General features: G+C 42.4%; 35 protein-coding genes (1 of these 35 cut by a window edge). 13 read left to right on the plus strand and 22 right to left on the minus strand.

The genetic code is table 11. From position 1 onward, the window contains the following. From AB4160_RS09040 to AB4160_RS09050, 3 genes are all read right to left on the minus strand, one after another. Window positions 1-893, minus strand: partial view of a WecB/TagA/CpsF family glycosyltransferase gene (locus AB4160_RS09040; protein ID WP_372004276.1) — the beginning only. It extends 1,036 nt beyond the left edge of the window; the window shows 893 of its 1,929 coding nt (coding positions 1-893); its start codon is at window positions 891-893; its stop codon lies off the left edge, out of view. Window positions 894-1,112: 219 nt separating this feature from the next. Continuing rightward, complete coding sequence (locus tag AB4160_RS09045; RefSeq protein ID WP_102439634.1) at window positions 1,113-2,171, minus strand: glycosyltransferase family A protein; 1,059 nt, start codon at window positions 2,169-2,171, stop codon at window positions 1,113-1,115. 10 nt (window positions 2,172-2,181) lie between these two features. After that, entirely contained in the window at window positions 2,182-3,507 is a 1,326-nt protein-coding gene (locus tag AB4160_RS09050) for an oligosaccharide flippase family protein (RefSeq protein WP_372004278.1), read from the minus strand. A 390-nt stretch (window positions 3,508-3,897) separates the two neighbouring features. On the opposite strand from AB4160_RS09050, the gene AB4160_RS09055 reads away from it, so the two are divergent. Further along, window positions 3,898-4,287 carry a hypothetical protein gene (locus tag AB4160_RS09055; RefSeq protein WP_303446389.1) on the plus strand — a complete coding sequence of 130 codons (390 nt, stop codon included), beginning with the start codon at window positions 3,898-3,900 and terminating at the stop codon, window positions 4,285-4,287. 471 nt (window positions 4,288-4,758) lie between these two features. Beyond that, window positions 4,759-5,415: an NAD(P)H-dependent oxidoreductase gene (locus AB4160_RS09060; RefSeq protein WP_102439631.1), complete on the plus strand. Its 657-nt coding sequence runs from the start codon at window positions 4,759-4,761 to the stop codon at window positions 5,413-5,415. Window positions 5,416-5,480: 65 nt separating this feature from the next. Here the strand turns inward: AB4160_RS09060 and AB4160_RS09065 are convergent, their stop codons facing one another. The 4 genes from AB4160_RS09065 to AB4160_RS09080 are packed head-to-tail and all read right to left on the minus strand — an operon-like array spanning window position 5,481 to window position 9,941. After that, window positions 5,481-6,761 carry a capsular biosynthesis protein gene (locus tag AB4160_RS09065; RefSeq protein WP_102519059.1) on the minus strand — a complete coding sequence of 427 codons (1,281 nt, stop codon included), beginning with the start codon at window positions 6,759-6,761 and terminating at the stop codon, window positions 5,481-5,483. Next, window positions 6,716-8,287 carry an exopolysaccharide biosynthesis protein gene (locus AB4160_RS09070; RefSeq protein ID WP_241904064.1) on the minus strand — a complete coding sequence of 524 codons (1,572 nt, stop codon included), beginning with the start codon at window positions 8,285-8,287 and terminating at the stop codon, window positions 6,716-6,718. Before AB4160_RS09070 ends, AB4160_RS09065 begins: the two co-directional genes overlap by 46 nt. A 10-nt stretch (window positions 8,288-8,297) precedes the next feature. Beyond that, window positions 8,298-9,506 (minus strand): polysaccharide biosynthesis/export family protein, encoded by a 1,209-nt coding sequence (locus tag AB4160_RS09075; protein WP_102439629.1) that lies wholly within the window; start codon window positions 9,504-9,506, stop codon window positions 8,298-8,300. 39 nt (window positions 9,507-9,545) lie between these two features. After that, the gene (locus AB4160_RS09080) at window positions 9,546-9,941 is read right to left on the minus strand and encodes an STAS domain-containing protein (protein WP_076542877.1); all 396 of its coding nucleotides are present in this window, start codon (window positions 9,939-9,941) and stop codon (window positions 9,546-9,548) included. 537 nt (window positions 9,942-10,478) lie between these two features. Between AB4160_RS09080 and AB4160_RS09085 the strand changes: the two genes are divergently transcribed. Then, entirely contained in the window at window positions 10,479-10,817 is a 339-nt protein-coding gene (locus AB4160_RS09085) for a cytosolic protein (RefSeq protein WP_102439628.1), read from the plus strand. A 126-nt stretch (window positions 10,818-10,943) separates the two neighbouring features. On the opposite strand, the gene AB4160_RS09090 is transcribed toward AB4160_RS09085, so the two are convergent. Continuing rightward, entirely contained in the window at window positions 10,944-11,336 is a 393-nt protein-coding gene (locus AB4160_RS09090) for an ATP-binding protein (RefSeq protein WP_102439627.1), read from the minus strand. A gap of 143 nt (window positions 11,337-11,479) precedes the next feature. Next, the gene (locus tag AB4160_RS09095) at window positions 11,480-12,664 is read right to left on the minus strand and encodes a SpoIIE family protein phosphatase (RefSeq protein ID WP_102439626.1); all 1,185 of its coding nucleotides are present in this window, start codon (window positions 12,662-12,664) and stop codon (window positions 11,480-11,482) included. A gap of 253 nt (window positions 12,665-12,917) precedes the next feature. Between AB4160_RS09095 and AB4160_RS09100 the strand changes: the two genes are divergently transcribed. Beyond that, complete coding sequence (locus AB4160_RS09100; RefSeq protein ID WP_372004282.1) at window positions 12,918-16,433, plus strand: PAS domain S-box protein; 3,516 nt, start codon at window positions 12,918-12,920, stop codon at window positions 16,431-16,433. Between the two features lie 19 nt (window positions 16,434-16,452). Further along, window positions 16,453-17,955, plus strand: coding sequence for a sigma-54 dependent transcriptional regulator (locus tag AB4160_RS09105; protein WP_102519053.1), 1,503 nt, complete (start codon window positions 16,453-16,455; stop codon window positions 17,953-17,955). Window positions 17,956-18,062: 107 nt separating this feature from the next. On the opposite strand, the gene AB4160_RS09110 is transcribed toward AB4160_RS09105, so the two are convergent. Then, window positions 18,063-19,532, minus strand: a complete 1,470-nt coding sequence (locus tag AB4160_RS09110; protein ID WP_303413621.1) for a capsule assembly Wzi family protein — start codon at window positions 19,530-19,532, stop codon at window positions 18,063-18,065. 305 nt (window positions 19,533-19,837) lie between these two features. On the opposite strand from AB4160_RS09110, the gene AB4160_RS09115 reads away from it, so the two are divergent. After that, window positions 19,838-20,425 carry a tRNA-uridine aminocarboxypropyltransferase gene (locus AB4160_RS09115; RefSeq protein ID WP_157936099.1) on the plus strand — a complete coding sequence of 196 codons (588 nt, stop codon included), beginning with the start codon at window positions 19,838-19,840 and terminating at the stop codon, window positions 20,423-20,425. 77 nt (window positions 20,426-20,502) lie between these two features. Here AB4160_RS09115 and AB4160_RS09120 read toward each other — a convergent pair whose 3' ends face one another. The 10 genes from AB4160_RS09120 to AB4160_RS09165 form a co-directional block, all read right to left on the minus strand. Beyond that, window positions 20,503-23,154, minus strand: a complete 2,652-nt coding sequence (locus AB4160_RS09120; RefSeq protein WP_372004284.1) for a glycoside hydrolase family 3 C-terminal domain-containing protein — start codon at window positions 23,152-23,154, stop codon at window positions 20,503-20,505. Between the two features lie 133 nt (window positions 23,155-23,287). Then, window positions 23,288-24,073 carry a DUF6445 family protein gene (locus AB4160_RS09125; protein WP_372004286.1) on the minus strand — a complete coding sequence of 262 codons (786 nt, stop codon included), beginning with the start codon at window positions 24,071-24,073 and terminating at the stop codon, window positions 23,288-23,290. A 45-nt stretch (window positions 24,074-24,118) separates the two neighbouring features. Beyond that, a complete protein-coding gene (locus AB4160_RS09130; RefSeq protein WP_102439778.1) occupies window positions 24,119-25,615 on the minus strand; it encodes a tryptophan halogenase family protein in 1,497 nt (498 codons plus the stop codon). An 82-nt stretch (window positions 25,616-25,697) separates the two neighbouring features. Continuing rightward, window positions 25,698-26,654 (minus strand): cupin-like domain-containing protein, encoded by a 957-nt coding sequence (locus tag AB4160_RS09135; RefSeq protein WP_372004302.1) that lies wholly within the window; start codon window positions 26,652-26,654, stop codon window positions 25,698-25,700. Between the two features lie 145 nt (window positions 26,655-26,799). Beyond that, entirely contained in the window at window positions 26,800-27,525 is a 726-nt protein-coding gene (locus tag AB4160_RS09140; RefSeq protein WP_102439780.1) for a SapC family protein, read from the minus strand. A 69-nt stretch (window positions 27,526-27,594) separates the two neighbouring features. Beyond that, window positions 27,595-29,232: a tryptophan halogenase family protein gene (locus tag AB4160_RS09145; protein WP_372004289.1), complete on the minus strand. Its 1,638-nt coding sequence runs from the start codon at window positions 29,230-29,232 to the stop codon at window positions 27,595-27,597. Window positions 29,233-29,454: 222 nt separating this feature from the next. Beyond that, window positions 29,455-32,478: a TonB-dependent receptor gene (locus tag AB4160_RS09150; protein ID WP_303502745.1), complete on the minus strand. Its 3,024-nt coding sequence runs from the start codon at window positions 32,476-32,478 to the stop codon at window positions 29,455-29,457. A gap of 718 nt (window positions 32,479-33,196) precedes the next feature. Next, complete coding sequence (locus AB4160_RS09155; RefSeq protein WP_102439783.1) at window positions 33,197-34,201, minus strand: LacI family DNA-binding transcriptional regulator; 1,005 nt, start codon at window positions 34,199-34,201, stop codon at window positions 33,197-33,199. Between the two features lie 251 nt (window positions 34,202-34,452). After that, complete coding sequence (locus AB4160_RS09160; protein ID WP_102439784.1) at window positions 34,453-35,772, minus strand: glycoside-pentoside-hexuronide (GPH):cation symporter; 1,320 nt, start codon at window positions 35,770-35,772, stop codon at window positions 34,453-34,455. Between the two features lie 104 nt (window positions 35,773-35,876). Next, window positions 35,877-37,208 carry a GH1 family beta-glucosidase gene (locus AB4160_RS09165; RefSeq protein ID WP_102439785.1) on the minus strand — a complete coding sequence of 444 codons (1,332 nt, stop codon included), beginning with the start codon at window positions 37,206-37,208 and terminating at the stop codon, window positions 35,877-35,879. Window positions 37,209-37,491: 283 nt separating this feature from the next. Between AB4160_RS09165 and AB4160_RS09170 the strand changes: the two genes are divergently transcribed. The 5 genes from AB4160_RS09170 to mak all read left to right on the plus strand — a co-directional run bounded on the left by AB4160_RS09170 (window position 37,492) and on the right by mak (window position 46,019). Further along, window positions 37,492-38,778 carry a sugar MFS transporter gene (locus AB4160_RS09170; RefSeq protein WP_372004291.1) on the plus strand — a complete coding sequence of 429 codons (1,287 nt, stop codon included), beginning with the start codon at window positions 37,492-37,494 and terminating at the stop codon, window positions 38,776-38,778. 76 nt (window positions 38,779-38,854) lie between these two features. Then, window positions 38,855-41,515 carry an exo 1,3/1,4-beta-D-glucan glucohydrolase gene (locus tag AB4160_RS09175; RefSeq protein WP_372004293.1) on the plus strand — a complete coding sequence of 887 codons (2,661 nt, stop codon included), beginning with the start codon at window positions 38,855-38,857 and terminating at the stop codon, window positions 41,513-41,515. 172 nt (window positions 41,516-41,687) lie between these two features. After that, window positions 41,688-43,862, plus strand: coding sequence for a family 16 glycosylhydrolase (locus AB4160_RS09180; RefSeq protein WP_372004295.1), 2,175 nt, complete (start codon window positions 41,688-41,690; stop codon window positions 43,860-43,862). 338 nt (window positions 43,863-44,200) lie between these two features. Further along, window positions 44,201-44,986, plus strand: coding sequence for a 3'(2'),5'-bisphosphate nucleotidase CysQ (gene cysQ, locus AB4160_RS09185; protein ID WP_372004304.1), 786 nt, complete (start codon window positions 44,201-44,203; stop codon window positions 44,984-44,986). 127 nt (window positions 44,987-45,113) lie between these two features. Continuing rightward, window positions 45,114-46,019: a fructokinase gene (gene mak, locus AB4160_RS09190; protein WP_102439789.1), complete on the plus strand. Its 906-nt coding sequence runs from the start codon at window positions 45,114-45,116 to the stop codon at window positions 46,017-46,019. A gap of 80 nt (window positions 46,020-46,099) precedes the next feature. Here mak and AB4160_RS09195 read toward each other — a convergent pair whose 3' ends face one another. After that, entirely contained in the window at window positions 46,100-46,954 is an 855-nt protein-coding gene (locus tag AB4160_RS09195) for a PA4780 family RIO1-like protein kinase (protein ID WP_102476196.1), read from the minus strand. 257 nt (window positions 46,955-47,211) lie between these two features. Between AB4160_RS09195 and AB4160_RS09200 the strand changes: the two genes are divergently transcribed. Beyond that, on the plus strand, window positions 47,212-47,691 hold the full coding sequence (locus AB4160_RS09200) for a GNAT family N-acetyltransferase (RefSeq protein WP_372004297.1): 480 nt from the start codon (window positions 47,212-47,214) through the stop codon (window positions 47,689-47,691). 16 nt (window positions 47,692-47,707) lie between these two features. On the opposite strand, the gene AB4160_RS09205 is transcribed toward AB4160_RS09200, so the two are convergent. Further along, a complete protein-coding gene (locus AB4160_RS09205; protein ID WP_102439792.1) occupies window positions 47,708-48,367 on the minus strand; it encodes a methyltransferase in 660 nt (219 codons plus the stop codon). A gap of 192 nt (window positions 48,368-48,559) precedes the next feature. Between AB4160_RS09205 and AB4160_RS09210 the strand changes: the two genes are divergently transcribed. Continuing rightward, a complete protein-coding gene (locus AB4160_RS09210; RefSeq protein ID WP_102476198.1) occupies window positions 48,560-48,838 on the plus strand; it encodes a hypothetical protein in 279 nt (92 codons plus the stop codon). The last annotated feature ends 710 nt before the right edge of the window (window positions 48,839-49,548 follow it).

The following is a 49,548-nucleotide window of genomic DNA, read 5'->3' on the forward strand; positions in this document are numbered from 1 at the left end:
ATCTGTAAATCAGGGTACTGCTGTTTAAGGTTGGTTGCCGCCTCTTCAGTGGTGCCAGCAGTTGCCCCCAGGAAAAACAGTTTTATCCCTTGCTCACTGGCGCGTTGACACAGTAACGGCAGCATATCAGTACCATTCACATTGTCTTTAAGGCCGATACCGTGTAGCTGGCAAGCAATACGAATACCGCTACCATCAGCAAAAACTTGCTGGCATTGATTGAGAATATTTTTATAAGAGCTGTCTGTTGAGGCAATGTTCAAGCAGTCTGCATTTACAAAGGCAAAATGTTGGGTTTCATCGCCCACAGAGTGCTGCGCTGCTTTAACCAGTTTTTCAACACTGTCAGCCATTTTATTATTATCAATATTGACCCCAAGTAAGTTGAATTGCTCAGGGTAATTCAGCTCAGTAGAGACAACAATTAAACGGCAAATTAGGCACTTACTTAGGTTAATTAGGTAATGAAATAAGCTGCTAAATTCAGGGGCTGCATTATTGATATGTTCAATCCCCATATTGCGCTGCATTTTTTCAATGGAAAAAACACCAGGGCGGCTATTGGTTGAACTTGGCTCAAACACGCAATACTCAAAGGCACTGCCTAAAAAACCAATTTCGCCTTTAATGATCCCCAATAAAAACGGCAGTCTTGAAAAGCGCCCTTGGCTAAATTGATACAGCGCAACTTGGCGATCTGATACATGAATGTAGATAGCATCAAAAATAGCTTGCTTTGAGCAGGCAAGTATTAAGGTTTTAAACACCATTATTGGTAGCATTAAAACCAGTAATATTATCGCCATAAAGCAATCAAAAGCGCGGACTGACAATAAGGTTGAGTCTGATGCCTGCGACTGGGTTTGAGTGTTTACTGATTGATGAGCGTCCATACCGTACCTCATAAAATGCAATGATTAATCGTTCGATACCTTGTTAAAGCACGAACTATTCCATATTTGTTAAGTATCTGATTAATAGTGTGTTATTGTGTTTTTAACTGTTTTTTTTCGGTGGTTTTTTAGCAAGGGGCTTGCAATAAAAAGCTGACTTTGCAGAATGCGAATCGCACTGCAAAGCCAGAACAGGGAAGATGAGATAAGAGCTGCGGGTTACAATTTACTTTGTTGCATAAATTCACTTGAAACGCCGTCACGTGAAATACGTAGTTTTTGTAAAATGCCGATAAATTTTTGCCCAACAGCTTCGATAGCGATATAACCCCAAGCAGGTATTATCCACTGCGCATATGCGGCAATCATGGTGGTGACGGTTTTAAAGGTTTCACTTCTTATAATGCTAGGTGATGCTTTCATCGCGCGGTTAAACAGCTTTACAGCAGCGCTGCCATCACCAATGCGAATAGCTTGTCTTGATAAGTACCGTAATTGGAACCCGCGAGCAGACTCTTCATGTTGCTTTAATAATTTAGGAGCAAAACCACGGGCTTTTTCAATCATTTTCTCCCATGAGGCATATTGCTTCTCAAGGTTTGCTGATAAGCCACCATGATTAAGGCGGTAGTAAGTTAATGGCTCTGGTAGCCCTTCAATTTCCCAAGAGGTGGTTGCAGCAATACGTAACCAACATTCAATATCTTCTGATTGGCGGAAGTTCTCATCAAAGTAGCAGCTGTGGCGATTTTTACTGCTTGCTGGCTGAAAGCGTATGTCGTTTAAGGTGCTGCGGCGAATAACCGGCGCTGAGCCATTTCCTACAGGGTTACGGCATAATAAATGGGCAGCATCAATGTCAAAAAGTTTTGGCATTTGATAAAAATCGATAAACTTACCTTGATAATCAATAAAGCTTGAGCGTGAAAAACTTAATCCAACGTTGGGGTTCTTATCTAAATGCACCACATGGCGCTGTAGTTTTTCAGGGTGCCATAAATCATCAGAATCAATAAAGGCCACAAACTCACCTAATGAATGACGGATGCCGGTATTTCTTGCCGCTGCTAAACCTTTGTTGGTTTGATGACGGATGATATGTACTCTTGGATCGCCGATAAATTGTTTACATATTTGCATGCTATTATCATCACCGCGATCATCAACAATCAATAGCTCGAAGTTGTCATAGGTTTGCTTTAATACTGATTCAATAGCCGATTTAACAAACTGTTCAACGTTATAAACTGGCATTACTACTGAGATTCTAGGAGACATAATGTTTTCCTTAACTGTTTGTAACAGTTGGTTGATTAAATGAGATACGGCTGCTGTACCAGCAAAGCCAAGGCATAATAATTAAGTAAGTCACCATCACACTCAGTGCGACTGTGCTTAAGCTGAACTGACTTGCAACACTGATCACCAGGGTTAACAAAGCGGTGATAGCTAAATTGAGTTTGAAATTTAAACGGCTATGGCCGTGGGCAAGTAATAACTGACTGGCGGCTTCTGCCATTGGGCGAACAAGGCCGCTTAAACATAAGAAGATGAACACTGAAATGGCATCGGTTGTTAACCATTGCTCACCGTATACAAATGGCACGTAAAGGGGCGCAAGTGTTGTTTGTAAGATGATGATAGGGGCGGTAATCGCGCTAATGGCCATCACACTGTGACGAAACTTCTGCTTAGCAACTTGTTGGCTATTTGCTACATTGCTCGCGATTTTATCGTCGCTACAAAGGTGCGAGTAAAACGCGGTACCAAAGCTTTGAACTAGCCCTAAACTGATCCCCAAGCTGACGTTGTAAGCAAAGAAGTAAACCCCCAGTGCCTCAACCCCCATGAAGTAACCAATGACCATATAATCAATGCTTTGTCTTAGGGTGTTAATCAAATCGCTTGAGCTCACCGGAATGCTAAAGCTAAGGATTGATTTAACATTTTTAACGGATGCTTTTTGGGTAAAAGTCGGTAACGGATTGCCATTTTTATGCAGGTAAATCCAGACCAATACCATCACCACTTTAGGGATAATAATGGCCCACAAGCCAAAGCCGCTCAGTGCAAGTATTGCAGTTAAGATGCCATCGCCCACGGTTTGCCAAAGGTTGGCGCTAGCCACTTTACGCATATTGTTGTTACGTAAGTTCACCGTGGCGTACAACATGCCAAATGGCAGTAATAAATAACTACTGGCAACAAACAAGATAGGCAGAACAAGTTGGCTGTCTTGGTAGTAATAAGCCAGTGGTAAGCTGATTAAACTCATTAGTGCAAAGGCAATAAGGCAGGCGCCGAAGTTAATCACATTGGCGCTGGCTAAGTTGTCTTTAAACTCGGTATCATTCATGCGAATAAGTGCTGCTGAAGTAATGCGGCGAGTTGGAGTACAAATTAATTCAAATAGGGTTAAGGTAATGGCCACTTGACCGAAGATTTCTGGTGTCAGTAATCTCGCGGTTATCACGCTAGCTGCTAATCTCACAATGCGGCCACTAAACTGAGCACTCGCCAACCACATTAGGTTTTTACCCAATGTACGAATGCCTTGATTCAGCATTTGATTGACGGTCGTTTTAGGACCTAGTGAGTTAGTGGTTGTTTGCATTATTTGAACCCTTGATCTTGTTAGCTAATTTGATCTTGTTTGCAAATTCAAATTAGGACTAGCTGACTGCATACAAGGGGAGTTACACTTATCGTGCCAACTTTTATATGTATGTTTTAATTGGGTTTTATGATTTTGCGGGGTAAGTGCTGCTGAGGTGTTTTAGCAAATTGAGATAGGGCCGTTGCAGTTTGCAATACTTTAACTGAGAGCATCAAAGCGCTTTTCATTGGTTTGCTTTGATGTATGGCGTTAACCCGTTTAGGATTGATTTAGCTATTCACTTTAGCTATTCACTTTAGCTATTTACTTTAGCTATTCACTCTAGCTAATAGTGGTGCCAGCGTGTATTGGCAAGTGAGTGAAAGGCAAAACTAACAGGATGGACAAATGAACAAATCGACCTCTTTATTGATGAGCATGGGTTTGCTGCCAGCGAGCTTAACCTTGTTAGCTGGATTAACTTTATCAGGCTGTAGCCAAGATGTGCCAAAGCAGCAAACTGAGCAATCGACTATGCAATCAAGTGCGCAATCAACTGCGCAATCAAGTGCGCAATCAACTGCAGCAGTTGAAAGTAGCTTGTGTACTCAAGCTTGGTTTAAGCAAGTAGATCAACAACTGATTTCAGGCGATGGTCAAGGTCATGGGCCTGACTTAGGCTCAGATGAATGGCAGTCGGTGATTGAATTTAAGTTAGGTGTAAGGGGCGACACTGATGTGCCAAATCGACACTCTAAGGCTTGGTGCGCGTATGTGCAGCAGAAGTTATCTCAGTAACCAGCTGCCATTATCTATGTGAGTGTTATCCATTTTTATCAGCTCTTATCAAGGGCTGACTTCTGCGTCACTTTAGCGGTTAGCGCTTAAAGAGGGGTGATAGCTGTGCATGCTATGGGGTTTAATCATCTATTACCAAAAAATTGTTGATAATGTAACAACTATTAGCCCCTTTAAGCATAGGGACCTAGCGACTATTATCAACGTTCTTATGTCGTTAGGAAGTTATTTTAATTCTGTTTGCTATGGCGGGGTTAAATAAGCTTATAACCATATAAAGTGCTTAATTAATAATAGTTTTTTACATAAAAAGTTAAAAGTAACTTATTAAATAAGCATTTGTTTTGAGTTTATTTAGCTTAGCTAAGCAAAGTAATGATTTTATTGAATACTTTATAACTTATGGCATTCGGCAGTTGCATTTCCCGTGGATGAAAGCCGGGAATATTAATGAAAGTGGAGACAGTAAATATGACACATCCAATTATTGAAGACTTAAACAATCGCTATACAGCAAAGCGTTATGATCCTTCAAAGCGTGTTTCAAAAGAAGATTTAGCGGTGATCTGTGAGGCGATGCGACTTTCAGCATCTTCAATTAATTCACAGCCTTGGAAGTTTATTGTGCTTGAAAGTGATGCAGCAAAACAAAGAATGCACGACACTTTCGCCAATAAATATCAGTTCAATCAGCCCCATGCTAAAGCCTGTTCTCATATTATTTTATTTGCCCATAACCCTCACTATACCCGTGACGATTATGCCAAAGTGGTTGATAAGGGCATTGAAGATGGTCGCACAAAACCTGAAAATCGCGAGCAAGCTTTTGGTGGTTACTCTTTTGCTGAATTAAATACCGATGCACAGGGCAATAACGAGGCGTGGACACGCTCTCAAGCTTATCTTGCACTGGGTAACACCTTGCATACTTTAGCCCGTTTAGGTATCGACTCGACCACAATGGAAGGGGTTGATAGTAAACTTATCGGTGATATTTTTGCCGAAGAATTAGATGGTTATGAATGCTATGTTGGTTTAGCTATCGGTTACCATCATAGTGATGAAGATTACAATGCCAGCTTACCTAAGTCGCGTCTTGCATTTGATCAAGTGATAAAAATTATTTAATGGCGTAAGCCATAGCCGCTGTGATGACAGTGTTTTGTTACCACTTAGGTAACAAAACACAATGATTAGTCCTTCAAGGCAGCGGCTTTTTTGAGTACGGCTTCTGGCTCTTCAGCTCGCAGCGTCATACCTAATACAATTAATCCCGGCCAAAATAAATAGGCTAGAATTTCTAAATTCTCGCCGAAGGTATATAAACTTAACATCAGTAAAATTGCCATGCCGACTCTGGCCATAGGCTGACTAAATAATCGGATCAATAATATCAAGAAGGTGACTAACATCGGAATTGCTAACGCTACAGCGCCGACAACGCCTTTAACAAACAATAATCCATACCAAGTATGATGCGAGCCTATGGGCATGTATTCCACCATGTGCGGCCCTCGCTCAACGATACCATGGCCAAAGATCACCGCTTCATTCATCCACCTTTCAACGGCAATATCAGCCAAAGCTTGACGAACGCGAGTTGAATCGGCGCGGGCAGCTTTTATGGCGGCAATACTGATTTGTATTTTGTTGATAGTGGCTTCACCGACAACCCCAATAAGTAACATTAACGGGCTAAGTAAAAAGTACAGTAAAGGTGAGCGCACAAGTTTAAATAGGGTGAAAAAGCCGATTAAGGCGAAATAACACACCAAGCCAAGACGGGATTGCGACATTAATACCATCAGTAAGCTGCCTGCAATGCCCCACTTTTTCCAACGTGAATCCTTTTCTTGTACGGCAAAAATAAAATATAAGTTACCTAGCATGCCTAATGCCGGTGCCCATGGGGTAAACAGACGCCAGCGGGGAACGCCGCTGCCAGGGTCGATTTCATATAAACTGACGCTGAAAAACTCAGGCCCTGGGCCACCAATAATGCTCAGTGGCGACACATATAAGGTGCTGGGCAAGCCAACTTTCCAAGCAATTAAAAACAGCGGGAACAGCAAAATAGTATGTTTGCAGACTCTGCAGCAGGCGCGATAAATAATTTCAGGCCGAATAGATAAGCAGCCAATAAGCGGAAATATTGCCAGTAAGGCCCAGCCTTTTGCCCAGCCAATAGATGATTTAATTAATTTGCCAATACCTAAGCCAAAATCGAGGTGGCCGACCACTAAGGCAATAAGCATGAACAACATGCCAAACACCCATACATAATGGCTGATGCTAATTCTATATGTTTGCTGACCTGAAATTTTTTTATAAAGTAAGCGTGCAAATAGCACCCATGCAATCACAGGTGCAATGACATATAAAGCACCAAACAGCCAAAATAAATAACTATAAACAATGCTGTTGTATATTATTTTTTCGTCAACATTTTGCGCAACAATGGTTTGCGGATCCATAAAATGCTCAACCCTAGCAGTAACATGAAAGAAGCGCTTAACCCACCAAAGATAATTAGTATGCTGGCTAATTTATTGGGAGAATGAGCTAAACTCGGCGGCGAAAATAATTGCAACATGGGGTAAGCCGAGTAGATATCTGATTTACCCACATCCAATTTTGCCATCGCAGAGGTTAATACCGTAGTGGCTAACTGGTGTTCACGTTGTAAATCTGCAAGCTTGGCGGCATCATCGTTACTGTGCTGCAAGCGTAGCTCCCACTGATCAATTTGCGCGATCAGTGAATCTACTTCTGATTGCGTCGCTTGTCGTTTTGAGGCTATGGTAATGAACTCTTGCATCATCACTGCGCGGCCATCAACATCATCCACCGTTAGCATCATTAAAATTTTCTCATCTTGAAATCCAATAATGGTATTAAAGCGCTGCTTCATACTATCGAAAATACTGTCTAACTCTGCTTTTAGGGTGACTAATGTCGGGTGACGACGACCCAAGCGCCCAGCATTTTCAATGTAAGTGGTATTGGCGGTGTTGTGTTTTTCAAGTAACTGCTGAAACAGCTTATCATTGTTGAGTTTGAGTAAAATCGCAGCTTGTGAGTCATTAATGCCAAGGTGTTTTTCATAGAGTTCATAGCTGGCATTTAAACCTTGCAGTGACGCTGAAAGGGTCACTTTACTATGGCGTAAGCGCTCAATGGTGATGGCTAACTCTTTAAACTGATCAAGGGTTATTAGGCCTCGCTCAGATTGAAAATCCAGTAATTGCTTTTGAGTTTGCTTTACTCGGGCGTTATAGCTTTTCAGGCTACGTTGAATACCTCGCTCGCGCAGGCTATTTTCATCAAAACGCAGATCATCAAGAATGTCTTGTAAAGAACGATACATAGCCCAGCCACGTTTTTGAGCTTGCTCTGGCGATGCGCCATTAATACTAAACTCCATTAAGCCCGTTTGACTGGGGAGTTTAAGTTTGGGTTTTGGTATTTCATTGCTAGGCACTTTTAAATAAAACGCAGCGGTTTGCATCAGCAAGCTGCTCATGGAAATCGCTTTAAAATTCTCTCTTGGATCAATGGCCGAGCTCATATAAGGCGAGCTATTGGAGCTACTTGCTTGACCAAGGCTGTCAAGGCTTAGGGAAGACCCCGCTGCGACCCCAGGTAATATGACCACCCATTTACTTTCGTATTTGGTGGGGGTTAGCGCGATAAAAACAGCCACCAACAGCCAGACAATGAGCAGTGATATCAAGGCTGTTTTGATGTACAGGCGTTTACGGGCTTTAGGGGTTAAGTGGCTGCCTTCTAATGTGGCGCGTTTAATCCAATATAAATAGGCAAGTTCTGAAAAGCTGGCGTAATCTTGCTCTGTTTCGATGTCAGTGTTTTGTGCGCTTTGGGTTTCATTTTCAAGCTTAACGTCAGTATCAGCACTGGAGCTTGTGTGCGCCCCTGCCCCAGAGTCTGCTTGTTTCTGGCTCTGTTCGCCTTTGCCGCTTTTGCAGTTTCCTTGGCTCATTATTGTCTCCTTACAACCATCCGATAAGGGTTGTTGGCACGACCAATTCAGTTACTGTTCTGGCTATTTCACGGATATTAGTTACGCGAGAGTCATAACAGGCAAGTCCATCACCGGGGAGTAATACTGGGTTTGATTCATTATTCCAGGCCGTTTGAATTAAGCCATCAATTGAGCGTTCGACAATATCTATTTGATTAGATAATGGATTTTTAGTCACTAGGATAACGTAACGACTGGCATTGGTGGTTTGGGCACCACCGACACAGTTGGCCGCAATGGCGCCATTTAGCAAGCGGGTGCCGTAAGGAAAGCGTGTTGCTTCACGGTCTACTGCTGACTGACTATTTGAACTTGCAGGTTGCGTTAAGTTTGACATAAATACCCTGATCCCTGGTGTTGTCAACTGAGAAGGTCTGGCTAATTGATCATTAAATGAATGCGTCGAAGGAACATGTACATGATCGCCAGCCATTAAAGTCATGTTTGGTACTTTCTCTCCCGTTAGCATACCACGTAAATCCATATTGAAAACCTGACCATTACGGATGACCTTAATTGCTGAAATATCAGCATCTGGGCGCACCCCACCAGAAGACTTCACCGCGGCGGCTACATTACGCTGAATGGCTTGGTCACCAGCAAAGTTACTGCCATCATCTTTAAGTTCAATGGGGAGTTTTTTGTTGATCATGTGCTGACCTGGCTCAAATACTGCGCCAGAGGTGGTGATTTCAATAGGTGCCCAGCTAATAGGTAATATACTGATACGCACCGCATGGGCCAACATCAGATTTTCATCGATTAATATGTTTCTGATTTGATTGTTTAATTGATTAAGAGTCAGTCCTGTAACTGAAATTGGCGGTAAATAAGGCAGATAGATATTGCCGTCGGCATCTACTTCCACATCTTTACTAAATTCATCACCATTGAGTATTTTTACCGAAATTTTATCCCCTACAGATAATGACAACGCTTGCTGGGTATCAACCACCATCGACTTATTACCGAAAATTGGCGCAGTAGGGAAAGTCGTATGGTTTGAGGTCACAGCGCTGACCTTTCTGTTATAAGGCGTTTTTTGGCCAAAGTAATGGCAGCTAGTGAGTTGCTGCTCTAAATCACAAACATCTTGCTCAGCTGGTTGCATAGGGGTCACGCAAGCGGTTAAGCCTGCGATAATAGCGATAGAAAGTAGTGATTTGAATATGTTCATTTCTGTTCCCCTTTACGTCCGTGATTTAGTGGTTCCTGCTTAGCTTGCTAACTCTGAGATGATTTGTTCATCAAAGTCAGAGGGTTCAACAATGCTGCTATGACGCAAAAAATCTAACGCTAACGCCTCAGTTTCAAAAATCTCAAAAATATGGTGTAGGCGCGTTAATTCAATTAATGAACGTACCGCAGGACTAGGTGACAGTAATACGATGTTGCCTTGATAATTAAGCGCTTGATTACGGGCGGAGATAAGCACAGATAAGCCACTTGAATCGATGTACTCTAAATGCTGCATGTCGATAACTAAGCGGGTATGGCCTCTATCAATATAATCAACCAGTGCCGCTCGGTAAGTTGGGGTATGAGCCATAAACATTCTGATAGGTAATGTTACTACACTTGCATGTTGGGCTACTTTGATTTCAAATTTCATAACCTGCTCCTAAACATCTATTGATGCGCTAACTTTGATTAACTAAATCGTGATGAGATAAATGACGTCTAAAATTGAATGGGTGGATTAATCATTTATCCTCTGCTTAATCTATAGTTAGCAGGATGCGTGCCAATTATTTAGTTGTTATTAATCAGTGGTTTGAGGTTTTGTTTTGCTGTCGTCTGGCTGTGTGTTGCTTATTGCTAAGCTTTAATTGCGGTTTAAAACTATGTCGTTGCAGAATGCAAAAGCACTGATTACAACTTCACGACCTAGTATTTGCAATTCGCAGTATTGATTTAGTTTATATTGCAGGGAAGGGGCAGCCTAAGTACAGATAATATGAATTTTCGATAAAACGGCTTTGGTTTGATATGGATTGTTTGATATAGAGTGTTTGCTAACTTGTATTTGGGCAAAGACGTATTTCAAGTTGGTTTATGAATGTCTGGACATAACTTTAGCAACTAAATATCTACTAGGTTCTTTCCTAGTAGTGATAAAATATCCGCATTAGAATAACCGAGAAAATCTATGTTTATCCATCATGTTAACGGCATCGACTGGCTGGTGATTACAGCTTTTGAAGAACTTAAAACTTTATTTATTGAAGAAGCTGGTGCGATCCCCTTTTGCTTCTCAACCGCCAGCGAATTGAACCTGATTGATCAAGCCAAGCGCACTTATGGATATTTGCCTGCACTCAGCGGCGTAATCACAGATACTGGCACTTTTCAACGTCAGGATAACGAAGAAGATTTGAACCCACAACTTGCCTGCATAGTTGAGGGGCGTGGTCGGGTATTTATCTATCACGGCGGCTTTGTGGCTTTTGTGGATGACGAGCAAACCTTTATTACCCGAATGGACTGAACATTATTCAGTAAGTTGAAATCGGCGAATTGGCATCCTTAGCCATGCAAAGCTGGATTAACTATGTTGTTATCGCTAATGCTTATCAAGGGTGTGTCGCTATTGGTTTACATTCCGCCCAAAGCATTAGCCCAAGTTTATACTTAATCTCAAGTGAGTGCCTAATACCGTTGCCTGTTGCTGCACCTGATCCATCCATTGATGCATTATCCATAAGCCGCGGCCGTTGGCTTTGTGTTTGTTAGGACAAGTGCTAGGGGGGGCTAGTGGGGTAAAGTTTGAGTTATCTAATATATCAATAATCAACTTGTTATCGTTTTTCTGTAATAACAGCTTAATATCTTCAGCGTCATCAGCGCTGTGCTGTTGCACATTATTGGTGGCTTCGAGTGCACAACTGATGAGTTTGAAGCGTTGTAATGGCTCAACCTTATTGCTGATCAAAAACTGTTCTAGTTCGTCATAAACTTGATCTGCTGTCATTGAATTGATGCTTATGTTCAATTGAGTGTTATTCATATTAACTCCTTAAGCTGTGGGTCACTGTGGGTTAATTCAAAAATATAAGCTGTTAATTTAAGTGCTTATCTTCGTTCTAAATCTAACTCTATAATCAGCAATAATTGGCATACAGTTATCATCACAATGATTGCTATAACTTTTTAATCGGGTGCGGTAAATAGTAGCAGTGACATATCATCTTGGGGTTGCGACTGCTGCCAAAGGTTGAGTAAGTAACTTAAGTGACTCAATAAATTCGCCGCTGGCATGGCTTTAGCTGATAAGCAGCGCTGTTTTAAGCGCTCTAAGCCAAACATGCCAAACTTTGGATGATTAACTTCATACACGCCATCTGAAAACAGCAGTAGTTGCTCACCCGGGTAAAGTTGGTATTGACCACTTTGGTATTGGCAGTGTTTATCAATACCAATTGGCATACCTGTGGGCACATCGATGCTTTGCACATCGAGTTTAGAAATGATTAATGGTAATGGGTGACCTGCATTACACAGTTGTAATTCATGGGTGTTTATATTGATTTTACCTATCATTACAGTGGCAAACTGGCCCAAATTACCAGGATCATCAAAGAGATTGTTTAAGGCATTCATGACCTTTTCTGGCGATTGCTGCCAGTTCATCCTTTGGGGTGATAAGCCTTGGGCGAGGGTAAAACTGAGCATAGCAGCACTGGCACCGTGACCCGATACATCGATAACATAGAAGCCTATCCACTGTTCATCAATTTCAAAGCATTGCAAAATATCGCCTGCAAGTTCCTCTGCGGGTTCAAAATAATGTCGGATAGTCCAATTATTGAAGGCTAAATTATTTTTTGGCAGTAAGGATTGCTGCAAAATCGCAGCTTGGGTCAGTTCAGACTGTTTTTGAGAAAGTAAACTTTGCAGCTGTTGCTTACTTTCAAGTACCGACTTTTTTGCTTGAATGAGCCTTACTGCAGCTTGAATTTTGACTTTTAATACTGAGGCCAAAAAAGGTTTGGTAATGTAATCATCAGCACCTGAGTCCATAGCATAAATCATGTCTTGAGTTTGATCGTTACCGGTTAAAAGCAAGAAGTAACCGGGATCTGTTTTGGTCTTTAGTCTTTTACACAGCTCAACACCGTTCATCCTAGGCATGCGCCAGTCGCTGACAATTAAGTCAAACTGCTGGGTACGGCACTTCTCCAGTGCCGTTAAGCCATCTTCACATTGCACCATCTCAAACTGTACATTTTCCGGCTGAAAACTTTGAATTAAACTGGCAATGTAATAGCGTTCACTGAATGTGTCTTCCACTAACAGGATGGAGATAGTCGACGTTGACGCATTAGCATTTTGCATGGCGATTCTCTATTAAGTTTGTTTAATAACTTATTAAAGCAAAAGCTGTTCCATAATTTTTGAATAATAAAATCAGGTGGTTAAACAGCTTTCTAGTAAGATTTACTATTTGCATTTTCAGATTGGGAATAATTTTTTGCAAAATGCGAACAGGTAATTCATAGTGAGTAATAATGTAGTAAACATTTGCTTTGGAATAGATTTTTGACAGGGTTAAACAGCGCTGTTTGCAAAATGCATCAGGAGAAGGAATTTGTCATTTAGATTAAAAGCGATAATTGCCATTGGATTAATGCAAGTCGTACTATTACTGATGCTAATTGTTAATAGTTTAGCTGTTATCAAAGAGACCAATCAGCAAGAAGCAAGGCAGCAAGCTCAACTTGCAGCGCAGCTGGTGGCTAATAGTATTAACCCTGATAAGGCCCGCGAGTCCATCTTACTGCTTAAACAATCTTTAGAAGCCCACCACATTAGCCATATTGATTCAATCGAAGTATCCAAAGCAGATAAGCTATTGTATTCGGCTCAGCGTAATGGCCAAGGCATGTTTGAGATCATTAAAGCTGTGACCCCAAAAGAGCATACGGTTGAGGTGGTGGCAGTATCTAATAATGGCACTGGCATTCAAATAAGCGTACTTGTTAATACCGATGAATTTGATAATAGCGTTGAAGCAGTGGCGTTGAAATATAGCGCATTAATGATTTTAGTGATCATTTTGATTTCATTTTTATCTTGGTATCAGGGCCTTAAGCTCATCAGACATATTTTTAATATTCAGCATGCCTCAAAGCGGGTGCTTGAAGGGGAATCAGGGGTGCAAGTGGTTGAGCCCGGCACCCAAGATATCACCGATACGACTAACGCCTTTAATGCCATGCTTAAAAACTTGGATGAAAAACGCAGTGATTTACAAGGTGCCAATGTTCGCTTAAATACCATATTAGATTCAGCGGCTGATGGCTTTGTCATTATTGATGTTAACGGCGTGATTAATGAAGTGAATAATGCCGTCAGTAAGTTATTTGGCTATGAAAAAGCACAGCTTATTGATGAAAATGTGTCTATTTTAATGCCGATGGCAGATCGCTTTATGCATGATGGCTATATCAAGCATTATCTTACAACGGGTGATGCAAAAATTATTGGTAACAGTCGTGAGTTAAAAGCGCAGCATAAAGATGGCAGCTTATTTCCTATCGAGCTAACCATTTCAAAAATGCAAATTGATGGTGAGATTCTATTTTTAGGCTTTATCAAAGATTTAACCGAACTTAAAAAAGAGCAACAAACCGCTGCCAGAACTCAATCTATTTTGGTGGCAACCATTGAAGCCACCCATGATGCGTTAATCTCTATTGATATTAGCGGCAGAGTGGTTGAGTTTAATGCTGCGGCGGTCAAACTGTTTGGCTATGAGCGCGAAGAGGCATTAGGTGAAAGGCTGGAAGATTTAATTATTCCCGCAGGTTTCCATAGTGCCCATAAAAATGGCATGGAGCATCACCGCCGCACTGGTGAAGGGCCTGTGCTGAATAATCGCATCGAAGTTCCTGCCCATAATAAAGCTGGCGAGGAGTTTCCGGTTGAATTGCGGGTGATCCCCATTCAATTAGGTGATGAAATGTTCTTCACCGCTTTTTTACGCAATATTTCAGAGCAAAAATCCAGAGAAGAAGAATTAAGATTAGCCAAAGAGCAAGCAGAGGCGGGCAGTGAAGCTAAGTCACGATTTTTAGCCACTATGAGCCATGAAATTCGCTCACCACTGAATGCCGTACTTGGCAGTGTTGATTTGCTTTTAGACTCTCAACTTGAAAAGGGCCAGCGCATGTATGCTCGCGCGGCTAAAGAAGCGGGCTCAGTCTTGTTAAGTACCATTAATGATATTTTGGACTTCTCGAAGATTGAAGCTGGGCAAATGCAACTGGAAGCTAAAGAGTTTCAACCTGATAAGTTAGTCGCGCAAGTGTTACAGATTTTGTCCCATAAAGCCCATGATAAAGGAGTGCATCTTGGCAGTGTTATTGACCGAGATGTACCGCAAATTTTAATCGGAGATGCGCAGCGTATTAGGCAAGTGCTGCAAAACCTGGTGGATAATGCGATTAAGTTTTCAACCGATGGGTGTATTGCTGTTGAGATTGAGATTATCAACCGCGATAACGGCAAGGTGCAACTGAGCTGTAAGGTAAAAGATCAAGGCATTGGGATCAGTGAAATATCACAACAGAAGTTATTTAGAGAGTTTTCTCAGGTTCATGACACGCATACCACCAGTTATGCAGGTACAGGCTTAGGCTTAGCCATATGTTCTGAACTGGCTAAAATGATGGGGGGCAACCTCAGCGTTCAAAGCCAACTAGGCCAAGGAAGTGAGTTTACATTAACTGTGGTACTTGATGAACCTGCTGAAATAACAACTGTTGATATTGCTTTATCAACAGCGCCTCGGGTGTTAGTGATTCACCCCGATATGACCCTTTGTGAGTTAATTGAAAAGCAATACCGCCAATATGGCGTCGAGACATGCTTTGCGCATCAGCTCAGCGAGCTTGATAGTCAATCAAGCAACAACGGCCAATTTGATGTCATCATGCTCGATGAAAGCTGTATTTTAGACTGTGAACATCAAAGCGTAGAGGGCTTATCAAATCGCTATTTGACTAAGACAGGCTATATCACGGCTTTGTTATCTGGGGTGAATACACAAGTGCAGGCGCGCAGTACTGACTTAGGCATAGTCGAGTCTGTCAGCAAGCCGTTAAGCCGAGAGATATTACTAAGCTTAATCAGTAATGCCAGTAATGTAGAAAAGAGTGATAAGCAGATCATTGAAAGTAAATTAACCCTGCCTGATGGCTGTAAATTATTACTCGCAGAAGATAGCCCAGTAAACCAAATGGTCGCAGGTACGATATTGACCAATAGCGGCGCAGTCATGACCTATGCTAATAACGGTGTAGAAGCGGTAGAGATAGGGTTAAAGCAAGAGTTTGATTTAATTTTGATGGATATTCGTATGCCTGAAATGGATGGCCTTGAAGCGTGCCGTAAAATTTTAGCCAGTAAGCCTGATCAAATTATCTTGGCCATGTCAGCCAACGTATTCAGTGAAGAGGTTGCAGCATGTAAAGACGCCGGCATGCTTGGGTTTATTGGTAAGCCGGTTAAAAAGCAGGATTTGATCTCTGGGATAAATTACTGGTTAACTCAGGTGAAGGGCAATGCTAATGACGCGATGGAAATAACTCATGAGGTTAGTGACGAGGTTAGTGATATTGCTGCAGAGAAAGAAACTCACATTAAGCCAACAGCTGAGGTAAATGAAATCCTATTAGCTGACACCTCAAATGGCTTAATAGCTGAAACCACACATGAATCTATAACTGAAACCATAAATGAAACAATAGCTGATGATGTGTTGTTGGATCAGCAGGTGTTTGATGAGTTACTAAAAGCGGTAGGTGAAGCAAGCTTAGTTAAAATGATGAAGGTATTTCATAATGAAACTAAGATGCGTATCGATATTTTAAAAACCATCACTGCCAATGGAAGCCGAGCAGAGATTGAAGATCAAGTTCATACCATTAAAAGTAGTGCAGGCAGTTTTGGGGCGCAAAAGTTATCTGAAGTAGCCATTTTACTTGAGGCTGCAGCCAGAACCGAAGATGAACCTTTAGCCGCATTATTTGAGCAGATATTTGTGGTTGCTGAGCAAAGCTTGACGTTAATTGAGCAACGATTTGATATCGGTCATAAATAATTAAATAAGGAAGTTACCCATGGGATTTAGTGCCGTTCTTGTAGAAGATAGTATGTCATTAGGCGCATTGTACAGCGAATACCTTTGTGCCGAAGGCGCCGAAGTCACCTTGGTTAATTTTGGTGAAGATGCATTAAAAGAACTTGCCCGTAAACAACCAGACTTATTAGTGTTAGATATTAAATTGCCGGATATGTCGGGAATGGATATTTTGACCAAAGTGCAGCAAGACTACCCGCAGATCACCGTCATTATGATCACTGCTTATGGCACCATTGATTTAGCCGTAGATGCCATGCGCGCCGGTGCGTTTGATTTTCTAGTTAAGCCTTTTGATAGTAAAAGGTTGGCGATTACTGTGCGTAATGCTCTGAAGCAAAAAGACTTATTGGCACTTGTGACCAATTATGAAAATAGCCTCCCAAAAACCAATTTTCATGGCTTTATTGGTGACTCCTTAGCCATGCAAACCGTATATAACACCATTGATTGCGTGGCCAACAGTAAAGCGTCAGTGTTTGTGATGGGCGAAAGTGGCACAGGTAAAGAGGTTTGCGCCCAAGCGATCCATCAAGCAGGAACACGAGCACAAGAAGCTTTTATTGCTTTAAACTGCGCCTCAATTCCGAAAGATTTAATTGAAAGCGAAATTTTTGGTCACACCAAAGGTGCGTTTACTGGCGCTGTGAGTAATCGTGATGGCGCAGCAACTCGTGCTGATGGTGGCACTTTGTTTCTTGATGAACTGTGTGAAATGGATTTAGAGTTGCAAAGTAAATTGCTACGCTTTATTCAAACTGGGGTATTTCAGCGTGTAGGCGGCACTAAAGAAGAAAAAGTTGATGTGCGTTTTATTAGTGCCACCAACCGAGACCCATGGAAAGAAGTGCAAGAAGGACGCTTTCGGGAAGATTTATATTATCGCTTACATGTTATCCCTATAGAACTGCCGCCTTTAAGACAAAGGGGCAAAGACGTGATGTCTATTGCTAAAAAGCTGTTGAAGCAATACAGCAAAGAAGAGGGCAAATCTTTTAAACGTTTCTCTACCGAAGTTGAACGTTGCTTTGTCAATTACCCATGGCCAGGTAACGTGCGTCAACTGCAGAATGTGATCAGGCAAATTGTAGTGCTTAACACAGCCGAAGAAGTGTCTTTGGCCATGTTACCTGCGCAAATGACTGCGCAAATGACTGCGCAAATGAGCACCGCAGTGTCATTGTCGATGACAGATTTAAACACCTCAGCCGCACCAGTAGAGGCAAAGGCGCATTATGCAAGCGAGTCAGGCTTTGAAAATGCGGCTCAACAGGCCCTACAAAAAACAACAGAAACAGCTCCTAATCAACAAACTCAGGTCGTTGATGATGATATACAGCCATTGTGGTTAATCGAAAAAATGACCATTGAAACCGCTATTGAGCAATGTGACGGTAATATTCCAAAAGCCGCGGGTTTATTAGATGTAAGCCCTTCGACTATCTATCGTAAAAAGCAGCAATGGGAAGATAAAGGTTTGTAGTTTAAAGAGTCTGTTTTAGCTTTAGTTACATAGGAAATACAGAAAAGCCCATCAAATGATGGGCTTTATTATATTTCAGTGTGTTAATTTGCTATTGTGATTAGCAATTAAAAATCGCGTTCCCAACCAGCGTAAACGGTGGTTTCCCAATCGCTGCTGGTATCAACTTCAGGATACTCACTGTAGCCAACAGTGCCGCCAAGTTTTAACTTACCTTCATAAAATGGTCGGTGGTAACTGGCATCAAGCTGCAACAAACGCTCATAACGGCCAGGGGATACCGGATTTCCACCAGTTGGGTTACCAGTGTCTACCCCATCAAAGTTAAGTTTGGCATAACGAAACTTAGTCGATAAGCTTTGGCCATGTTGTAGTTGAGTAATACCACCTAACACCACAACGCGAGAATCATTATCATAGGTGCTGCCTAAGCTGCGGCCATAGTAACGATAACCACTTTTATAAAAGCCGTGTTCATACATGCAGTTGTAGACGTTAGAGTCTTCGCCACAGGCAGCTGCAGTATCTGAGTATTCAGCAAAAAAACGGGTGTTAAGTGAGGCAATAAAAACATCTACCCCACCCATGTTTGAGGCGTTAATCAGCTTATGTTTCTCATTGTGATAGTCTTCGTGGATGCGCTCGTAGTAAATACCATAAGGTACGCCCCAAGCGGTATCAGACCATCTAAAATCGTAACCTGCGAGCATGTTTTCTTGACCGTTTTCAAGCTCACTTTCAGACATCCCGCCATTAAATAAGCCATCCCACCAATCAGACAAGCTGTTGCCGTAGCCTTCACCGCCCCATTGCATGGTCCAAGAAAAGCCAATTTCTAATTTTGAAATGGGTCTTAGGGTACCACGAGCGCCCCAATGCTGGGTGTCAGGCACATAGCGATCACTTTCCATTTGGCTAAAGCTGGTGGTAAAGGTCCACGGACCAACCCAGTTTAACCAAGGGGTTTCAAAGGCATTACTGTCATTACGAGAAAAGGTAATGCCTGGCATAGGTCTGGCATTGGTGGTTTGGATTAAACCTGAGTCCCAACTTGGGCCCCAATATTTTTGCACTGCGCCGCCAGTGACAATCCAGTTACCCAGTTTGACTGCTGCAAAGCTATTATCTAGGCGAGTTTCATTGCCATCTGCTGAGTCGTAATGGTAACTCGCTGCTAAGCGGCCACTAAACCAGTCTTGGGTGACTTCTGCTGTAAATTCAACTTCAGCTTTGTCGCGATAGTCATTACCGTAACCAATAAAGCGAGCTTTTTCATTGGCGCCACTTAAGCTTGCACCTAAAGTCACAGCTTGGTGATCTTTATTGTAAGCGCGCATAACACGATGATAAGCATCTTTTTGATGCACCGACATTGGGCTGTCAGCAGCATTATCTAAATCTTTTTTTATCCCAGACCACATCAAAGGAAAGGTAGTCACAGGCTGAATAATAACGCCAGTATCAGAAAGTAATTGTATATCTGCTCTAAGCGGCAAGTCTGTAGGTTCCACCCACCAAGCGGCTTGGGTAGAAAAGCTAGTAAATAGTGCTATCCCTGCTAGTATTTTTAACTTCATTGAATGCTCTTTGGGGTGAAATGACTCACCAAATGATAAAAATTAGTTGTTAGCGCTATGATAACAGCCAATTGTGTAATTAACGTATTGAGAAAAGCAATTTTTACTGAATGTTACAAAACACTCAAGCCTCGCGGCACAAAGGTAGCCAGTTAGTTACAAAAAATATTGATGCAGCCTGAGGATTAATTTTTTGTATTAATTGATAATTAGTCAATGATTAGCGCAAGCAGCGAATGGCTGCAGAGCAGTAGGCCTGCAATATGCAATCCTGTAAGCTAGTAAAATTAAGCTGCCAGAACTGTTTGGCAGATATTCGATATTTTGAAAACTGTGAAACCTTATATATGAAAATAGTGTTATTAACCCATGAGCGAGAGCTAACCAGAGCAACCAATACTGGCCAGTGGGTTACGCAAGTCTTGGCTGATGCTGCGCCGGTGATCACTTGGCAACGTAAATCCCCAAGTGATGAGTTATTGCAAATGATCGCCTCAGGAAAAGTGGCTTTAGTGTTCCCATCTGAAGAGGAGACAAACCCGTTAAAGGTTGATGATGAGGCTTTTTCAGAAAAGTCGTCTAAGGCTGCAGTTATCCCTTCATCTACTACATCTAAACCGTCAGCTTTAGCTCAGTTTGATGCGCTAGTGATCATCGATGCCACCTGGCAAGAAGCGCGCAAAATGTATAACCGCAGCCCTTATTTACAGGCGCTTGAAAAAGTCAGCTTAACGCCGAAACATGCATCTTTATATCAATTAAGGCGCAATCAAGTAGAAGGGGGGTTATGCACTGCAGAGTGCGCGATTGAAATACTCAATGAGATTGGAGAAAACGAGCTGGCCGCTGAAATTACCGCGCTATTATTGCAGCAGTTGAATCTCAAGGCGTAAACTCAACAATATAATAAAAGGGTGAGCTATTTGCTCACCCTTTATATCTATCAGTTGTCGTTATTTAATTCAGCTTGCTACTGCGTGTAGGTAAACTTTTTACGCAACTTTATATCAGCGACAGACGCGCCAATCATCACTTCAAATTCACCGGTTTCAGCGAGCCAATCATTGGATTTTACATCCCAAAAAGATAAGTCTCGTGTGGTTAAGTTGAAACTCACTTGTTTGCTTTCACCGGCGTTGAGCCACACTTTATTAAAGCCTTTTAACTCTTTGGCAGGTCGCGGGACACTGGCGTTAAGATCATGCAAATATAACTGAGTCACTTCAGCGCCAGCGATGTTACTGCTATTGGTTATTGTTGCAGTAACAGTAATCGTGTCATCAGCTTTGATATTATCAGTTGAAAGTTGAATGTCTGAGTAGGTGAAATCGCTATAGGATAGACCGTGGCCAAAAGGAAATTGTGGGGTGATATTTTGTTGCTCGAACCAGCGATAACCAATAAATACACCTTCGCTATAACGTGATTCCTTTTCGTTATAATCATTTAGGGCAATTGGCGCAGTATCAGCGAGTTTTTTCGGTAATGTTATCGGCATCTTTCCACTTGGGTTTTCATCACCAAATAGGATATCAGCGTAAGCATGTCCAGCTTCCATACCGCCATACCAGCCCCATAACACAGCATTGGCATCATCTGCCCATGGCATTTCTACCGCTGAGCCTCCAATCATAAATACCACGGTATTTGGGTTAGCTGTTAATAGCTTAGCGATAATTTCATCTTGTTGACCTGGCAACTTCATATCAGGGCGATCAATAGATTCACGATCATCAGCATGGCTCAAACCACCAAAATAAACTACTGCATCAGCGTTTTTCGCTGCGGCGAGATATTCTTTTTCTGTGTTATATAAGTTGTTAGGTGTTTCCCAGCCTAAAGTGACGGTTTCATCACCTTGATAAGTTAGGCTAAATGCATAGGTTTCATCTGCGGTTAGCTTGATATCTTGGCTTAACACTTTTGCATCAGTGACCTGAGTACTGCTGACTAAGCGGTTATCATTAATGGTTAACGATACTGTGCCGCTACCTTTAATCTTTAAGGTATGGTTGCCCGTTTCCATTGGCTTAATGTTAGCTTTGATTTCGATGATTTGCGCTTTGCCCTTGGAATCAAACTGTGGGTCTGCAATCCATGATTCACTGCTTAATTGCTCCATCTTGGTATCGGTAAAGTAATTAATCTGCCATGACGGCGTGCCAGTCCAATGTCGTGTGGTGAGGTAATCATTGGGAATGGGCATAAATTGACTACTGGCAGGGCGCATATGTTCAATCTTTACCTTGCTTCCTGCTTGCTCAAACTTAGCTTTAAGACCATCAAGTGGGCTTATTTCATATAGGGCTTTGACTTCTGATGAGCCGCCACCGAAACCATGACGCTTATCGGCATTAGGGCCTAAAACCAGAATGTTTGTTACCTTGTTGCTATCCAGTGGCAATACGCGATTATCATTCTTTAATAGGACAACACCGTTGGTGGCAATGGTTCTTGCATCATCACGATGGGCCTGGGTATTGCGCTCGCCTGATAAACGTTGTTTATCCATCATACCGATACTGAGCTGAACTCTTAGAATACGGCGAACCTTATCGTCTAATTCAGCCTCAGGCACTTTGCCCGCTTTGATCATCTCTAATAGCGGCTTTGCTAAAAAGTATTCATCGTAACTGGCTACGTCAGTACCCATTTCGATATCAAGGCCATTCATGGCGGCGTCATAGGTATTGATATCAACATTCCAATCTGTGAGAAGCACGCCTTCGTAGCCCCATTCACCTTTTAAAATGGTTTTAATGAGATGCTTACTTTGATTAGCATTAGTACCACGAAATTCATTATAAGCGCCCATAATCGCGTGCACATTAGCGAGCTTTACTGCGGCTTCAAATGCCGGTAAATACACTTCTCGTAAGGTACGCTCATCGGGTATGGCGTTAACGCCTGTGCGGTTTAACTCTTGCGTGTTAAGGGCATAATGCTTGGCAGTGGCGCCTACATCATTGGCTTGAATGGCTTTAATTGTCGGCACTACTAGTGCGGCTGCCAAAAAGGGGTCTTCACCCATGTATTCAAAGTTACGCCCATACAAAGGTAAACGGGCTAAATTAACCCCAGGGCCGAGGATTAAATCTTTGTTGCGATGACGGGCTTCGGCGCCTAAAACATTGCCGTGTAAGCTTGCCATGTGCGGGTCCCAACTTGCTGCAACAGCGGTTAATGGCGGCAAGTAAGTGGAGTAGTCATTGGTCCAGCCAGCAGGCGCCCATGAGTTTCGGTCAATTTCATAACGGACACCATGGGGGCCATCTGACATCCACATTTCATGAATATTTAATCGCTCAATAGCAGGGATATGAAATTTACCGCCAGCGTGCACCAGTGAAACTTTTTCTTCTAAAGTAAGCTGCGGTAAAAGGCGCTCAATTTCAGCTTCTACATTGGACAAACGATGTTGTAAGCGACGTTGTTCACTTATTGATAAAACCGATAAGGCATGAGTTTGTGATGAAGCTTGAGACTGTGATGAGGCATTCACCGAAGATGCAACAACATTTGTTGAAACACTGATAAGGCTTGTTGCAGCCGCAGTAAGTGTTAACGCTAGCTGAACCTTTTTTGTAAGCCCTTTCATAGCTGTTGGTGTTTTCGGTGTCATCACAGGCTCCTTGCTGGATTGGCTTTTGCTATTAATGTTTTAGTCATGTACTCGTTTGTACAATGTTAGTTTGTTAGGTATTAAGGCATACGGCTTGTTCAATCACTGACTTGGCGGATAATTACTGTAGATATTATTCAATATTGATAAAAATATTGGCGGTTAGCCGACCAGTATCAGGATTACTGTCAATGTCAGTATCAAGGTTTACCAAGGTCGAGTGTAATAGGTTACCGGGGTAAATCACCAAACGGTGTTGCTTGTATTCAATTTGATGATGTTGCTGATAATAGGCGTTACTTTCAACAAAATACTTGGCAGGTTTAGGGGCTATTTGCTGTAAATAGGGCTCGGCAGCATTAAAATATTGCTGCATGTTTTGTTGAGTAATACGTTCAAAACCACTGGGTTTATGTTTAAAAAACGCCGTGGCGCCGTGGGGCTGGTCGTTCAAATATTGTAAAATGGCAAAATAGTAGGGCGCAGGGGTATCAAAGTGGGGGATCCGCTGCAAGGTGGTTAAGCTTTCTGGCTGACGGTTAATTAACGAAAAATAGGTCGCTTGAGGCTTAATTCGTAAATTGGTTGGCACCTTGTACACATCATAAATTAGCTGGAATATATGATTAAGCACCTCAATAACATAGTCTTTAGGTAATTTTGCCCGCACACCAGGGTAGTAAGACCCCATATCGAGATTGAAATCGATTTGGCGAGCACAGGCCTGAAGCTCAGATACATCAGCAGTAAAGTCATCAATCACAATCACCGGTGTTTTTAACTCACCGATATAAACCACTTGCGGCTTGATGGGCTTTTTGACCAGCACCATAGCATTTAAGTTATTGCTGCCAGCCGGCTTATGTTTATCTGGCATATGTTTATCTGACTTAGGTGCTGCTGATGTTACATCGACCATAATATGCGGATCCGTTATCTATACCTATCAAGCGATTAGAATGAGTTAAAGCATTTTTGATTTGCAGTAATGCTGCACAAACTCATAATGATCAGGCAAATTAGCCACTTTGTGTTTCACTTTTGCTTTGATATTGCCTAAGAAGCTTTCAAGTTCTGCATCTTCCATCATATCCACAATCGGGTGATATTGTTTCGGCGCTAGACCTTGGCCCATCATTACTTGTATCCAAGAGCTTTCACCAAATAACTCATTACCGTGTTTGTAGACTTTACCTGAAGCATCAAACATATCGATACGATGTTGCAATGAGGCAGGTACGTCCATGCTCTTACAATGACGCCAAAAACGTGTATCGACTCTGTCAGTGACTTTATAATGCAAGATAATGAAGTCACGAATATTCTCGGTTTCTGTGCGAGTCTGTTGGTTAAACTCATTGATATCTTCTTCAACAATGCCTTGTGAAGGGAACATTTGCAGTAAACGTACAATACCGCGCTGAATTAAATGAATGCTGGTGGACTCTAGAGGCTCTAAAAAGCCAGAAGAAAGACCAATAGCGACACAGTTTTTATCCCAGGTTTTACGGCGACTACCGGTGCGGAACTTTATCACTCGTGGTTCAGTTAATGGTTCACCTTCAATGTTTTCCATTAAGGTGGCTTTAGCTTCATCATCACTGATGTATTTACTGCAAAACACAATACCGTTGCCAGTGCGGCTTTGTAGCGGGATGCGCCACTGCCAGCCGGATTCTCGGGCAATTGAACGAGTATAGGGAATGGGCTTGCTGGTGGTTTTTGTTTGCACCGCAATGGCGCTATCACAAGGTAACCAATGGCTCCAGTCATCAAAACCTGCATTAAGGGTTTGCTCGATTAATAAGGCCTTAAAGCCGGTACAATCAATAAATAAGTCACCTTCAATCACTTCACCTGACATCAGTGTTAACGCGCTGATATGGCCATTATCATGGTGCTGCTGTACCGCTGATATTTTGCCTTCAATACGCTTAATACCGTGCTGCTCTGCAATAACCCGCAAGAACTTGGCGTATAAGCTGGCATCCATATGATAGGCATGGTTGTAATCTTGATTAGGTAACACGGCAAATCGACCTTCGCGGGCGGCCAAATGTTCGGTGCAATAATCACCAATTTCACTGACTAGCCCACGTTGCTGACCCTTAAGCCAAAAATGTTGAAAGCCACAAGCCCAGCAATCTTTGCCTAAAAAACCAAATGAGTGAATATAATCTTTGCCGACGTCATGCCAGTTTTCAAAAGAAATGCCCAGTTTAAAGGTAGCATTGGTGGCCGCCATGACATCTTGTTCTTTAATGCCTAATAAGCGATGAAAAATATGCAGTGTTGGGATGGTTGCTTCACCGACACCCACAGTACCGATTTCATCAGACTCAACTAATACTACTTCAAGGTTTTTACCTAATAACTTAGTTAATGCCGCAGCTGTCATCCAACCTGCGGTGCCGCCACCGGCGATGACGACCTTTTTAATGGGTTTATTTGGTATGTTCATTGGCATTCCCTAAACTGTATTTGCTTGTAATATCATGATATTAAAGACATATTTGCTAAAATAAGTTGCTTGACAAAAGCGGTTAGCGTTTTAATTTATTGATTAAATCAGCTCTTAATTTACGTGCATTGAGCTCATCTAGCGGTTTGGTTTGCATCCCTTGAGCCTCTTTAGGGATGTGCGCTACATCGTCGTCATCATGGTCAAAAACATAATGCTCAAACATGGCTTTCCATGCTTGGCGTTGCGCTTTTGGTAATGAGCGTAAACTCAGCATCGCCAAGGCTAGGGCATTATTGGGTCTACCTAAATAACCTGGACTGTCACGCCACCAGTGGGTAATAAGCACATTAAAGGCTTGATTACCCGCCACATGGTGCCACCACATACTTGGAACATAGAGTACGTCACCAGCTTCTAATTCAGCGGTTTGTGAGGCCGCTAATGCGTGGGTAAATTTAGGGAAACGCTCAAAGTCAGGATTATCGAAGTCCACCATGCTAATTTCTTGTCCGCCGGGGGCAAACTCCATCGGGCCAATATATAAATTGGCCACCTGTTCTGGCGGGAAAAGAGTAAAGGTGCGTTTTCCGACAACATTACAAGCGAGGTTTTGTGGAAAATCAAAGTGGGCAGCGATGCGAGATTGATTACCAAGCCAGACACTGGTGAGTGGTTTTATGGGGTCGATATTAACGCTATTTTCAGCCGCAAGTCCGGGCAAAAAATGGTTTATCTCGGTGGAGCCCATATAAATACTTGGCGGCAATTGATCATCTTGGTGGGCAAATAACTTATCAATCACTTGTCTTAAGTTGAGTTGGCTGGCTTGGTAATTAAAGCCATTGACCTGCTCATTATAAAAAACTCTGCCTTTATGTTCAGGCGCAACATAATAGGCAGTAACCGGCGTTTCTTGATAAAAAGACAACAGGTAGTCAGCGGCTGATTTAGCAGAATCTAAACCTGCCTGAACCAGCGGCCAATGGCGGCAAGCACCTTTAAAGATAACGGGCTGAACGGTGTTTTCAATATTCATTACCTCAATCACAGCTTGAATATCTTCTAATGGACAATCATCTATGACTTTTACCGTCTGCTTTGCTGTCTGATTTAGTGCCATGCTCATTACCTTACATCCTATCAAGAACTTAATTTTTGTTGTAAATCCAATTTAATGAGATTTAGCTGTTTTGGGCATTTTTGAAATTAAGTAATTGTCTGATATTAGATTGTGATGCCAGCGCCATATAGATGGCATTGAGATAGCCATGTTGATGCAACTCGCCAAGCACTTCTGCTGATAACCCCGCTAAGGTGTCTTCATTAATGGTATAAAAACCAATCATTTGATGTTTTTCACCATTATCTAATTGCACATCTAGGGTGAAAGACTCCAGTAATTCTAATTTGATTAAGGTATCGATGAACTGTTTACTGTCACTTAAACCATGGTGAATCGCCTCAAGCATATCGCCTACTTCATCTAAATAGGGGGTATTACCACCATAAGGGAAAAATAAGGCTTCGCCTTCAGTTTCATTGATCCGAGGGTGGTTAGGGTCGAGGTGGATCACTCGTTGCACCTGCTCAACGCCATCTTCAGTCACTTTTTGTTGACCAATTAGAAATGGCTGACGACGCACGGTTAGTGGGATATATGATGCATTCCATTTACCATCTTGTAAGAACAGGTTTTCTTTGTGTTGGAAGCCAAATAACGCCACCGAATAGAATTGACCCGTTTGGCTGTCTTTTTGAAAAAAGATCGGATAATTAGCCTGCACACTGCGAAATTCTAACGGGAAAGTTACCGTGTACCATAAATTATCACCGTACTTTGCTGAGCGCTCAGTGATGATTTTCAAATCTTTGTGGTCGACGCTATTGAGTAATACTGGTTTGTTCATGCTGACATCCTAATCAAGTACAGTCATTGCTGTTTATGTTGTCGTTATAATTTATCAATGGGTTGGGTGCTAAATACGAGATAACCCATATTGTTGGATTTTATTAAGTAATTCTCGATTACTCGGTAATACTTGCTTTAAACCTTGGGTACGTTTGATATTGTCGGCAAATAATTGCTGAGCTCTATTTTGTAAAGAAGGTTTTAATTGGTTTGGCATTTGTGTTTCAAAGCCCATTCCGTAAAGCACAAATTGAAAGCTCGCAGCCGGAAACAGCACATCAGTATGTTGAATGTCATGACGGCTTGGAGGCTGGGTCTGCCATAGTTGTAACTGCTCTTGCAAGCTATCAGGAATGGTGGATGATTCACGATGATCATGCCAATAGTCACTGTCACTGCGTTTACTCAGCACATAATGCAATTTCAAAAACTCGATAATTTGTTGCCAATGTTGCTGAAAACGCTTATTCACTCTAGCCGATACAATATCCATCACCTGACGGTTAGCAGGGAGTTGCTGCGCAAGGGTATTAGCGCTCCATTCAACTAAGGCTAATGCCGATGCCTCTAAGGGCTCAATAAAGCCTGAAGCCATACCAATAGCCATACAGTTGTTTTTCCAGCACACCTGCCTATGACCTGGGGCGATGGAAAGCGCTCTAATGTTGAGATTATCAACATCTAACCCCGCGGTCGGTTTTAGATAATCGATCAGTTGTTGCTCCGCCTCAGCTTGCGTTGTATGACTCGACGAGTACACATGTCCAACACCGCGGCGTGTGGGTAAGCCGATATCCCAAATCCAGCCATTAGTTTGCGCGGTTGAATGGGTACATGAAGCGATATCTGTTTCAGGCTCAGGGTAGGGGACTTGTACCGCTAGGGCTGAGTCATTAAATAACACTGCCTTTTGGCAAATGAATGGCACTTCAAGTTGCTCGCCCAAAAGTAATGATTTCACCCCAGTGCAATCAACAAATAAGTCAGCTGCAATTTCACCTGAGAGTTTAGTGGCTAAATAGCCAATGTCGCCGTTGTCTTTTTTATGAATAGCCGTGACGTGATCGCGTATATGGCTGACGCCGAGTTTTTCAGTGCAATGCTTTTGTAGCAGTTGACTAAATTTACCGGCGTTTAAATGGTAACCGTAATTATTTTGAAATTGATACTCAGCAGTGGTTATTTGCTTAGGCGCTAAAAATAGCTGACTCAGTTGGTTTTGCTGACCGACAGCATCAGCAAAGCTGACTTGGTCACGGTGGGGTAACCAATAGGGGCATAAATCAATTTCGTTAGTGCCCATCGGCAGGCTAAACGGGTGTAGATAATGATCGCTGCTTTTATTGCTTGGACTATTGCTTGGACTATTGCTTGGACTATTGTTTGGGTTATTGCTGTGGTTTTCAGTCAGCGAATGGGTCCAATTAATAAACCGTGAACCTTGCTTGAAGCTGGCATCGCAACTGATTAAAAATTCTGTTTCACTGATACCGATTTTTTTTAAGGTGGTGCGCATTGAAGGCCAAGTGCCTTCGCCAACGCCAATCGTGGCAACATCAGGGGATTCTATCAGGGTAATGTTGAGCTTGGGAGAGGGCGATAGTTTGCCATTATCAGCATTATGTTCAGCAGCCAGAATACCTGCTGTAATCCAACCTGCAGTGCCGCCACCGACAATGACTATATGATTTATCGCTTGTTCCATAAAAGGGCCTATTGTTTTTATTAATATCTTTAAGGCTTAGTTGTTAACTTAAACAGCATCGAATAATTTTCAGTCACTTACAAGGGATAGTTAGTGAAATCTGTATTCAGTAGTTTGATAAAAAAGTGCAACGTCCTTGTTGCTAATGGATGTAGCTTAAAAAAAGAGGTGACCATGGGGTCACCTCAAACGACCTTACTTTTTGATAGATTTACATACACATTAGAATGTGTAACGCGCACCTAAGCTATAACGTGCACCTGTTTGGGTGTAGTTAAGTACTTCTGTGTACGAACGACCATGGGTACGGGTGTTTTCGTTGGTAATATTAAGACCTTCGAAGAACACGGTTAAGCCTTCTACTGCCGCAATGTCATAACCGATATTAAAATCAAGTTGTGAGTATTCTTCAGTATAAGTGGGGTTAGCACCAGTATCATTGCCGGTAGAGTTTAAGAACTCATCACGCCAGTTCCACGCTAAACGTGCTGAGAAACCATAGTCTTCATACATAGCAACAATGTTGGCAGTATCACTGATATTCGTTAATACTTTTTGTGGCGCATCAGCTGCACGAGAGACACTGTCAGGGCGACCTAAGTTAGTATTATCAAAATCATCACCGGCATTAACTAAGGTGTAGTTAGCTTGTAAACCAAAGCCTGACTCACCAAAGAAGTGCTGTACTGCAAATTCCCAACCATCAATCACAGAGCTTTCATTGGTGTTTGTTGGCGCGGTGATAATGAAGTTTATACTTGGGTCACCAGGATTACCGGTAATTTCAATATTGCCATTATCAGGGTTTATCGTAACGTTTGGATCTGTTGCACCGTAAGTGTCATAAATCCACTGACGTTGTTCATTCGCTGTTGTTGCCCCTGCAGCAATGGCTTCTTGAACGTATACCCCATTTGATGGATCTGGAATCTCATAAATGTCAGAGTTATAAGCGTTATTATCAATAAAGTTAGTCACATCTTTTCTGAAATAACCTACTGAAACATAACTGGCATTGTCATAGTACCACTCAGCTGAAAAGTCAATATTTTCAGACTCTAGCGGCAACAAGCTTGGATTACCTGCTTCGCCACTACCACCGCCACGGTTTGCAAGTGTGCCAACTGTGGTACCACCTTGTATCGAGATATAATCAGGGCGACCAATTGTTTCACTGTACGCAGCACGTAACATGACATCTTCTACCACTTCAATATTGAAGTTAAAGCTGGGTAAGAAGTAATCATATTCACCCGTTTGGTTTTGAGTCACTCGATTGTCATTCCCAGAACCACTGCTTCCAAGGGCAATCTCAGTTTCCGCAATCCAAGTTGCTTCATCATATGATGAAACAGCAGAGTTTGATTCAACATCTGTTTGCTCATAACGGACACCAAAGTGAACGTCAAACGGCATGTCACCTATGTCGCCTTCGTAGTTATATTGGATATAAGCTGATTGAGACTCTTCTTGTGTAAAGCGGTTAGTATCGCTGGCGTAATCTGTTGATGGGCAGAAACCATTACCACAATCACCAATTGCAGTTGAACCATATAATTCAGCAGCGCGGGCACGAACTGCTTCAAAGTCCCATAAGAAAATCACATCTTGTGGGTCAATAGATGCTGAACCTTGATAATCTGAGAAGTCACCTTGTGAACCGTCAAATTTATCTTGCACGCTGCCTGCTGGGAACCAAGCTGGGTCAAAGTCCCCTTCAGCGCCAACGCCGCCCCAGTCATTACGTTGTACGTTTACGGATTGCGAAAGGTTGTTTACGTCAGTTGCTGCAATACCAAAGTCAATGCTACCGGCTTCTTCAAAGATGTAAGTACCATTAATTTGTAATTGGTCAATTTCTGATTTATTACGAGCATTACCAAATACCGAACCAGTTACGCGCATGTCTTCTGGGCGAACTTGATTACCGCCGCCGACAGCAAGTACAGGTACATCACCAGTAAAGTCAGTTGCCGCACTAGTACGAATAAACGCTGCAGTACTTAAGTTACTACTACTACCGTTTTTATTGTTCGGTGAGCGTTCTGCCACAGAGCTATGGTAATCCAATGATAAGAATAAGTTATCAGTTGCATCCCACTCTAAGTTAAAGCCAATTGAACCACTTTCATCACGAGTACCATAATCGCCCGCCGCCATAGATAAATCGGCGCCGCCATCAGGATAGATTTCAGAGTAAACTAATGGCGAAGATACTGGCCCATCAGACCAAGTACTTTCTTGAGTTGGAACAAAGTTAAACCATGCCGATACATCATGTGATTGAGTATCGATGTCGTTTTGCATGTAAGTGTAATCTAACGTAGCACGAAGAGAATCGATTGGTTCGTACTGCAATACTAACTGACCGTTGGTACGGGCACGTTGTTGCTCTTCAAAACGGTAGACTGTGGTTTGCGGTACCGAGTAAACATCGCCTTCACCTGGACGGTTAATTTGATTGTCATCTTTTGGTACGCCGCCCCACTCAGCATTGCTGCCACCCCAATCTTGGTCAACAATACCAGGGAAGCTACGCCAGCCGGTACCCACTTGGGCTTGCTGATTACCGCTTTCACGTTCTTGATAACTGGCTGAAATTGAGATACCGAATTTGCCATCAGCAAAGGTATTTGAGTAAATACCAGAAAGTTCAGGCGTGATAGAGCCTTCATCGGTAGAAGTATCATCTACGGCTTTCACGCCGAAACTGGCTTTTAAACCAGGAGAGCTTAACGGGCGATGAGTTAGAACATTGATTGTTGCGCCCATACCACCAGTTGAGTTTTTAGCTTGGCTAGTTTTTTCAACTTCAACAGCGCTAATGGCTTCTGAGGCAATGTTGGCAAAATCAAATGAACGAGAACCGGTTGTCACAGGCATTTGACGGCCATTGAGCATCACTAAGTTTTGGTCTGGACCAAAACCACGCACAGAAACGCGGCTACCTTCACCGTTTTGTCTGTCAATTGATACACCAGTAATACGTTGTAAAGACTCTGCTAAGTTACTGTCCGGGAACTTACCAATATCTTCTGCGTTAATTGCATCAACAACACCGTTAGAGCTGCGTTTTAAATCCATCGATTTAATTAAGCTACCACGGATACCAGTGACCTTAAGTACTTCGATGTTTTCATCGGCAACAACTTCATCTGCTGCAAATGCTGGCATCATGGTACTTGCGCTCAGTACTACCGACAAGCTAGTGGCAATTCTGGTTTTTCTAAATGTTCTAGGTTTCATCTAAGTCTCCCCTCGACTTCGAATTCAGGCTACTACTCTCTGATTTTTTATTCGGGTTACGATTAATTCGTAACGTTCTTTATTCATCATTTTGTTAGCGCTTGGTTAAGGCTTTGTGTAAAACACTATGTAAGCGCTTACATAAAACTAGATTAATTTGTTAACAGCGTCAACATTATTTAGCATAAAGATTACAACTCATTAACCGTGTTTTTTTGTGAAAATGTTAGAGGTTTCCAGTAAGTTATTGTTATTAATCTGGTAAATTGTGTTTCTATTGCTTTTTTAAAATAGTTAGATAAAAATATTTTTTGTGATAGCGCTTACATAAATTTGTAAAAATATGTGCTTGGGGAGCTGTTTATTGCCATAAATGGAAGCTGATTCTTAAAAACGTACAATTGCAGCTTTAGTGAACAGTGTTTAGCTTGGCTTTAGGGGGGATTTTTATCAGTTAATTAGGCTGTTAGAGAGTAAAAAGAGTAATCTAGATTGATAATTAAAAAGCTCAAAAAATGCCGCAATTGCAGCGATAAAAACGGTATTTGGCAGGCAGCATTAGCGATAGGGCTGACGATTAATGAGCTTACTATTGAGGATTGCTGACTTATAGGTTTAAAAGATTAGCGTGTGCGGGTACTAGGAGGGTTATAACCCAGTTGTATCAGTGGCTAAATCACCACTGATAACAATTAATATGCAGTGCTTTAGTTATCATCTATTTGATTGGCGCTGTCGCAGAGTTTCTAACCACCAGCTGAGGAGTAAAGGTATTTTCTACATTGGCGCTGGTATTATTATAAACATGTTTTAATACCCAAAATGCCGCCATTTTACCCATTTCGTGGATTGGGTTATTAACCGTGGTGAGCTTCGGGGAGATATATTGCGGGAAAGGAATATTATCGTAACCCACAAAAGATAAGTCTTGGGGGATCTTCATGCCGCGTTCAAGACAAACAGCAATAGCACCAGAGGCCATTTGGTCATTGGCACATACCACAGCAGTAAAGGGTTTATTGACGCTAAGTAAGTGTTCCATCGCCAAACTGCCACTGTGCTCTTTAAAGTCACCCTCAAAGCACAATTGCTCATCAAACTTGAGATCAAATTCTGTTAATGCCCGTTGATGGCCACGCAAGCGGTCCTTGGCATCGAGTTTAAATTTAGGGCCTGAGATATAAGCAATAGCTTTATGTCCATGGCTGAGAATGTGTTTAGTGGCTAAATAGCCACCCAGTTCATTATCTAAGTAAACGCAGGCATCACTGATTTCTTCAATGTAGCGGTTAATTAATACAATGGGCGTTGGGCCTTGGCAAAGCTTTATAAGGTAGTCATCGTCTACAGCTTCAACATCAAGAATTAACGCATCACAACCGCGACTCATTAAAAACTCAACGCCTTCTTTTTCTTGGGATTCGACACTATGACCAGCGGCAATAATAACGTGTTTATTGGCCGTTCTGAGGGCTGTTTCAATTTCGGTCATCATAGGGCCGTAATAGGGGCCATCTAATTGAGACACTAACACCCCAATACTGTTTGAGCGGTTAGATGCTAATGACTGCGCGATAGAGTTAGGTCGATAACCCAATTGCTCCATTGCGCTTAATACTTTTTGTTTGGTCTTGTCGCTGACTTTGGTGTTGTTATTCATCACTCGCGACACAGTCGCAAGTGAAACACCCGCCAAGACAGATACATCATATATTGTTGCCATATATCCCTATTTAAGCTTTCCGTATTAGATAATCATTTAAGCGGCGATTAGCCTACCATGAACTATTTAGCATAATCACTAAAAAAACCTTCACTTAGTGCTTAATTCTTTATTTTATGTGGCAATAAAGCCTTAAACCTTCAGCAATACGGATTTTATATTGATATTTGTATTCATCATTATCGAGAAGCAGTTAACGATATTCAATATCTCGAAGTAGCTAATTAGTTAACTACTTCTTATTTAGCTATTTATTTAGTGATGGCTAAATGCACTCTTTCAACTTCCTGATTATCAAGAGTGTACCAGCGCATAACCACAGCCACGATAATTGAGCCAATAGCAGGGTATAAGGTAAATGAAATTAAAATGCCCTGTTTAGTGGTTTCAGTTAACTCAGTATCAGCTTGATAGCCATACATTGCCAGTAACCAACCCGCAGCAGCACCGCCAATTGCCACCCCTAATTTGATGAAGAAAATAACCGATGAATAAATCATCCCGGTAATTCTTACCCCAGTTTTGAATTGGCCATAATCAACCGCATCAGCCATTTTGGCCCATAGTAGCGGGGTACCCATATTAAAGGTAAAGCCCCATAGAATATAAAGCGCAAAGGCGAGTTCCACTTGCTCACTTGAGACAAAATACGCGGCGACGCATAAAATGGCGGCAATGAGTTGAATGGTGATATAGGCTTTTACTTTACACACTCTTTTAGCGAGTGGTTGCGCCAAAATACAGCCGAAAATATTTCCAATCATGCCTAAAGTAATAAACCAGGTGATCATGTCTGGTAAGTTGAGGTAATACTTGACGTAATAAATCGCTAAACTGGTTTTTAAAACCATGCCAGATAATAAGCAAATTGCTGCCACAGAAAGCACGCGCCATTGGTCATTTTTTAATAGGTTTTTGAAATCTGCTTTAAACGTCGAATTTTGATCTTGCGGAGGATGTAAGCGCTCTTTGGTGCCGACAAAACACAGTAAGAACATGATCACGCCAAGAAAACTCATGGCGGCAATGGTCAGCTGATAACCTTTGGCTTGATCGCCTTGGCCGAAAAACTCAACTAATGGTAGCGTCAATCCTGACACCATTAATCCGCCTAGCATGGCAAAAACAAAACGGTAAGATTGTACTGACACACGCTCTTTAGGATCGGCAGTTAACACTCCGCCCAAAGCGCAATAGGGAATGTTAATGGCGGTGTAGACCATCATTAACGCAGTGTAAGTGACGAAGGCATAGATCATTTTGCCTTCTTCAGCTAAATCAGGTGTCGTAAAAGCCAGCACACTGATTAATCCAAAGGGTAGCGCAAACCACAGTAAGTAAGGCCTAAACTTACCCCAGCGGGTATTGGTTCTGTCGGTTAAGGCGCCCATCAAAGGATCGGTAATCGCATCAATTACCCTAACTGCTAGGAACATGGTGCCGACAAAGGCCGGTGAAATGCCAAAAATATCAGTATAGAAAAAAGTTAAAAATAGCATTACGGTCTGAAACACAATATTGCTGGCGGTATCACCTAATCCATAGGCTATTTTTTCTTTAACGCTAATCATGCGAACCTCTTCCGGGTCATTATTATGGTTGTGCTGTTTTTAGTTATCGGCTTTAAATATTGTTCTAGTTAACTTAGATGTGGTGCAAAGTTAACCCACAGTCTTTATTGACGTTGACTGATAAAGTCGCGATAAGCTAAGCCACTTCTTTTAATGGTGCGCTGCTGAGTTTGATAATCAACATACACGATTCCAAAACGTTTTAAATAGCCTTCAGCCCATTCAAAGTTATCCATTAAACTCCAAGCGAAATAACCGACGACATTAACGCCTTGGTTAATGGCATCATTTACAGCGTTTAAGTGAGCTTGGTAATACTCAAGACGATCTAAATCATCAACTTGGTTATTAACAATTTTATCGTCCATGGCGGCACCATTTTCAGTGATATAAACAGGCGGTAATGTATATGTACTATTTAAACTAGTCAGTAAGTCAGTAAATGCACTTGGGTAGATTTCCCAACCTATATCGGTTTTAGGGGCATCTTTCATATCAACTTGAACAAATTCATTTTTATCACAAGTGCTATAAACTGCGCGGGTATAAAAGTTAATCCCTAAGAAGTCCAGTGGCTGCTTAATAATCTCCATGTCACCTGCTTGAATGTCAGGTTTATCTGCATCATCAAAATCATGAATAATTGCAGGGTATTCACCGTCCATTATTGGCTTCATATACCACTGGTTAAAATAATCATCGGCGGTTTGAGCGGCTTTTATATCGGCATCAGTGTCAGTTAATGGATAGCAAGGGGTGAAATTAAGCACGATACCGTTTAATGCATTAGGACAATTTTGTTGAATGACCTTTAAAGCCAAGCCATGGGCCAGTAATAAGTGATGGGCTGATTGACGGCCAAATGCTTTGCTGGCAAGCCCTGGGGCATGAACACCCACTTCATAACCTAAGTATGAACTGCAAAAAGGTTCATTTAAGGTGGCGTAAGAATAGACTTTGTCACCTAAAGCTTGGGTGATTTTATCTGCGTAGTCTGCAAATAAGTATGCGGTTTGACGATTGAGCCAGCCACCTTGATCTTCAATATGCTGCGGTAAGTCCCAATGATACAAGGTGGCGTAGACCTTTATACCGCGGCTATTTAACTCATCAATTAAGTTGATATAAAAGTCGACACCTTGTTGATTGAGGCTACCATCTTGCTTAATGACTCGTGGCCAAGAAATTGATAATCGGTAGGCATCAACGCCTAAAGATTCGATTAATTGCACATCATCTTTGAATAATGCCACATGCTCACAAGCGTGTTTCCCGTCTGAACCATCACGAATTTTACCGGCCGTTGCACAGAAGGTATCCCATATGCAAGGGAGGCGGGTATCGGCGGCGCCTTCAATTTGAAAAGAAGCAGTTGCCACCCCAAAAGTGAACTCTTTTGTGTGCATTTTTGAATTTGATGGTAAAGATATTTTCATATTTTTCATTCGCTTAATAAGTTTTTCGCGTGTTTAGGTCAGAGTGACTTAAAAGTGCGAGTCTCAGTGTGCTTAGCAGTTTAAAATCCGATTTTTACTGCGAAAAATCGTTGACATTCGTTATCGGTATGTTAAAAATGAAAGCGCTTACATTGAGGTTAGTGATTAATTAACAAAAGGTCAATAATTGATTTACACAATCTTTGGTGTGCCTATCAATGAAAATGTTAATTTAATTGATAGTCATTTACCCAAAATAAATAACAATAAATGAGGAAATGTTATGGCTAGTGCACCTTCAAATGGGGTTGCTGAACCAACCAATAGTGATATTGGCAATGTTCATCAAACAGGAAATTTTCGTTTTGCGCTGGTGGCATTAACGTCATTATTTTTTATGTGGGGCTTTTTAACTTGCCTCAATGATATTCTTATTCCTTACCTGAAAGATATGTTCGAACTTAACTACACCCAAGCAATGTTGGTGCAGTTTTGTTTCTTCGGCGCCTATTTTATTGTCTCAATTCCCGCAGGGCATTTGGTGGGAAAAATTGGTTATCAAAAAGGGATTGTTACCGGCTTAGCTATTGCTTGTGTTGGTTGTTTAATGTTCTACCCTTCAGCAAGTTATGCATCTTACTGGATGTTTTTAAGCGCATTTTTTGTGTTAGCGTCAGGCATTACCATTTTACAGGTTGCAGCCAATCCTTATGTCAGTGCTTTAGGTCCTGCTGAAACCGCATCATCACGTTTAACCATGACTCAAGCTTTTAATTCTCTTGGTACCACAGTGGCGCCATTTTTTGGCAGTTGGTTAATTTTAAGTAGCTTAACTCACAACAGCGATCCTGCCATTGAAGCAGTACATCATGCCAGCACCGTTCAGGTGCCTTACTTGATGTTAGCGAGCGCCTTATGTGTGTTAGCGGTTGTCTTTATGATTTTAAAATTACCAGTGTTAGGGATTAAACCAACAAATACCTCAGGGACAAGTAGCGGCAGTGCTTGGAAGTATCCTCATTTAGTCTTAGGGGCTGTGGGTATTTTTGTTTATGTCGGCGCAGAAGTGGGTATTGGCAGCTTTTTAATTAATTTTTTAACTCAGCCAGATATTGGCGGCTTTACTGAAGCTGAAGCGGCTAACTACATTGCCTATTATTTTGGCGGCGCAATGGTGGGGCGCTTTATTGGCGCACTGGTAATGCAAAAAATCTCAGCCGGCAAAGTGCTGGCCTTTAATGCCACTTGTGCCGTGCTATTAGTCGCTGTTGCCATGTTTGCAGAAGGCACCACGGCGATGTGGGCCTTATTATTAGTGGGCTTATGTAACTCGATTATGTTCCCAACCATCTTTAGTTTAGCGCTACAAGATTTAAAGCAATATACCAGCCAAGGTTCAGGGGTGTTATGCCTGGCTATTGTCGGCGGCGCGATAGTGCCATTACAGCAGGGCATTATGGCTGACAGCTTAGGTATCCAATTAGCATTTGCATTGCCGTTAATTTGTTATGCATTTATTGCTTATTACGGCTTAGTGGGTAGCAAGGCTACACGACCACAAAGCGTTTGATTTTAGAACTGTATGATTTGTATCAAAAAACTTACATAAACAAATTACATAAAAAACGATTTTAAAAGGCGTGATTATGAGAACAGTAAACTCAATGAATACATTTAAGCGATTAACGCTGCCCGCGCAGGTTTTGACGGTGTTGGTTGGCTTAAGTGCGTGTGGTCAAGATGAAGTCAAACCCGTAACGACAGAGTCTAGTAGCGAAGTTACTAGCGCAGCGGAAACTGTGGCACAAGCTTCTATCATAAAAGCAACAGCGGCAACCAATATTGATATTTGGCCAACACTTGCTATTCCATTTGCTAAAGATGTTGTCCTTGAAACGCGTATCGATAAGCTGATGGCGACCATGACCTTAGAGCAAAAAGTCGCGCAAATGATCCAGCCTGAAATTCGCGACATTACTGTGGAAGATATGCGTAAATACGGTTTCGGCTCTTATTTAAATGGCGGCGGTGCTTATCCAAATGATGATAAACATGCCACGCCATCAGACTGGATTGAACTTGCTGAAAAAATGTATCAAGCGTCGATGGATGACAGTGTAGATGGTATTGCGATACCTACTATGTGGGGCACAGATGCAGTCCATGGCCATAACAATGTGATTGGCGCGACTTTATTCCCGCACAATATCGGTTTAGGCGCAGCCAATAATCCTGAGTTAATTAAGCAAATTGCTGCCATTACCGCCAAAGAAGTCATGGTAACCGGTATTGATTGGGTATTTGCGCCAACAGTGGCCGTTGTAAGGGATGACCGCTGGGGTCGTACTTATGAAGGTTATTCTGAAGACCCACAAATCGTAAAGTCATACTCTCATTCAATTGTTGAAGGCCTGCAGGGCGCCGTTAGCGAAGACTTTTTATCAGACCAGCATGTTATTTCAACCGTAAAGCATTTCCTTGGCGATGGCGGCACTGAAAAAGGTATCGATCAAGGCGATAACCTAGCGACTGAGCAGGAATTATTTGATATTCATGCCCAAGGTTATGTGGGCGGCTTAACTGCAGGAGCACAAACGGTGATGGCATCTTTTAATAGCTGGCATGGCAGTAAAATTCATGGTGATAAATATCTATTAAACGATGTATTAAAAGACAAAATGGGCTTTGATGGTTTTGTGGTTGGTGACTGGAATGGTCACGGACAAGTGGCAGGTTGCACCAATGAGTCTTGCGCACAGGTCGTCAATGCTGGTTTAGATGTGTACATGGTGCCAACCAGTGCTTGGAAGCCTTTGTATGAAAATACCATTGCCCAAGTCAAAAACGGTGTGATTGCGCAATCTCGTATCGATGATGCGGTGCGCCGTATTTTACGGGTAAAAATCCGCGCTGGGTTATTTGAAAAACCAAGCCCTGCTAATCGTGCCATTTCAGGTAAAACTGAGTTAATTGGTGCCAAAGAGCATCGCGACGTTGCCAGACAAGCTGTACGAGAATCGTTAGTGTTGCTGAAAAACAATAATAACATTTTACCTATTTCGCCTAGTGCCAAAATCTTAGTGGCAGGTGATGCTGCAGATAACATCGGTAAGCAATCGGGTGGCTGGAGTATTACTTGGCAGGGTACTGATAACTTAAATGAAGACTTTCCTGGTGCAACTTCAATTTATGCTGGTATTGAGCAAACGGTTAAAGCTGCAGGTGGTCAAACTTGGTTAAGCGTTGATGGTGCATTTGAGGCTGCGAATAAGCCCGATGTAGCGATTGTGGTATTTGGTGAAGAGCCTTATGCCGAAGGCAATGGTGATATTGATAACCTTGAATATCAGCGTGGTGATAAACGTGATTTAGCTTTACTAAAGTCGCTTAAAGCCCAAGGTATTCCTGTGGTAGCAGTGTTTATCAGTGGCCGTCCTATGTGGGTCAATGCTGAGTTAAATGCATCTGATGCATTTGTGGCTGCTTGGCTTCCTGGTACTGAAGGTGACGGGGTGGCTCAAGTGTTATTGAGCCAAGCTAATGGCGAGGTTAATGAAAACTTTGCAGGTAAATTGTCTTTCTCTTGGCCGACTCGCCCGCAACAAACCAAAGTGAATGTGTTTGATAAAGACTACGCGCCTTTATTTCGCTATGGCTATGGCTTGCATTATGGCGCTGACATCAACACTGAGGTTCCGAGTAATGTGGTCGCTAACACCTTATCTGAAGATAACTTTGCTACCGATGATAAGCTTGAAGCATTACCATTATTTGAACGTGCTGTAAAAGCACCTTGGCGCTTGATGATAGGCACAGAAACCTCAATGGATACAGTCAGTAGTAGTATTCAGTCTAATGATGTGGTTACGCTGCGCACCTTTGATAAGCAAGTTCAAGAAGATGCCCGCTTAATTAGCTTTAACGGCTCAGGATTAGGCTTTGTGGGGTTAATTAGTAACTTCCCGCGGGACTTACGAGCTTACTCGAATAGCAATGCCGCCCTGAGCGTAATGATTAAAACTGCTAAAAAACTTGAGCAGCCATTATTACTGGGTATGGCATGTGATAGAGATTGCCGCGCTGATGTTGATATTACCGAGCAGCTTAATAGCGTCGCCATTGATACATGGCAAACCATCAGTGTTGATTTGCAATGTTTTAAAGAGCAGCAACTGGACTTTGGCAAAATCAATACGCCGTTTTACCTGTCAACCATAGGCGCAGCAGAAGTGAGTTTTAGTGATTTAGTTATAGTGCCAAATGGCGCTGAACAAGCCACTATTTCATGTGCCACTAACGAGCAGTAATCGTTAGCGGCAGTAGGCATTCGGGTTTAAGTATTTATCAAACCTGAATGAGTTAACCCGCTAAGATCCTCTTAGCGGGCATGTTAATCCACCAATGACGTTGAGCTTACAATTGAGTTTGTATGGCATTTTGCTGGAATTTTTTAGATATTTTGCGATTGGGGAATCAAGAATGTTCAATAGAAAATTACCGTTAAATTTGGCTCTAAGCCAGGCTTTTTCATCCGCTAAAGTCATTAGCGCGGCGAGTTTAACTGCGCTGCTGCTAATAGGATGTGGCTCAGATAATGAGACTGAAACTGAGCCTGAAGTTGAATCAGAGCAAGCGCCAGTAGACTCTGGCTCAGACTCTGATTCAGACTCTGATTCAGACTCTGATTCAGACACGGGTTCAGGGCAAGAAAACGCAAGCTGGTCATTGGTGTGGAGTGACGAATTTGACGGCGCTGAGATTGATGCCACTAAATGGAATTTAGCCCATAACTGTTATGGCGGCGGCAACGAAGAATTACAATGTTATACCCAGCGCGCTGATAACAGCCAAGTGGTTGACGGTAAGTTAGTGATTACCGCTCTGCGGGAAGATTTTAATGGCCCTGCAGTAGCATTGGGCGATCCTAATTACGATGCCAATGACACTTCAAAACAGCAGCCTTACACTTCGGCTCGTTTAGATTCGACCCATAAAGGCGATTGGAAATATGGCCGCTTTGAAATTAAAGCCAAAATGCCACAAGGTCAGGGCACTTGGCCGGCCATTTGGATGTTGCCCACTGACTGGGTTTATGGTCCTTGGGCAGGCTCTGGCGAAATCGATATTATGGAAGCGGTTAATCTGAAAGTGATCACCAATGGCGATGAGTCCCAGACACCTGAAAGCCGGGTTCATGGCACTTTGCATTATGGTAAAGCTTGGCCTGGCAATGTCTATTCTGGCGCAGAGTACAGTTTGCCACACGGCGCAAATCCTGCCGATGATTTTCATGTTTATGCCCTTGAATGGGAGCAAGATGAAATTCGCTGGTATGTAGATGATGTGCATTTTGCCACTCAGCGCTCAACGGGTTGGTACAGTCAATACACTGATGCTGAGGGGATTTTACAACAAGCCCCTGAAGATGCACCTTACAATCAAGCGTTTCACATGATCCTCAATTTTGCCGTTGGCGGTACTTGGGCGGGTAATGTCAACAACACTGGGGTGGATGAGTCGGTATTTCCACAAACCATGGAGGTGGATTATGTGCGCGTGTATGAATGCAGTGTCGCGCCAACAACAGGCAGTGGTTGTGCCACTATTGATGAGGCCGCAGCAGTGGTAGAAGGCCATCAGCCGCCAGCGATCACGACCCCCAGCACTGACATTGGCGCAGGACCAGAATTTATCATGTTTGACGATGCACTAGCCCAAGGGTTAGCGCTTGATAGCTATAACTCCGATGGCAGTATTACCTTGCAGACGCTGACAGTAGAAGGTCGCGGTGAGGTGCTGCAAATGGATAAAGTGGGCGCGACGGGTAATGCTTATTTCTCTTACCCTCCCACAGCCGATTTGTCTCACTGGGCCAATAATGGCTATTTAGTCTTTGATATTAACCTGTTATCTATCGACGATAATGTCGAGCTGCTGGTTAAAATTGACAGTGGTTGGCCTAATGTCAGTGATATTAACGTCACTCTGCCAGAGCTTAATACTTGGACTGAAGTAAAAATATCTATCGCAGAATTAGTCGCCAGTGGCAATCGGTTTTCGCCTGGCAGCGTGGCTGACTTAGCTGTGGTAGTGAATCCGTTTGTGATTGAAGCATTAGGTAACATCAGCCTGCAAATTGATAATGTGCGCTATGAATATCAAGTAGTTGAAGTGGATGAGTTGGTTATTTATGACAATGAAGTAAAACCGCCATATAGCATAGGACATTACGCCGCTAATGGTTCAGTCGATATCGCTCAAGTTGATGCTGGTGGTGATTATGGCGCTGTAACTCAATTTAGTTTTAATACCGATGAAGCCGTGGTTTATTACCAAAGCACCGGATTAGGTCAAGATGTTAGCCAATTTAGTTTTGTTGAGTTTGATGTCAATGTGCTGACAGATCCTCGAAGCCAGCGCGACTTTAATATCAAGGTCGATTGTGGCCATCCCTGTAGCTCTGGTGACTTTGCCATTACTACGCCCGATATTGCCACTTGGACCCATTATAAGTTAGCGCTTGCAGACCTTGTTAGCCATGCTGGCTCAAGTTTAGATTTAACCCAGGTTGATACGCCACTGGTTATTTTTCCTGCTTGGGGTAATCAAAATGGGGTGGTTATGCAAGTAGATAATGTGCAGCTAACTAAATAACATTGTTTTAAATCAGTTTGAATACGAATGCAGCTAAGCCATTGTGCCTTTTATGCAAGGGGCACTTGGCTTACTATCTGTAAACGATGTTGCATATTAGTAGCAAAAATTAACTCAGAGGCGTGGCAGAGCTACCTTGATATTTATGCTAGTGAAAAGTTAACTAACATTGTTATTTCTAAGACAAACTAAATAGTTATAAATCATCTTGCGAGCAACTGGCATAATAGCGCTAAGTGATTTGAGTTAACCACAGGTTAACGTATTCATAAGGATGAACCTTGAAGGTATTTAGTTTTTCAGAGCAAGATGATGCGCAGCAGCCATTTACGAAACCGCTGTTTACCCAACAGCATCTCACTAAAGTGGTTGAGATTGCCAAATTGGCTGGTGATGCAATTATGCAAGTGTATTCAGACACCGACTTGCAAGTAACGCAAAAACAAGATGATAGCCCAGTGACCGCTGCGGATATTGCCAGTCATAATGTGATTGTTAACGCATTAGCTCAGCAATTTGCTGGCATTAAGATCATGAGCGAAGAAGCCGCTGATATCCCTTGGTCAGAACGTAAAGAATGGCAAACTTATTGGTTAATTGACCCACTAGATGGCACCAAAGAGTTTATTAAGCGCAACGGTGAGTTTACCGTCAATATTGCCTTAGTTCATCAAGGCCGCGCTATGGTAGGAGTGGTATACGCGCCGGTATTACACAAATGTTATTCTGCCATTGTGGGTCAAGGCGCATGGCTTGAGTATCAAGGGCAGCAGCAACAGTTAGATATTAGCCAACAAACAGTCAGCCCTGTACCTGTGGTGGTGGGCAGTCGCTCCCATATCAGCCCTGGGCTTGAAGAGTTCCTTAAGGATGTGGGCGAGCACCAAATGCAAAGTGTTGGTAGCTCATTAAAGTTTTGTATGGTGGCAGAAGGCATTGCTGATGTGTATCCAAGACTGGGGCTAACCAGTGAGTGGGATACCGCTGCAGCGCAAGCTGTCGTTGAAGGCGCTGGTGGTCAGGTAGTGCGTTATCCTGAATTAACGTCCCTTGATTACAACCAAAAAGAAAATATTTTAAATCCGTATTTTATTGCGGCGCCACCAGCATGGTTTGCAAGGTAGCTATATAAACGAGTCATTGCAAAAGTGTCTAACTTGAAACCGTTAGCCTTTTATCAGCTCAATAATAGCTATTGCGGCACACTCATTTTGGTGAATAACAGATTCTAACGATATGGAGAGAGTTACTATGATGCGCATGGGTATTGACCTTGGCGGGACAAAGATTGAAGTGGTGGCGCTAGCCGAAGATAGTTCAGAGCTATTTCGTAAACGTATTCCAACACCTAAAAACTACCCTGAAACCCTTGATGCCATAGTAGGCTTAGTTAATGATGCTGAAGCCGAAACTCAGCAAACTGGCAGTGTGGGTGTGGGGATCCCAGGGGTGGTATCACCGTTAACGGGTTTGGTTAAAAATTCGAATTCAACTTGGATTAATGGTCACCCACTTGATAAAGATTTAAGCGCTCGTCTTGATAGAGAAGTGCGGGTAGCAAACGATGCTAACTGTTTTGCGGTATCTGAAGCTGTTGATGGCGCAGCCGCAGGCAAAGATGTGGTCTTTGGGGTGATTATTGGTACAGGCTGCGGTGGCGGTTTAGCGATAAATGGTAAAGTTCATGGCGGCGGTAATGGCATTGGTGGTGAATGGGGTCATAATCCTTTGCCGTGGATGACTTCGGACGAATTTAATTCTACATCGTGTTTTTGTGGCAACAAAGATTGCATCGAGACCTTTATTTCAGGCACTGGCTTTGTTCGTGATTTCCGCCGTGCTGGTGGTGAAGCTGACAGTGGCATTCAAATTTCGCAAATGATGGCCGATGGTCATCCGTTAGCGACCCAAGCATTTGTGCGCTTTATCGATCGTTTAGCACGCTCATTGGCACACCTGATTAATATGCTCGACCCTGATGTGATTGTATTAGGTGGCGGCGTATCTAATATTGATGCGATATACACTGAATTGCCAAAAGTATTACCTAAGTATGTGGTTGGCCGCGAGTGCGACACCTTAGTGGTTAAAAACGAATATGGCGCATCATCTGGGGTGCGTGGTGCAGCATGGCTGTGGGGTAAAAACGACCACTAGGTCGATGAGTTAACTCTTGAGTATTAAAACGGCGCTATCAGCGCCGTTTTTATTTACAGTCGAAATTAAGTGTGAGGGCGTTAAAGCTCTTCAGGCTCACTAATGCGTTCGCGGCGCTCTAGTTCTTCTTCAAAGGCTGCTTGAATTTCTTCTAGCACTGAATTGACATCAGCAGCGCTGGTATCCTCTTCAAATTCACCGCTAAGCTGGGTATCAGGCAGTAAGTCGCCTTTCTCATATAAGCTCCACATTTCCTTGGCATACTTTGTTAAAGCAAGCTCAGGTGCAAACTGCGAGTAATAGCGGGTCATATTGTTAACGTCACGTTCTAGCATGACCTTGGCATTATTATTGGCTGAAGCATCGACGGCTTGGGGCAGATCGATAATCACAGGTCCATGGTCATCTTGCAGTACGTTAAATTCCGATAAGTCACCATGGACGATGCCGGCACACAACATACGAGTGACATACCCCATCATGGTGGCGTGATCTTGTAACGCTTGTTCTGCGCTTAACACAATATCATTTAAACGCGGGGCCACATCACCTTGACCATCAGTGATCAGTTCCATTATCAGCACACCTTCAAAGCAGCCATAGGGGACAGGCACTCGAATATTGGCGTCAGCACATTTATACAAGGCATCTACTTCGGCATTTTGCCAGGCATTTTCTTGCTGCTCACGGCCGTAGCTGGAACCTTTTTCCATTGCACGGCTGCGACGGCTATTGCGACTTTTTCTACCTTCTTGATATTGCGCTGCTTTTTTGAAGCTCCGTTTAATGGCTTCTTTATACACTTTGGCGCAGCGGATTTCATTTCCACAGCGAACCATATAAACGGTGGCTTCTTTACCGCTCATTAATTGGCTTACGACTTCGTCAATAAGGCCATCATCAACCAGTGGTTGTATACGTTTAGGAGTTTTCATGGCGCCGTTATACCTTACTTAGGCTGAGGATGGTAGTGATTGGCTGAGTTAATGCCATATTATTGCAGCTTAATGATGGCTAGATGTCACTTTGGTACTAACCAAAGCAAATTTTAATAGCGCTAAATGATAAGATAGCCTGCAGTTACTCCGTATTATTAATGGGGTTTGCTTTGTTAATGGCCATAAATAGGAGCCATCAGGTGAAGATAAATTTGCAAACAGCGAGGCTGCTAATAAGGGAAATATCTTCTGATATGACATCGTCAGAGTCTGCATCAGAGTTAACATCGCAGTCATCCGCACTCTTGATACAGCTTATGGCGTTGTTGACACCTGCAGTGGTTAATCATCTTCCTGCTAATTTTCAGCAGCTAAACTCACTACCAGCCGCCGAGTACTGGCTTGATGAAATGCTAGCAAAAAGCCGTTTATGTCGGGTTGATGCGACTGATACAGGCTTAATGATGGGATTAGTCTTTATGTATCTTGCTGATGAAGAAACAGCCCATATCGGTTATTTACTGGGTGAGCATTATTGGAAAAAAGGCTATGGAAGCGAGTTACTCACAGGAGTGATTGAATTTTCCCGGGATCAACTTCAATGGCGTAAATTAATCGCTGGGGTAGACAAAAGTAACCAAGCATCAGCTAAATTACTTTTAAAGCTGGGCTTTACCCAGCAAGCCATTACAGAGCAGAGCGTGATTTTTTATGAGTATATACTAGACTGCTAAGCGAAATTTAACTGCACTAGCTCTCTCTTGAAAAGCGCAAAATATGGCCTTTGAATTGTTGTGTTAAATAATCAGTGTGAATGGGTTTGATATGATTATGGCTAAAGCCGTATTCATCCATCTTGGTGGTGAGTTTGTTTTTTCGGCCACGACCGGGATCGACAATAACAATTTCACATTGGCGTTTGGCATGGGCTTGAATGAAGTAAGCCAGCAAGGCAATATGCTCATCTTCGTACAATAAATCACTGCCGATGATTAAATCGAACTGACCTAAATCACTGTTGTCATCAGCCCAATCGACTCGTTCAAAGTTTATCGATTTGTCGTTATTGAGTTGGGTATTTCTTAATAGAAAACCTTCAACCTCAGGGTGATAATCGGTGGCGGTAATATCATCGGCTCTTTGGTTTAACAGTAAGCTTGAAAGGCCGATACCACAACCAATCTCTAAAATGCGTTTACCTTGAGTTTGATAATCAAGCATGTGATTTGCCAGTACCATACTGGAAGGCCAGACTACCCCAAAAATGGGCCATAGCGCCGAAGAAATACCTAAGTCTTTAGCTGTGTTGTTATCGTCACTAAATTGCTGTTTATCTCGAAGGGTACATAAGTGAATATCGTTGTCACCAATTTCAATGGTGTGATAGCGAACGCGTACAGGGGTCGTCATTATTTGTCCTAGTTGGGTAGCTAAAGCTAAGCCAAATATCTAGAAAAATATAAATGACGAAACAATTGAATAACCACACTATAGTAATTTTCGATTAGCGCAAAGGATATAATCAACTAATTCGAATAAAACCTTGCTGTGCAGTGGCTACAATGGCTATCGTATAATTGATTTAATTATATTGGAGTTAATATGAAAGGACTCATCACTGCCGCGTTACTCTCTTTAGCGTCGTCTGATTGCGTTATTGCGCCGCAGGATTCATTAGCTATTCCCCTTGTGCAGCGGCAACAACTTAACAATATGGTATTAAGTAACGAGTACTTATCTGGCTGTGTTACTGAGCAATTAGCTGATATCACTGAAAAGGTGTGCCCAAAGGGTGACGCTTACTGTTGTGACAGTGAAGCGAGTATTGAGCTCACTTACCTGCAATGGGAGAACATTTACCAACATTGTATGGTGAAGTAGAGACACAGCGGATAAACCCTTACTAAGGCACTTATTTGCTTAAGCGCGCTTGGTGTTATTCATTTTCCTGTCGATGTACATTAAAGTCTGAAACTAGACAATAAAGATTGAAACTAAGACAACAAAGTTCGAAACGTCATGAGTTGTTTAAGTTGGCAAAACTCACCACGGCAAACTTCCCTAACGATTTAGTGACCCAAATCTAGTTTGCCAGTTTGAACAAAAAAGTCGTGGTGCTTCACTTATACGAGTTATAAATCGCAAGTTTTCTTTAAGTCTTTCCAAACTTTGTTTGGATTAACGTCGTGGCGCTTCGCCCCTTCTTTTGCAAAGAGCAGAGTCAAGGGGGAAAGCGCTCACATTTTACAAAATAAGCCCTTAACAAACCCTCAGGCCCCAACGAAAAATGCTGAAAATCGCATGTTTTCAACGGGGATTGATCCAGCTTTTGACTTCGCTTGTAGTGTTCTTCGGTCATATTTGAAAATGCTAACGCCTCAGATGCGCCATCCATGGCTTAACTGAGGCTATATTGGCATCCATGCCAATCTCACGCTATTTTCTTCAAAGTCCTCAATTCAAATTGAGTCGGAGGCAAATAGATTTTCTGCTTTTTAGCCTTTTTATTCCCACTAATAAAGTCAAATCGAAGAGATAATAATCCCGGTGTAGATGCAGCAGCGAGCTTCTGACCGCCAAGGATGGTGGGA

Source organism: Shewanella sp. 10N.286.51.B8 (assembly GCF_041469325.1).
In the GTDB taxonomy this organism is placed as follows: Bacteria; Pseudomonadota; Gammaproteobacteria; order Enterobacterales; family Shewanellaceae; genus Shewanella.

What these genes read in the sequence shown, in the direction of transcription:
- AB4160_RS09080 (WP_076542877.1), bottom strand. Translation starts at nt 9,941, where the DNA reads ATGAAATTTGAAATCAAAGTAGCCCAACATGCAAGTGTAGTAACATTA.
- AB4160_RS09180 (WP_372004295.1), top strand. Translation starts at nt 41,688, where the DNA reads ATGTTCAATAGAAAATTACCGTTAAATTTGGCTCTAAGCCAGGCTTTT.
- AB4160_RS09195 (WP_102476196.1), bottom strand. Translation starts at nt 46,954, where the DNA reads ATGAAAACTCCTAAACGTATACAACCACTGGTTGATGATGGCCTTATT.
- AB4160_RS09175 (WP_372004293.1), top strand. Translation starts at nt 38,855, where the DNA reads ATGAGAACAGTAAACTCAATGAATACATTTAAGCGATTAACGCTGCCC.
- AB4160_RS09085 (WP_102439628.1), top strand. Translation starts at nt 10,479, where the DNA reads ATGTTTATCCATCATGTTAACGGCATCGACTGGCTGGTGATTACAGCT.
- mak (WP_102439789.1), top strand. Translation starts at nt 45,114, where the DNA reads ATGATGCGCATGGGTATTGACCTTGGCGGGACAAAGATTGAAGTGGTG.
- AB4160_RS09075 (WP_102439629.1), bottom strand. Translation starts at nt 9,506, where the DNA reads ATGAACATATTCAAATCACTACTTTCTATCGCTATTATCGCAGGCTTA.
- AB4160_RS09065 (WP_102519059.1), bottom strand. Translation starts at nt 6,761, where the DNA reads ATGGATCCGCAAACCATTGTTGCGCAAAATGTTGACGAAAAAATAATA.
- AB4160_RS09110 (WP_303413621.1), bottom strand. Translation starts at nt 19,532, where the DNA reads ATGAAGTTAAAAATACTAGCAGGGATAGCACTATTTACTAGCTTTTCT.
- AB4160_RS09140 (WP_102439780.1), bottom strand. Translation starts at nt 27,525, where the DNA reads ATGAACAAACCAGTATTACTCAATAGCGTCGACCACAAAGATTTGAAA.
- AB4160_RS09125 (WP_372004286.1), bottom strand. Translation starts at nt 24,073, where the DNA reads ATGGTCGATGTAACATCAGCAGCACCTAAGTCAGATAAACATATGCCA.
- AB4160_RS09120 (WP_372004284.1), bottom strand. Translation starts at nt 23,154, where the DNA reads ATGACACCGAAAACACCAACAGCTATGAAAGGGCTTACAAAAAAGGTT.
- AB4160_RS09050 (WP_372004278.1), bottom strand. Translation starts at nt 3,507, where the DNA reads ATGCAAACAACCACTAACTCACTAGGTCCTAAAACGACCGTCAATCAA.
- AB4160_RS09070 (WP_241904064.1), bottom strand. Translation starts at nt 8,287, where the DNA reads ATGAGCCAAGGAAACTGCAAAAGCGGCAAAGGCGAACAGAGCCAGAAA.
- AB4160_RS09200 (WP_372004297.1), top strand. Translation starts at nt 47,212, where the DNA reads ATGACATCGTCAGAGTCTGCATCAGAGTTAACATCGCAGTCATCCGCA.
- AB4160_RS09045 (WP_102439634.1), bottom strand. Translation starts at nt 2,171, where the DNA reads ATGTCTCCTAGAATCTCAGTAGTAATGCCAGTTTATAACGTTGAACAG.
- AB4160_RS09210 (WP_102476198.1), top strand. Translation starts at nt 48,560, where the DNA reads ATGAAAGGACTCATCACTGCCGCGTTACTCTCTTTAGCGTCGTCTGAT.
- AB4160_RS09095 (WP_102439626.1), bottom strand. Translation starts at nt 12,664, where the DNA reads ATGCAAAATGCTAATGCGTCAACGTCGACTATCTCCATCCTGTTAGTG.
- AB4160_RS09060 (WP_102439631.1), top strand. Translation starts at nt 4,759, where the DNA reads ATGACACATCCAATTATTGAAGACTTAAACAATCGCTATACAGCAAAG.
- AB4160_RS09160 (WP_102439784.1), bottom strand. Translation starts at nt 35,772, where the DNA reads ATGATTAGCGTTAAAGAAAAAATAGCCTATGGATTAGGTGATACCGCC.
- AB4160_RS09155 (WP_102439783.1), bottom strand. Translation starts at nt 34,201, where the DNA reads ATGGCAACAATATATGATGTATCTGTCTTGGCGGGTGTTTCACTTGCG.
- AB4160_RS09145 (WP_372004289.1), bottom strand. Translation starts at nt 29,232, where the DNA reads ATGGAACAAGCGATAAATCATATAGTCATTGTCGGTGGCGGCACTGCA.
- AB4160_RS09130 (WP_102439778.1), bottom strand. Translation starts at nt 25,615, where the DNA reads ATGAACATACCAAATAAACCCATTAAAAAGGTCGTCATCGCCGGTGGC.
- AB4160_RS09090 (WP_102439627.1), bottom strand. Translation starts at nt 11,336, where the DNA reads ATGAATAACACTCAATTGAACATAAGCATCAATTCAATGACAGCAGAT.
- AB4160_RS09105 (WP_102519053.1), top strand. Translation starts at nt 16,453, where the DNA reads ATGGGATTTAGTGCCGTTCTTGTAGAAGATAGTATGTCATTAGGCGCA.
- AB4160_RS09055 (WP_303446389.1), top strand. Translation starts at nt 3,898, where the DNA reads ATGAACAAATCGACCTCTTTATTGATGAGCATGGGTTTGCTGCCAGCG.
- AB4160_RS09205 (WP_102439792.1), bottom strand. Translation starts at nt 48,367, where the DNA reads ATGACGACCCCTGTACGCGTTCGCTATCACACCATTGAAATTGGTGAC.
- AB4160_RS09150 (WP_303502745.1), bottom strand. Translation starts at nt 32,478, where the DNA reads ATGAAACCTAGAACATTTAGAAAAACCAGAATTGCCACTAGCTTGTCG.
- AB4160_RS09170 (WP_372004291.1), top strand. Translation starts at nt 37,492, where the DNA reads ATGGCTAGTGCACCTTCAAATGGGGTTGCTGAACCAACCAATAGTGAT.
- AB4160_RS09165 (WP_102439785.1), bottom strand. Translation starts at nt 37,208, where the DNA reads ATGAAAATATCTTTACCATCAAATTCAAAAATGCACACAAAAGAGTTC.
- AB4160_RS09135 (WP_372004302.1), bottom strand. Translation starts at nt 26,654, where the DNA reads ATGAATATTGAAAACACCGTTCAGCCCGTTATCTTTAAAGGTGCTTGC.